Genomic DNA, 47,549 nt, shown 5'->3' with positions numbered 1-47,549 from the left:
GTCCGGGTGCTGCTGCGGCGGCGTTTGGTGGTGCGCAACCGGAACGACTCGGTGCCGGTCTCGATGATGGACGCGTCGAACGTCAAGCGATCGACAATCGCGGCGCAGAGCCGCGGATCGGTGAAGGTGCGAGCCCACTCACTGAACGCCGAGTTGCTCGCGATCGCGATGCTGGAACGTTCTTCCCGCTCGGTGAACACCTGGAACAGCAGCTCCGCGCCGCGGCGGTCCAGCTCGAGATAGCCCAGCTCATCGAGGCAAAGGAGATCGACGCGGCCGTAGCGGGCGATGGTCTTGGACAGGTGCTTGTCATCGGCGGCCTCGACAAGCTCGTTGACCAGCGCGGCGGCAGTGACGTAGCGGACCTTGAACCCGGCCTCCGCCGCGGCGGTGCCGAGCCCGATCAGCAGGTGAGACTTGCCGGTGCCGGAGTCCCCGATCAGGCAGACCGGCTGCCCCGCGCGGATCCAGGCGCCCTTGGCGAGGGTGTGCACGAGTGCGGGCGGGACGTTCGGGTTCGCGGCGAAGTCGAAGTCCTCGATGCGTTTCGTGCGAGGAAAAGCAGCTTGCTTGACCAGACGGGCCTTGCGGCGGACCTCGCGGTCCTCGCACTCGATGAACAGCAGCTCGGACAGGAAACTCTTGTAGGTGGCCTGCTGCCGGGCCGCGGCGGCGGCCTGGTCGCCGAACCGGTCGCGGATCGTGGGCAGCCGCAGGATCCGGCAAGCCTGCTCGATCGCGGCGTCGGCGGCTTCCTCGGTGATCTGATCCCGGCCGCGGGCGGTGGTGCGGGTCATGACGCGTTCCCCTTCTTCGGAGTGTTGCGCAGCAGCTGGTCGTAGGCGTCGATCGACGGTGCGGGACGGGGGTCCGGCGGCAGTTCGGCGGCGCGGCGGCGTTCGGGCAGTGACACGATCTTGCTGCGGCTGCGCTGCGGCCGTGGCAGCTCGGCGCTGGGTTCGCCGGCCGCGGCGGCGTGTTTGCGGGCCTCGATCGCCACCACGTCCGGTGAAACCGACCCGGCCTCGAGCGTGACGCGGATCCCGGCGATCACGTGCGCATGAGCCATCCGCCGGTGCAGCAGCAGAACCTCGATCAGCAGCCGGGTTCCGGCCTGGTCGCCGTGTTTGGCCCGCGCTGCGGCCCAGAACGCGTCGTGGGTGGCGGTGAACCAGCCCTTCTGCCGCGCGTGGACCAGCGCGGTCGCCCCGCGCAGCGCGCCGGGCTTGCCTGCCAGCACCTCCAGGTAATGATCCAGCACCAGGTGCTGCCCGCCCTTGGTGGTCAACCGGGGATGCCGGGCGACCTCCGTGGAGCCGTGCAGCACCACCAGTTCTTCCGCGTCGAGCTTCGCCCGGACCGTCTGCCCGATCAGCCGGGCGGGCACCGAGTAGAGCGCTTGCCGGACGGTGATCCTGGCGTAGCGGTCGACCCGGGGTGTCGTGGTCAGCGCGATGTCGAACTCCTCCACCGGCAACGACGCCAGCAGCGGCGCCTCCAACGCGAAGTCCTCCCCGATCGTGCTGGTGCGGTGGTCAATATGACGGGAATTCTCGGCCAGATCCGCCGCAGCGAGCTTGTCGTTGATGCCGGCCAGCCCGGAAATATCGGCGATCTTCGGGACTGGCACGAACCAGCGACGCCGGAACCGGCCACCCTCACCCTCGACGCCACCCTTCTCGTGGGCGCCCTCTTTTCCTGGCATGCAATAGAAACTCGTGATTCCATACGCAGACTTGAACAAGACCCATCGATCCGTTTCCACCCGTGACCGTCCAAAGCAGACCCGCCGGACCGCTGAGGAGAGGTTGTCGTAACGGATCTCGCCAGCCGGGACGCCGCCCAGCTCGGTGAAAGCAGCGACATGACCGGCGAAGAACGCCTCCTGTCCCTGTGACGAGTAGACGCGGTGGATTGCCTTGCCAGAGAACGACATTCGCAACGTGAAGAGGAAGCACTTGGTGTCGGCACCACCGACGTTCACCCAGACCTCGGCGAAGTCGACCTCGGCGTCCTGCCCCGGAAGATGTGTCTGCGGAACAAATCCGTCCATCACACCCGCCCGGTTCCGCGCCTCCAGCAAGATCTCCGGCCGCCGCCTCGCGACATACTTCGACACCGTGCGATAGGCGATCGTCGCGTCATGCTCGTCGACCAGCCGCTCCCAAATCCGGTGCGCGGTATGCCGCTGCTTACGCGGCGCATCCAGATCCGCCCGCAGCATCTCGTCCATCGCCTCACCCAGCGGACCAGTCACCGGCGATGGCCGGACCGGCGTCTTCCGTGCTGGCGGCACCGCCGACCCCAGCGCCTGACGCACCGTCCGGCGATGCACTCCATGCCGGTCAGCCAACGCCCGGACCGACAACCCCTCCACCCGGGCATCCCGCCGGATCAGCGCGAACAACTCCACCCTGGACACCATTCCGGCTCCCACGCGGACGGCCCCTCACCGGCACTGTCCACCCAGGACCCTCAGCTCAACCCACCGACTCGCACACCACGAGCAGGAATTCGCCCGATCGGTGGGGCCCGCTAACGGTGCCGAACCGGGGCCAAATCACGATGCCACGGCCAATCACCCGGCGGCGTTCACCGCCGGGCTGCTGCGCGCCCAGCCGATGGGCTTCTACTCCCCGCAATCTCTCGTCGCCGACGCCCGCCGACACGGAGTGGCCACCCGCCGGCCGGACATCAACCGCAGCCTCGCCCACGCCACCCTCGAACCCGGCCCCGAAACACCGGCGGCCACGCCATCCGCCTCGGCCTGGCCACCATCGCCAATGTCGGCGACACAGCCGCGGAGCAGATCGTCGCCGCCCGCGATACTGGCGGGCCGTTCACCAGCATCGGGGACCTCGGTCGCCGCACCTCTCTCACCCAACCCCAACTCGAGTCCTTGGCCACGGCCGGCGTGTTCGATCAGCTCGGCCCGGACCGGCGGCAGGCGCTGTGGGCGGCAGGCGCTGCCGCCCGGGACCGGCCCGGCCACCTCCCCGGCATCGCGGTTGGCCTCGACGCGCCCGCGCTGCCCGGCATGTCCACCCTCGAGATCGCCACCGCCGACGCCCTGATCACCGGTATCACCCCCCCGGCACCCACCCCGTCGAATTCCTCCGCGCCCACCTCACCCACCTCGGCGCGCGGCGAAGCGCACGAACCGGACCCGGCACCATGCCAGCACCGCGCAGAACACGTGCAACCCCGCAAGGCTGCCCCAATCGATCACCAGGTACTCGCCGGGTAACCACACCGCCGGACGGCGACCACGATGATTCCCCTTGCGCCACAAGCACTTCTCCTCGGCGACCAGACGCCGGAAGTTCCGCGGCGACCCCGCATAACCCGCGGCCCGGGCCGCCGGCAGTAACCGCTTGGCCGAGATCCGGCCCTGCGTCTTGGCCACCCGCTCGGCGACCAACCCGGCCACACCGTCGAAGTTACGCTCCCGCAGCGCACGCACCACCGGCCCGTCGCCGGACTCGTGACGCTCGATCACCCGCTTGACCGTCTTCGAGGTCGTCCCCGTGATCTCCGCGGCGCCACGGTAGGTGCCCACCTCCCGATAGGCGGCAATGATGTCCATTCGCTCTCTCGCAGACTTCAATGGAAGCTCCTGGGCGGTGCGGTGACTGGTTGGCACCGCCACCGTCACCGCCCAGGCCTCACGCTCCCGAACGACACGACGAACGAAGAACCGGGGACTTTCACCTGGCCACCAGCGAGGACCTCGAATCGGCCACACACGGGGACTTTCTCATGGCCACGGACACAGGAGATGCACCAGCGGCCCTCGGTGAACAAACACTGCCTGCCGCGCTAACCAGTCAACGCCGGCGACACCAGTTACCGCGAAGTTCCCGACAAACCAGCTGAAGCCAATCACCGTGACGAGCACACCCACTCGGCTGTCCGGTCGACACTGCCAAGCGATCAACCCGACGGCGATCAAGGACCAGCCAGTGATCAGATCCGGGGCCCAGTGCTGCAGATCAGTCCAGCCGAACCCAACCCGTTCTGCCGCCAGTCCGACCACCATGGCGGCCGGCCACAACAGCAACGCGAGTCGCGGCATCCGACCCCTACCCGACCAGATCGGCGATCGCCTCGCCGGACAACGCGCTCTTGGTGAGAAAACCCCTCGCCCGGCTACGATGAAGGCGCGGTCCGTAGGCCGACATATCACGACTTGAGATCAGCACCACTGCCGGCGGATCCGCCAACTCGGCGAGTACCTCGGCCACGGATAACCCATCGCTTCCCGGTAGTTGGATGTCGAGTAACACGATCTGCGGCCGCAGCGCACAGACTGCATCGACAGCCGCCGCCCCGTCGGCTGCCTCGCCCACCACGTTGAGTCCCTCCGCCTCCAGCATGGCCCGGGCGGAGGCGCGGAAACCCTCATGATCGTCGACGATGAGGATAGTGGGTCGCACTGCTCCATCGTCACAGACGACGCAGCGCCGCACAGTGTGGCTTAGCACGATCAACTCAACGCCTCACGCGGCCCGGTCGCCTTCGTGGTGACCACAACCGCCTGTCGTGCTAGCGCCAGCGCGCCAACGGTCAGACCGTTCTACCGTAGACATCCGAGCATCGTGCCCGTGGTATTCGATCGCGGACATGTGCCGGCGGCAGAGGGTGAGACATGCAGACGCCGAAACGGACCGCGCTCTTCGTGACCCTCGCTATGGCAGCCATCACCGACGCCGGGATCGACGGACGACCCTTACCCGACGGGAACAGGTCCTCAAACTCACCATCGGGAAACAAACCCTGGCGATGATCAGCCAAGAACGCGAACATGCTGCCCTCAGCCACCAGATGACCCACCAGCGCCTGCGCGTCCAGCAACTCCCGATCCACCCGCTCCACACCCTGCACCCGAAGATCATCTCAGCCGAGCCGACACCCACCAAGCACGACGCGCCGATTATTCAGCGGCCTCGTAGCAGTTGTGTGCGGAACCAGATTTCAGCAGCATGCACGCCGCCGGCGTCGAGTTCCTCACCGAGCCCGAACTGAGCCAGGATATCGGCGCTGGCGCTGCTGGAATCGAAACCCTTGGTTGAGGGCGACTTCTACCCCGGCGACGTGCTTGTGGCGGAGCTGAAAGTGTCCACTTCGTACTGGCGCGGGCACCCCCGCCGACCTGGCCATGCTCGAACGAATCATCAACTCGATCGGGGGACTCGATGCTGATCTCAAGGCCGACATCGAGACGTTTCACGCACGCGCGTGAGAGCCTGACGTCCGTGGTACGTCAGGCTGGCTGACGAGCTTGTGAGGTCGCTCTGACGATCCCGAACACACGCACTGTGTGGAGTTGAAGGCCCGGTCCGAGTGTCACCATGAAGTGGGTGACGTACCAGCCGGCCCCTCGGGAAACCACCGCTGCCGAGGCCACCCACGCCGGCCCTGTTGGCCACTCCTGACCCGCGGCAACGCCAGGCGGAGTCGATCCTGCACGCGCTCGCCGAGGTGCAGGCTGTACTGACAGATCGTGCCCACATGCTCTGGCACACATAGCCGACCGGGGACAACCCAACGACCCCCTACCGGCGGCGACCGCCGGCCCCATGGCGAGTGTCGTCTTCCTGGACTTCGCGGGCTGAGACGTCGCGGCTCCCGGGTGGACCAACGGTGATGGAGCTGGCCCCGAAGTCATGGGCATGACAAATTGCGCAGGGCAGCGGCGCAGCGCCTCGGCGGCGGCAGGCGGTGCACCATGGCCCCACGAGGAGGTCAGCAGCGCCCACCTCGCCATGAGCACGGCGCAGAAGGCCAGTCCGGACGGTGCCCATCGTCGCGAACGCGGCGCCGTAGAGCAGCAGACCCCGAAGCGTCTTCTGGTCCTCGCGTTCCTGCTGTCGGCGCGGGTCGTCAGGAGTCGATCGTCGGGCCGGCAACTGTCGGGTCAACAGAATGGTTCGAGCGCGGTGGCCGGTTCGCCGGCTGCGGCAGCGGGCGCCCGCAGTACGTCGTCCGGGATGTCGAAGGCTTCGACAAGCAACGGCAGCATCGGCGCGAGCTCGGCGTAGCAGGATTCCATCGTGTCGGGCAACGCACCGCACTGCTCGGGCGTCAGCAGTTTCTCCGCGACGAACCAGGCGGCGTCCTGGGATATCTGGCGCAGCGCGTAGATGGCACCGAGGCCGTGCAACAGGTGCTTTGCCTGCGGGTCCGGGGTGTTGCTGGCGGCGCTGACGAACTCCTCGAGCAGCAGCCGCGCGCCGTGCGCTTCGCCGAAGCGCAGTGCGTCGTTCACGCACTCGTTCCACGCCTCGAGCGGGTCGGACTTTCGGGTCCGGGAATCCTGCCAGCGTGCCGCGCAGCGCTGATGCCGAATGCGCTCACGTTCCCGGAACAGGTGCAGCCACAGTCGCGGGTCGAGCAGGTCCGGTCCGACCGGGTGGTCGGGCTGGCTCACCGGTGGCGCGTAGTCTCGTAGCTCGAGCATCTCTCTGGCGGTCTTGGCCAGCACGACGACGTTGTCGCCCTCGCCGGTCACCGTGATCCAGTTGAACACCACGAAGTCCGCGATCCGGTTGGCCGAGAACATGCCCTGGGCGCCGAGACGTTCCCGGCAGTCGATGAGCACCTGTCCCGCCGTCCAGGTCACCACCGCCTTGGTCACGGCCAGGCGCTGGATCAGCGCGCGGCGCGGCGAGCGGGGTTCGTGCCACCAGGTCTGGCACAGTCGCTTGGCGGCGTTGGTCAGCAACGTGATTCCGTAGGTGTCGGACAGCGCGTCGAGCAGGGCCTTCTGATGACTCCTGTAGGAGACCACCGCGACGTCGGAATGCCCAGGGGCGAAGGTTCGGCGGCGGTGGCCATGCCTGCTGGCGATGGTGGTCGCCGCCCGGGCGGCGGCCGCGCTACTGGTGGCGAGGAAGAGCTTGCCGATCTGTATCCGTTCGGCCGACTTGAGGAACCGCTCCCGAGCGGTCGTTGCCAGGCCGCTGTCCGAGTTCCGAGTCGGCAGCGCATCGGCGACCAAGAGGGCGGAGCCGGGCAGGCGAACCTCGTCGAAGGAGGTGACCGCGTTGTCGGTGAACAGCGCCGGTTTGTCCGGAAGCGCGGTGCTCGTCACGCCCGGGCGCATACCGTCGACGTCGCGAATCGGCACCAGGAACGGGAAGACCCCACGGTCCTCACCCTCGACAACAAGCCGGGCCAGCACCACACCGGTCTTGGCCACCCCGGGAAGGGCTGTGCCGGACATGAACTTCCGCGCTCGGGCGGTGGGGGTGTGCAGGACGAACTCCCCGGTGCCGGCTTCGAACGAAGCCACCGTCTCCAGATTGACCAGGTTGTTGCCATAGCCGAGCTCGGTGGCCAGGAAAACGCCTACGGTGTTCACTGCCTCCAAATCCGCAATGATCTGCAGCAGATCGTCGCGACCCTGGCCGTGGGCAAGAATTGAGCCGAGGCAGAGGTTGTAGTGCACCGTGATCGCCACGGCCAGGCCGATGTCGGTCAGCACCGCCCACTCGTGCATCGCACACAGCCGGTACGGGTCGGCGACGATCTGCCGGGCCGGCTCCAAGCGTCCCGCCAGGAATCGGAGTCGCTCGTATATCAGTTCGGCGGCTTCACGCGCGCCCAACCCGGAACGGTTGTCGAACACCTCTGCGGCGAAGAGCTTCCGCAGATCATTGTGCACGTCCTGGCGACCGCCGGACAGAATCTCGGTCAGACACGACCTGGTATCCACACGTCCCCCGTTCGGTTGCAGATTCCCGCAGGGGCGCGGCGCGGCGCGGCCCAACCCGTGATGTCTTGACAAGTCTGGCACACTACCGTTGGAGTGACTACCCTCATGGTTACTTATCTCCGAGTGGTTGGCCGGGGTCTGGTCGAACCCACAGACAGGGAACGCTTCAGGGGGACTTCACCGTGGACAGCGACGTTGCGGCCATCACTCACGACATCTCCACGGGTGAGGCAGCCGAGCGCCCGACCGGTAGGCGACGCGTGGTTTCGCCGAACGCGGATCTGGTCGCGCTGACCAGCGTGGTGCTCGCCGCGTTCGTGCTGAGCAGTTCCTACACGCTCACCAAGATCACTCTTGACGACCTGCCGCCGCTGACGATCGGCTTGATCCGGTTCACTGTGGCCGCCCTGCTGCTCGGAATCTGGGTTCGTCTGATTCGCCGGCACCCGCGGCCGACCAGGGCCGACATCCGCCAGCTGGCGATCGGCGGGCTGCTCGGCATCACCATCTACTTCTCGATCGAGAACGTCGGCGTCGATCTGGCCACCGCATCCGACGCGGCCCTGCTGGTGGCCGCCTATCCCGCGCTGACCGCGCTGCTGGAACTGATCGTCTATCGTCGGCGCACCGGGGCGCAGGGACTGGTCGGAATCGGGCTGGCGATCGTCGGCGTCTTCTTCGTGGTCAGCTATGCGCCGGCAAGCGGTCCGAACCGGCTGATCGGCGACGTGCTGCTGGTGGTGAGCGGGATTGTCTGGGCGCTGTACAACTTCGCCACCCGCAATGTGGTCTCGCGGTATCCGACGCCGACGGTGCTGTACTACCAGTCCGTGGCCGGCGCGATCGGGTTCCTGCCGCTGGCGTTGATCGAGCGGGACGAGTGGCGTCCGTTCACCCACCTGGGCACGACCGCGGCCGCACTGACCGGTCTCATCCTGCTGTGCTCTATTCTCGGACTGGGGTTGTACGCCAAGGGACTTCAGCGGCTGAGTCCCAGCGCGGCTGTCAACGTGCTCAACCTGGTGCCGCTGTTCGGTCTTGTCATAGCCGTGGTCACCCTCCGCGAAGCGGTCACTCCGTTGCAGATCGCCGGCGGTCTCGTCGTGGTCGTCGGCGTGATGATCACGTCTCGGCACGATATTGCCAGTCAACGCAAGGAAAGGGCAGAACCGTCGTCATGACGCAAGCAGGGCAGAGCTACAAGGTCGCGATCGTCGTCGATGAAGCACTACCGCCGGGGCTGGCCGCCAACACGGCCGCGGTGCTGACGCTCACCCTTGGCCGGCGCATCGAAGGTGTGCTCGGACCCGACCTCAAGGATGCGGACGGCAGCACGCACACCGGGATCACCACCGTGCCCATCCCGATTCTGACCGCGAGCGCCGCGACGGTGAAGCAGATCCGAAACACGGCTGCCAGTGACGACAACAGCGAGCTGCTGGTGGTCGATTTCACCGACTGTGCGCAGCGCACCAAGACGTACGACGACTATGCCCGGCTGTTGGAGGCCGCCGGCGACGACGACCTCGGCTACCTGGGTGTCGCCCTGTACGGCCCGCGCAAGCCGGTGCAGCGGTTGACCGGAAGCCTGCCGCTGCTCAGGTGAGCGTCTCCGCGGCGAACCTGACGATGCGCCGCACACCCTCGGCGACGTCGGCATCGGCGGCCGTGAGCGAGAGTCGGACGAATCCGGCGCCGGCCGTCCCGAACGCGTTCCCCGGCGCCACGGCCACGCCGTGCTCCTTCAGCAGCCGCAGCGTGAAGTCATGGTCCGACAACCCGGTCGCCGAAATGTCCAGCCAGATGTAGAAGGCGCCGCGGGGCTCGGTCGGCAACAATGGCGAGTCCCGCAATGCGTCGAGCGCCGCGGCGCAGCGCGAACGATAGGTTTCCCGCATGAGCCGCACCTGATCCTGCGGACCGGTCAGAGCGGCCAGCGCGGCCCATTGGGTTGGCTCGCTGACACACGCGAGCAGGGATTCCTGACATTTCGCTATGGCGCCGCTGATGGTTTCCGGCGCCGTCAGATAACCGATTCGCCAGCCGGTCATCGCATAGGTCTTGGAGAAGCTGTAAGCCGAGATCACTCGCGCCGTGTTCAGCGTCGCCGGGCTGATAAAGGAATCGTCGAAGACGATTTCGTCGTAGCACTCGTCTGAAACTATCCACAGATCGTGTTGTTCGGCGAAGTCGACGATTTTCTGCATACGCGCGGCGTCGATGAGCGTACCGGTGGGGTTACTCGGCGAATTTATGAGCAGGACTCGCGTATGGGGGCTGACCAGAGACGCCAGTTGATCGACTGTCGGCAGGAAATCGGTTCGCCGGGTCAGTTGGTACGTTCGGGGCCTGATTCGCAACAGCTGGGACATCATCAGGTAGTTCGGCCACGCGGGGTTTGGCAACAACACCTCGTCACCCGGTTCCGTGGTGGCGGTCAACGCGGTGAAGAGACCCTGGCTCGCACCCTGCGAGACGATCACCCGGTCCGGTGTTGTCCGATAGCCGTTGCGGGCCAGGATCTTATCGGCCAGTCTCGACCGCAACTCTGGAATACCCGCGCTCGGGGTGTAGTGCGTGCGCCCGGTGGAGGCTGCATCGTTCGCCGCCCACACCACATGCTCCGGGCTGTCGAAAGCCGGGTCACCGATATCTAACCTGATCGTCTCCGGAAGAGATGCGGCCAGTGCCATTATTGATCGAATTCCAGACCGCGGAAGCGTAGCGGCAGCCCGGTTCATCCGTGCCATGTAGAGACCTTTCACTAGTGTCCGACCGTGACCGTATCAGTTGATTAGACCGGCGTCCGCTGCTTTGGATGTCCCTGATCGGCATGATGTTGATCAGTGTGTCACCGAGCCCGGAAGATCGGCGAAGTCATCGGACGAGTCTCGTCTCAGCCCTTGTTGATCGCCAAACGAACATCTTTTCGGAGTCGGTTGACGTGTCGCCTTTGTCTATCTAGAGTGATGGTGACCATGTGGGTAGTCACTCACTGTCAATGAACGTAATCCGACTGCGACCGAGTACCGTTCGGGGGAGACAACGGTGGGTAAACAGAGTGCGTCGACCGTATCAAATGACACTGTGCAACTCACTATTAACCGCTCTGCCGGTGGCGATCAGTTGGAGGTGCGATTACGCGCCTCGGTCCCCGCCGATGTGATCGCGACGTTGGGTCCGGCGGGGACCAGCAGTGAGATGGCGGGCCACTATCTCGCCAAGGAACTGGGCCTCGCCGGTGACGGTACGCTCACCCTGTGTCCCTCATATGAGGAGGCACGGGCCATGGTCGCGGACGGGCGCGCGACCCGGCTGCTCGTGGCGAACGCCTATCACGGGATCAGCGAGTTCTACATGGATCCCTGGCTGACGCTGGAACGGGCGTTCGTGTTCGACACGCCGCTGTACGGGCTGGCCTCCCGGCGCCGGTCCCCGTTACCGCTGCAGTGCACGATCGTGACCCACCCCGCCCCGATCCCTTTGATCAACCAGCTCATCCCGCCCGGCTACGGTGTCTCCACGGTGGGAACGGCCGCCTCGACGAGCGCGGCCGCGGCGCAGGTCGCGGCCGGCGGTGCCGATCTCGCGCTGACCACCGAACCGGCCGCCCGCCGCTACGGGTTGCAGTTCATCTCGCCCACCCGTCCGATCCGCATGCTGTGGTCGGTGTTCGTGCCGATCCGCGAGGACGAACGCCTGCGGCTGTCCACACCCGAGGAAAACTTGGGTCCTCGGCCCGGTGACCGACAACCCTGGGCCAGGACCACCCTTCCAGCCCCGAAAGAGCCCAGAGATGCCTGAGGTCAGCACCGTCCGTGAATGTCTGGTGCCAGGGACGGTCTTTCGGCGGGGTTCGACGCTGTCCCCCGATGAAGGACCTGTGCAGGAGGTCGAGGTGGGTCCCTTCCGCATCGACGAGCTTCCGGTAACGAATGCCCGGTACGCCGCCTTCGTGGCGGCGGGCGGCTACCGGACCGCGTCGCTGTGGACTCCCGCAGGCTGGGCCTGGGTGGCCAGGGAGGACATCACCAAACCCAACTACTGGGACGATCCCGTGTGGTCGGTGCCGGATGTTCCGGTCACCGGGGTCAGCTGGTGGGAGGCATTGGCGTTCGCCAGGTGGGAGGGCAAGACTTTACCGACCGAGGCGCAGTGGGAGCTTGCCTGCCGGGGTACCGCGGGCAACACCTACCCCTGGGGGGAGGACACCCCCGACCTGTCCATGGCGAACTACGCGCCTGACTGCGACCCGGAGGAGTTGGATCGCCGGCCGACTCCGCCGGACCGTTACCCCCGCAACGTCAGCGAGTTCGGCGTCCGCGACCTGGTCGGCAACTTCGCCGAATGGTGCCTGGACAACTACACCGTCGGATACCAGGTGGCCGGCCGAGATCCGTTGTACGCCTCGAAAGAGGAGGCCAGCCATGTCGTCCGGGGCGGGTGCGGCCTGCACGACGAGGACTACCTGCGTGGCACCGCACGGGACCACTATCCGCCCGAACTGCGCGACAACCTCATCGGTTTTCGCTGTGTTCGACCCATTCGTGACGGAGCACTCGTATGAGCGTGATCGTCCCAACCAGACGACGACGGAAACCCTCCTCGTTGCGGTATTACCAGGACGGGCCGCCAGCCGCTGTGGACATCGGCACCTGGTCGTTGACCATCACCGGTGCGGCCGGTGTCGACCGGGTGCTGAGCTTCGTCGACCTCGAACAGGTGCCCTCCTTGGTGGAGTCCCGCCGGTATGTCTGCGTGTGCAACTGGAGCGTTCGCGAGCTCTGGGGTGGGTACCTGCTCGCCGACGTGTTGCGCCTGGCCGGCTGGGACGGCAGCACAGCTGGCCTGTATCTCAAGCAGACCAGCATCGGCACGCCCGAGAAGGGCGTCTACGAGTCGACGATTCCGCTCGGTGACGCGATCGACCGGCGCGCCATCCTGGCCACCCGCATCGACGGCGAGCCGCTGCCGCTCGAGCGCGGTTACCCGTTGCGGCTGCTCGACTTCGGCCTCTACGGGTACAAGAGCGTGAAAGGGTTGGCCCGTCTGGAGATCACCACGAGCTTCGAGCTGGGCAAATGGGAGAGGAAGGCCGGCTACGCGCTGGACGGACAGATCATGCCCAAGCGCTACCGGATGTGCGACCTGGACCGGCACGAGTTCCTGATCCGGCCGGGCGAGGTCACCGAGTTCTGACGAACGCCAGTACACGACCGACTCAACGGGGGAGATCATGAACTCGGTTCTTTTCGCTGAGCAGTTACGATTATATGACTGGATCACGGACGTCTCACCGGCCGACGGTCCGCAGCCGCTGCCGCCGGATGTCCGGGCTCAGGTGGCCGCAGCGTTGTCCTGGCCGGCGGTGCAGCAGCCGGCCTGGCCGAACCCGGACAACTCCCGGCAGGTCGGCCGCATCCTGGAGAGCTCGCCACCAATCGTGGTGCACGAGGAGGTCGACCGGCTGCGCGACCAACTCGGCGCCGTTGCCCGCGGGGAGGCGTTCCTGCTGCAAGGCGGGGACTGCGCGGAGACCTTTGCGCTCAACACCGAGCCGCACATCAAAGCCACCCTGCGGGTGATCCTGCAGATGGCCGTGGTGCTGGCCTACGGGGCGAGCCTGCCGATCGTCAAGATCGGTCGGATGGCCGGCCAGTACGCGAAACCACGCTCCAAGCCGATCGACAACCACGGGTTGCCCGTGTACTGCGGCGACATGATCAACTCCAGTGAGCCGCTCAAACAGCTGCGGATTCCGGATCCCAGCCGGATGATCCGCGCGTACGCGAACTCGGCGGCCACGTTGAACCTGGTGCGCGGCCTCGCCGGCGGCGGTCTGGCCGGGCTGCGCCGGTTGCACGAAGGAAACATTGAGTTCGTACGGCGATCCTCGGCCGGCGCCCGGTACGAGGCACTGGTCGCCGAGATCGGGCGCGGCATGCGGTTCGTCTCGGCGTACGGGGTCGCTGACGCCAAGCTCGACTCGGCGGAGATGTTCACCAGCCACGAGGCGCTGGTACTGGACTACGAGCGGTCGCTGCTGCGACCGGGCGGTCTGGACGGTGTCCGGGCCGCGCCCTACGACCTGTCCGCGCACTTCGTGTGGATCGGCGAGCGCACCCGCCAGCTCGACGGCGCGCACATCGCGTTCGCGGAGCTGCTGGCCAACCCGATCGGGGTGAAGCTCGGCCCGACCACCACGCCGGAGCAGGTTGTGGAGTACGCACGCCGGCTCGACCCCAGGCGTGAGCCCGGCCGGCTGACCTTCATCTCCCGGATGGGCAACGGCAACATCCGCCGGGTGCTGCCGCCGCTCGTCCAGGCCGTCAGGAACGTGGGCCATCCGGTCGTGTGGCAATGCGATCCGATGCACGGCAACACCCACGAGTCCTCGACCGGGTACAAGACCCGGCACTTCGACCGGATCGTCGATGAGGTGCAGGGCTTCTTCGAGGTGCACCGGCGCCTGGGCACCCACCCCGGCGGCATCCACATCGAGCTCACCGGCGAGGACGTCACCGAATGCCTCGGCGGTGCCCAGGAGATCTCCGACGCCGATCTGCACGGGCGCTACGAGACCGCGTGCGACCCCCGGCTCAACGTCGAGCAGGCCTTGGAGCTGGCCTTGCTGGTCGCCGAAATGCTCCGAGACTGAGGCCGGTCATGCGGGCGACCCGCTCACGTTCGCGGGGTTCCGCCGGACCCCTGCGAGCTTGCCGGCTGTCGCCCTGCGGACTGCCCACCTCCTTGAAGGGAGAGAAAGTTGAAGAAGGTCCTGCTCGTCGAGCTGTCCGTGTTCGAACGGATGACACCGCTGGCGTCCGGTTACATTCAGGCGTATGCCATGACGGATCCACTGATTCGCAGCGAGTATCGGTTCGAGCGGTATACGGACGTCGCCAGGGCATCCCGGACCGATGTCATCCGTGACCTGGTCGGGTTCGCCGCCGACGTGTACGCGTTCAGCTGCTACGTATGGAACATGGGCCTGGTGCGGTCCGTTGTGGACGCCATCAGGCAGGCGAGGCCGCACGCACAGATCATTCTCGGCGGGCCGCAGGTGATGTCGCAGGCCCATCGTTACCTCAGCAGGTCCGACGAACGAACGGCCATCTGCAATGGGGAAGGGGAAATCACCTTCTCCAACTACCTCCTCGCACTGACCGACTCCGGCTCGCGACTGTCTGACGTCAACGGTCTCAGTTTCTACCGTGACGGTGAGCTGGTGACCACCCCGAAGCAGCCGAGGAACAACAACCTGGATGACCTGCCTTCGCCGTACCTGACCGGCATCTTCGACTCCGGTTACAGCATAGCCATCCTGGAGACGAACCGTGGTTGCCCCTACCACTGCGGGTTCTGCTTCTGGGGTGCGGCCACGAATGACCGGGTGCATCGCTTCGACGAGCAGCGGGTCCGGGACGAAATCAGGTGGATAGCCAAGAGCGACATACTTTTCCTCTTCATCGCCGACGCCAACTTCGGAATGTTGGGCCGAGATGTCGACATCGCCCGGCACATCACGGACTGCGCGAACGACCATGGCGCACCCAATGTCGTCTACTTCTCGGCGGCGAAGAACAAGCCGCACGCGGTCACCAAGATCACCACCATCTTCCAGGAGGCAAACCTCATCTCCTCGCAGCCGGTGTCCCTGCAGACCCTCGAGCCGAACAGCCTCAACCTGATCTCCCGATCGAACATCAAGCTGAGCGCCTTCGCCGCGATCCAGGAGGACCTGCGGGAAAAGCGGATCAGCTCCTACATCGAGCTCATCTGGCCGTTGCCGGGGGAGACCCTCGACTCCTTCCGACGGGGCATCGGCACGTTGTGCGATAACGAAGCGCAAACAGTGATCGCATACCCGCACCTGTTCCTCAACAACACCCCGATATTCCACAACGCGGAGTCCATGGGGATCAAGACCCGGTCGGCAGGAGGAGATGCCGCGGAAGCCAGTGTCGTCGTCGCCACGAGGGAGGTCACCGAAGACGAGTTCGCCGAGGGCATGTACTTCTTCTACGCCTTCCATGCTCTGCACAACACACGTAGCCTCCGGACCGTGAGCCGCTACCTGGTGAAGCAGCCCGGGATTCAGTACCAGGACATCTTCGCTGCGTTCGCGCAATATTTGCGTCGGCAGCGAGAAGATGACCCGATCCTCTCGTACATAGAGCGCTCCATCTCCGACGCCGACTACTACGACGTAAACAACTACGGTCTTTTCATCCATTCTGTGCTGCACGAGTACCGGGAGCTTTTTGTCGACCACGTGCGCCGCTTCACGCAGGGTCAGGACTGGTGGGACGACGGCAGGGTGCGGGCCCTGTTCGAGGTCGACGCCGTGAACCGCCCGTACATCTACAGCAACACACCGATGGACGGACACACGGAAGGCTTCCAGGCGCTGCGTTTCCTGGGCCGTGGTCCGCGCAGCTACACGGTGCAGGTTCCGGAGGAGTACTTGCAGGATGTGGCAGACGCGGTCCAGATCCAGACGATGTCAGCGGATGGCACCTTCACGGTCGAGCACAAGCGGATGCAGTATCCGTTCATGCCGACCCAGAGCCGTGATCACAGCGGCTCCTACTGCCACGGAATGATCGAGAAGGTCGGGAACATCACGCCGTTCTGGGTGTCGGCCTCACCTCGCCGATGAGCGGGTGAGGCACTCCGGTGCCTGCGGCCGGTCAGTGGATCATCTGGTGAGAAAGGACTGGACGCCCATGTCGAAATCCAATACCGAGATCGAGGGCATCGACACGACGTCGCTCGCTCCGTCGGATCCTGATCACGCCTTGGCGTCGAGCCAGCCGCGAACCGATCATCCCCGGGACGGTTCGCTGAGCGACCTGTTCGCGGAGCAGGTCGCACGTCGCCCCGACGCGCCCGCCGTGACCTATGGTCCGGTCACGCTGACCTACCGGCAGCTTGACCGGGTGACCAACTCGCTGGCCGCCCGGCTGCGGGAACTCGGTGTGCGACCCGGCCGGCTGGTCGCGATCAACGCCGACCGGAATCTCAGCGTCGTCGTGGGCATGCTGGCCACCGTCAAGGCCGGCGGTGCCTATCTGGCACTGGATCCAGCCCACCCCGCCGCCCGGTTGCGCACGATCTTGCAAGAATCCGAGCCCGTGGTCGTGCTGACCGAAGCGAGCCTGGACGATCCAAGCGACCTCGGAATTCCGGTGATCGCGGTTGTCGGGCACCTGGGTGGTGCCGTGCGAGACGGCGCCGTCCATGATGTCCGGATCGATGGGGGCGCCGGCCCTGAAGATCTGGCCTATGTCGTGTACACGTCGGGATCGTCCGGCGAGCCGAAGGGAATCTGTGTAACGCACCGCAACGTGGTACTGCGCACGTGGAACTGTGATTACGTCACGTTCCGGCCGGGCGACCGGGTGTCGCAGATCTCGAACGCAGCCTTTGACATGTCAACGGTCGAGGTGTGGGGGACGTGGCTCAACGGGGGAGAACTGGTCGGGTTCGACCGTAATACGATTCTGTCGCCCGGTCAGCTGGCAACCGCCCTGCGAGAGCGTCGCGTCGACACCGTGATGATGCCGACAACGCTGTTCAATCAGCTTGCGGCGGATGACCCGTCGACGTTCGCGACGATCTCCCAGCTCCTGGTCGGCGGTGATGTGATGGCGGTCGAACAGGCCAACGCCCTCGCGGCACTACCGGGGTGCAGGCTGATGAACGGTTACGGCCCCGCCGAATGCACCGCGATGACCACGGCACACCACGTAACGCCGATGCCCGCGGAGACGCTGAGAGTTCCTATCGGCCGGCCCATCTCACACACTACCTGCTATGTGCTCGACGACATGCGGCGGCCCGCGCCGGTCGGGGTGCCCGGCCAGCTCTACATCGGCGGTCCTGGTGTCGCGCGCGGCTACCTCGGCCGTCCGGACCTGACGACGGAACGGTTCCTTCCGGACCCGTTCGCGGCGGAACCGGACAAGCGCATGTACGCGACCGGAGATCTGGTGTGCCAGTTGCCGGACGGTTCGCTGGACTTCCTCGGCCGGGCCGACTTCCAGGTCAAGATCCGGGGCTTCCGGGTCGAGATGAATGAGGTCGATGCGACGCTGCTGCGGCATGCTGGGGTCAGGGAGGCGGTCACGGTTGCCGTCGCCAACCCCGAAACCGGAGACAAGACACTCGTCAGCTACTACGTGGCGGCGAGTGAAGAATCCCCGGAAACCGGTGAGCTGAAGGCGTTCCTGCGCGACCGGCTGCCCGAGTACATGGTTCCGGCACGGCTGGTCCGCCTACCCGAACTGCCGAAGAACGCCAACCTGAAGGTCGACCGCGCGCTGCTGCCATCCCCGGCGGTCGCGTCGACGCCGGCGGATGACCTCCGCCCAGCGGACGCCGAAGTGCTCGACGACGAGATCGCCGCCATCATCGGGCAACTGCTGAGCGTGCCGAGCTTCGGTCGTGACGAGAACTTCTTCGACGGCGGCGGTCAGTCCATGCTCGCGGCCCGCCTGCTGACCCGGTTGGGCAGACGCTTCGGCGTGAACATGACGTTGCCGGAGTTCTTCGAGGATCCGACGGCGCGCGGCCTTGCCAGGTACATCCGGCGGCGGACCGAGACCACCGCCGCGCAAACCCCGGCCATGGCCGAGCCCGCGCCCGCTGCCCGGGCTGGGGAAGGGCGTCCATGACGAGGACGACCGATGCGTCGTGCTTCCCTCCGTGCCGGCCGGAAGCCACTGCGCCGCCGACACTGGACGCGGACGCGATCCAGTTGTTCTGCCTGCCTCATTCCGGGGCAGGCGCGTCGGCCTACCGGGACTGGCCGGAACTGATGGCCCCGGGCATCGAAGCGATACCCGTGCAGCTGCCGGGACGGGAAGGCCGCTTCCGGGAGCCGACACTACATTCGGCCGCGGAGCTCGTCGCAGGGTTGCGGGAGCCCGTGGCGAGCCGCGCGAAGAGAGACTTCGCCTTGTTCGGGCACAGCATGGGCGCGCTGCTCTGCTATGAGCTGGCGCACGAGCTGTTCGCGCTCGGCAAGCCTCCGCGACATCTGTTCGTCTCAGGGCTGGGCGCCCCGCATCTGCCGCGTGAGGGGCCGCTGCTGCATGAGCTGCCGGACGACGAGGTGATAGCGGTCGTGGCGAACCTGGAAGGCACCCCACCCGAGCTACTCGCGCAGCCGGAGCTGGTGCAGCTGCTGCTTCCCTTGTTCCGCGCGGACCTCAGGGTCTGGGAGACGTACATCCCGCACCGGGGCCCGCTGCGGGTTCCGGTCACCGCGATGGGCGGTCGCCAGGACCGCAGCGTCAGTCTGGACCGGGTCGGCGCGTGGGGAAGCCTGACCTCAGCCGACTTCCAGGTCAGGGAATTCGACGGCGGTCACTTCTACCACCACACGTCGCCTGGCGAGGTGGCCGCGATCATCGAGGAGCGGCTGCGCGAGCCCAGCCCGATGCCGGCGACGCCGAATCCGTAGTCGCTGGTCAGCGCAACCGGACGGGGAGATTCTCCAGTCCGTGGATGAGGCTGGAGGGCCGCCACCGCACCGACGACTCGGACACCGCCAGCGCCAGCCTGGGGAACCGGGCCAGCAGCGCTCCGAATGCGATCTCGCCCTCCAGCCGCGCCAGCGGCGCGCCCAGGCAGTAATGGATCCCGTGGCCGAACCCCACGTGGCCCGCCGTGTCCCGGCCAACGTCGAGTTGATCAGCGTCGGCGAACCGGGACGGATCGCGGTTCGCCGACGACGTCGCGAGCATGACCCATTCCTTCGCGGGGATGTCGGTATCGCCGATGGTGACCGGCTCCAGCGTGAACCGTTCGGTCGCATGGTTCAGCGGGTTCGCGTGCCGCAGCAGTTCCTCGACAGCCGAAGGCAACAGCGAAGGATCGTCTCGCAGCCGCTTCAGCTCGACCGGGTGAGTCAGCAGCGCCAGTACCCCGTTGGCGATCAGGTTCAGCATCGTCTCGTGCCCCGCGACGAGCAGCAGGAACATCATCGCGAGCAACTCGTGCTCCGACAACGAATCCCCCGAGTCACGAGCCGCGATCAGCGCCGAGAGCAGGTCGTCCACCGGAGACCGTCGGCGCTCCGCGACCAGGTGTGTGAAATATTCGTACATGTTGACGGCGGCCGCGCGGGACTCCTGACGCGTTCCCCGGGAGGACAGCAGAGTTTCTGACCACTCACGGAACAACTCACGATCCCCGACCCCGACGCCGATCAGCTCGCAGATCACCGTCACCGACAGCGGGAACGCGAACGGCTCGATCAGGTCCGTCTCGGCGGGGCCGTCCGACATCGCGTCCAGCAGTTCGTCGGTGATCGACGCGATCCGCGGTCGCAGGGCGGCCACCCTGCGTGGCGTGAACGCCGTCACCACCAGACGGCGCAACCGGGTGTGGTCGGGTGGATCGAGGTTGAGCATGTGCTGGTCCAGAAACGCCTGCACGGGATCCACGTTGATGTCGAAGTCCTCGGGCGTCATATGCGCCACCCAGTCCTTGCCCAGCCGTGGATCGGCCAGCGCGGCGCGCACGTCCTCGTACCGGGTGACGAGCCAGGCCCGGACCCCCTCGGGCGTGATGACCGGAGTCACCGGCGCGAACGAGCGCAGCCGTACGAACAAGCTCTGGGGATCCTGGAAAAACGAATCGCCTAACCGCTCGATCGCGGGTGACACTGTGCCCTCCATCGGGTCGTTATCGGCTTCGTTGCGGTTCTTGTATTCCGGGCTGGCGGGAACCGCGGTAGAGCCCGAGCACCACGCCGGTGATCACGATCGCACCGCCGGCGATCTGCGGTCCGGTGATCTTCTCGCCGGCCAGCAGGACCGCCCAGACGGGACCCGCGACCGTGGCGATGTTGAGCAGGTTGACCGTCGCGCTGGGCGCCAGCGTCCGCAACCCGTAGTTGTAGAGCAGAAACGCCGCGACCGAGCACAGCGCGGCGAGAAACACGATGCGGGCGATGTTCGACGGTGACGGCACCGACCACCGGCTGCTTTCCACGAGGGAGAGCAGTACGAACCCGCCCGCGCCCGCGAGTGTCTGGTAGTACGTCACGACGATCGGCGATGCTCCCGAGGTGTCCCGCTGGGCGAGCAGGTTGTAGGCGGCCCAGACGACGCCACCGGCGACGAGGATCAGGTCGCCGAGCAACCGGCCGCCGCCGTTGTCGCCGGCGCCGTCCGAGACGATCAGCCACACCCCGCCGACCGCGATGAGCATGCCGGCCAGCCGCAGCACCGAGAACGAGGTGCTGCCAAACAGCAGTTCCAGCACCAGGGTGATGATCGGGTAGGAGGCCACGATCAGGGTCGCGTCGGTCGCCGAGGCAAGATCGACCCCCATGTTCTCCAGGGCGAAGTACACCGTGATGCCCAGCAGCCCCGCGAACGCGATGTGCATCCGCTGGCGGACCGACGGCAGGCGCTTGTCTCGCTTGGTGTGTACCAGCACACCCAGCACCAGTGCGGCGAGAACGAACCGCAGCGCGCCGATCGTCATCGGCGGGATTTCCGCGAGCGCCACCTTGGTGATCGCGAACGAACTGCTCCAGATGAGCGCGGCGGCGACGATCGCGGCTATCGCAAGACCGAGCCCGCGCTGCGTGGCGATCGCCGTGGGCACGTCGGCGGCCGCCATTCCCGGCACGGTTTCACCTCTCCGGTCCGCAGGTGTCGTCATGACAGATCGACAACTCGGCCGACGTTTCGCCGGGTAGCCCGCGTGCAGATGTAGCGCGCCGAGGCGACATCCTGGGCGGCGACGCCGAGCGACTCGTAGATGGTGATCTCGTCGGCGGATCGGCGGCCCGGCCGTTCGCCGCGCAGCACCTGGCCGAGCTCCACGAACGAGTCCGGTTTCGGCAGCGCGCCCTCGGCGATCGGAATGAGCAGATCCCCGGCCTCGGCCAGCGCGGACGTCGAGCTGTCGACGATCATCGTCGAGCCGGCGACCAGATCGGTCGCCAACTCGCGGTTGCCAGGAAAGCACGAGCCGACCGCGTTGACGTGCGTCCCGGGCTTGACTCCCGCACCGCCCAGCACCGGGGTTGCCGAGCTGGTGACCGTGCAGATCACCTCGGCCGCCGCCGCGGCGTCGTCGGCCGTGTTCGCCGGACGCACGTCGAGTTCGAACCGTGACCGGGCCCAGCCGGCGAAAGCGTGCGCCCGCGCCGGGTCGCGGCCCCACACCCACACCCGCTCGATCGGTCGCACCTCGACCATCGCGGCCAGGTGCGTCCGGGCCTGAACACCGGTGCCGATGATGGCCAGGGTCCGCGCCGTGCGGGCGGCCAGCACGTCGGTCGCCACGGCAGAGGCGGCTGCCGTGCGGATCGCGGTGACCGCGCCGGCCTCGATCACCGCCGCCGGCTGCCCGGTCGCGGTGTCGAACACCAGAATCACCCCGAGATGGGTGTCCAGCCCCTTGGCGGCGTTGCCCGAGTTCACCGTCACCGCCTTGAGCCCGAAGCCGGGCTCGGGGTGCGTGACGTAGGCGGGCATGCTGCCGAGCACCGCATCCTGGCCGCGCGCCCACAGCACGGTGCGCAGCGGCTGCACGACCTCATCGGTGCCCATGGCCCGGAACGTGTGCCTCATCAGCGCGATCGCGTCCGGCATCGGGAACAGCTCGTCGACGGCGGCCTTGCCGATGATCCTCACGCCGGTGCTCCTACCGCGGCGTCCCCGGCGATGCCGGAGGGCGGTGTTTCGAACACGATGTGCATGGCTACCTCTCGAATCCGATCGCGTCAGTCGGTCAGGCGCACGGTGGTCAGCCATCCCGCGAGGCTGTCGTCGCGGCCGTGCACCGCGTCGCGGTACCGCTGCAGGTACCGGCGGGTCACCGGACCCACCGAACCGTCACCGACCGACCGCCCGTCGATGGCGATGACCGGCACCAGTTCGCAGCCCGTGCCGGTCAGGAAGATCTCGTCGGCCGAGTACAGCTCGGAGCGCGGCACCTCGCGTTCGACGACAGTGTCGCCCTCGGTGGCGGCCAACTCGATGACGCAGCCGCGGGTGATGCCGGCCAGGATGTCGGCGCCGAGATGCGGGGTGATCAGCTGGCCGTCCCGCGCCAGGAACACGTTGGCGGTGCTGGCCTCCGCCACGGTTCCCTTGGTATTGAGCAGGATCGCGTCGTCGCAGCCGGCCGAGGTCGCCTCGTCGACGGCCAACGCCAGGTTGGCGTACGAGCCGGTGATCTTGGCCCGCGCCGGCAGCGACTCGTCCGGAACGCGGCGCCAGGACGACACCAGACACCGCACTCCCTCGATCCCGATGCCGGCGGGCATCGGCAGCGCGTAGATGGACGTGGCGGTGCTGATCCCGCGCAGTCGGACACCGAACGCCGTGCCGGGCAGGAACTGCAGCGTGTGCGCGATCGGCCGCAGGTAGGTGTCGCCGCGATAGCCGTTGCGTACCAACAGCTCGGTGCTGGCATCGGAAAGCTCGGCCACCGTGGCTCCCAGATCCAGGTGCAGCAGCCTGGCCGACGCGGCGAACCGCTCGAGGTGCTCCCGTAGCTTCACCACGTGCAGGCTGTGCGCCCGCGGATCCCAGTAGGCCCGGATTCCCTCGAACACTCCCGTTCCGTAGTTCAGACCCTGGGTGGCTACCGTGAAGCCAACGGAGTCGTATGCGACCACGTGGCCCTGGTGGTAGGTCCAGGGTGTGGCCGCGAATGCCGGCCCGCGCAGGCCCTCGGTCACCTCCTGGGCGGTCATCGCGCGTCCCGGCGGCCGGCGATGGCCAGCGCCGCCCTGCGCTCGACGTCGTCGGGCACGCGGCGATCGTGCACCCTCGACGCCTTCCAACTGACCAGTGCTCCCGTGCCGGCGATGCCGCCGATGTCCTCCAGCGAGACGACCGGCTCGACGCCGAAGCGCCGGCGGACCTCCGCGCGCAGTGCGGGCTCGTCGACCGCGTCCGGATCCAGGCATTCCAGCCGTACCGTCAGTCGGTCGGTCCCGTCTTCCCCGTCGATGACGATCTGGTAGCCAACGCACCGGCGAACGTGTGTCAGCACGGTCTGCTCCAGGTCGAACGCGCTGATCGGCTCGCGGTCGACCAGCACGGTGTCGCGGACGCGCCCGAGCGGTTGGAGAGTGTGCGACGGGTAGTCGGCGGCGCCGGCCGGCGGCGTCAGCCGCACCAGGTCGCCGGTCCGGTACCGGATCAGCGGCTTGCAGCCGCGGTACAGGTGGGTGATCACCAACTCGCCGAGCATCGAGCCGTCGGCTCTCGGCTCGGCCAGGTTTCCGCTGTCCGGGTCGATCACCTCGTACACGACGCTCAGCGGGATCGTGCGCAGGCGGCCGTCGGCGCGCACGGCGGCCAGGATGGACGACTCCTGCGAGGCGTACATACAGTTGTAGGCCGTAGCCGACCACAGGGACTCGATGTTGGCCAGCAGCGCGGGAGTGGCCAGTTCCCCGACGACCATGATGAAGTTCAGGTCGAAGTCGTCACGTGCGGACAGGCCGAGATCGCGGGCCTGCTTGGCCAGCGACATCGCCATGGCCGGGGTGCAGACCAGGCCGGTGACGTGCAGGTCGCCCAGCAGCTCCAGCGCCCTGCGGAAGCCGACGACGGGGGAGTGCGGCCACATCTTCGCCACCGGGTGCCCCAGGTTTCGGAACACGTCGCCGAAGGTGTCGCCGGTGGAGTGCAGTTCGGTCGGGCCCATCACAGCGATCAGGTGCCGCCCGGGATGGGCCCGCAGCACGTCCCGGTAGTTGACCGTCAGCGCCATGTTGTTGGTGCCGCTGTCGGTGTTGTCGCGCGGGCACGGCGTTGCCCGCCCGGTGGTCCCGGTCGTTTCGTAGAACACCCACCCGTCGGTGACCGGGCGGGACAGCAGGTCCAGCAGGTTGTCGCGCAGGTCGTCCTTGGTGGTGAACGGCAGGCGGGACAGGTCGGACAGCTCGAAGGCGTCGATGTCCGCCGAGGTCAGCTGTCGTAGGTGGCTGCGGTAGAACGGGGCGTTCCCGACCACGAAGCTTAGCGTCGCGCGCAGTTCCGCGCGCTGGTGGTCGTGCAGCCGCTCGGCGGTCCAAGCACCCCGCTCGAAGTCGGTGTGCTTGGCGAGCAGGTCCCGCACGAGCGCGTCTTGCTCGGGGTGGAAGATCGTGTACATATCGCCTTCAGCTCGTTTCTTGTCGCGCCCGTTCCTCATCGAGGTCCAGCACAATCCAGGTGGCAAGCTCACGCCACAGAACGGTGCCCTTCTGGTGATGGGGATGTGCCTGGTACCGGGACAGCGCATCGTGATCAGCGAACAAACCCATGACCGCGAAATCGTAGGAATTGTCGCGGCGGTACACGTCCGGGCCGGCCCACCATTCCTGGATCTCATCGATGTGCTGGCCGTGAGACTTCGACATCCGGGCCGCCTCGGCCACTCTGGGGTCGGCCCAAGTGACGCCCGAACGAAATTTGAACAGCACGATATGCCGGATACTCATGGAATTGTGACCTCGAGCGTCGTCGGCCTCTTTTGCGGCGGACACGGGGATCTTGTCCGCATGCTGCCGGTCACCGGGGCGAGCAGCCGGTTGTCCTCCAACGCGGTCGACGCACTCTGTTTACCCACCGTTGTCTCCCCCGAACGGTACGTGGTCGCAGCCGGATCACGTTCATTGACAGTGCGTGACTACCCGCATGGTCACTGCCACTTTAGATAGACCCGGACGGCACGTCAACCTGCTTGGAAAGGGCGTTGGGCCGAGTTGTCGGCCAACGGCATCCGTATCAAGGTCTGCGACCATTTAGCTCGTGACTTCTGTGATCTTCGCGGGCCTGAATCGTCAGGTTCATCACGGGATGTGGACAGCGCCGCGAAACGAATGTGGGAAACCTGCTCGCCCGGCGGTGCCGGGGGCCACCCGAAACCCGTGACCATACGGGTGATCACTCCGGCGGTAGGGTAACGTCCTAACCTGGGTGCGAACGATGTGAGGAGACGTGCGTTGCCCAACGCGGCGGATCAGCTACAGATCCTGGGACTGACGGAGTGGGAGTCCCGGGCGTACCTCGCACTGGTCAAGGAATCGCCGGCCACCGGCTATGGCATCGCGAAGCTGTCCGGCGTGCCGAGGGCGAAGGTGTACGAGGTGCTCGCGTCGCTGGAGCGCAAGGGCGCGGTCGAGGTCGCCAGGAGTGAACCCCTGCAGTACCGGCCGGTGCCGCCCGAGACGTTGATCGAGCGGGCCCGCGTCGACACCGCCCAGCGGATCGACGCGGCCGAGCGGGCGATCGCCGACTACACCACGCGGACCGACGCCAGCGCCGCGATCTGGGACATCCCGGGACGGGAACTGATCGTCGCGCGAGCCCGGCAGCTGGTGGCCGCCGCCCAGCGCCGGATCATGATGGAGATCTGGGAAGCCGATGCCGCCGACCTCGAGGCCGAGTTGCGCGCGGCGGCCGAACGCGAGGTCGAGATCATCGTGGTCGCCTACGGCGATCCCGGCTATCCGTTCGCCCAGGTGTACTCTCACCCGCTGACCGACGAGGTCACCTCCGGGCTGGGCGGCCGCTGGCTGGTGCTGAGCGTGGACGACCGCGAGGTGATCGCCGGCATCGTGTCCAGCGCCGAACGCAGCCGGGCGGCCCTCACCTCCCATCCCGGTCTGGTCGTGCCGGTCACCGAGTTGATCAAGCATGACCTGTACAAGCTCGAGATGCTGGCCGCCTACGGGGACATTCTCGAAGAGAAGTTCGGGCCCGGCTTGAGCAAGCTCCGTGAGCTGTTCGGCAGCGGAGCCCAGAGCCACCACCACGCATAGGGCTACAACTTGGGACCGCCGGACGGGTCGGACCTGGTGAGTGATGGGGAAGGTATACGCGAGGAACGTGCGTACCCGAATTGTTCGGGTGGCGGTTCGGGGGAGCTTTCGGGCGGGTGCCGCTGACCCGGTCTGAGAACCGTCTCAACCTGGGGAAATCCGTGAGCGCCGACAGGACTACTACCTGTGTGACCCAATACTGGGTGAGGTCGTGACCGTCCACATGGGCTAGGAGGCTGTGGTGGCTGGCAGGTTCGAGATCTACAACGACGCTGCCGGGAAGTTCCGGTTCCGGTTGAAGGCCGGCAAATGGCGAGATCGTCGCGGTCGGCGAAGCGTATGAGTCCAAGGCCAGCGTCCTCAATGGAGTCGACGCGGTGAAACTGGCGACTTCGTGGAGGCTGGCTTTGATGTAGGTGGTGGCGGGGCCGGTGGTGTCGGTGTGGTCGGCGTTGGCGCGGGCGATGCCGTAGCCGTAGTGGCGTTCGACCCAGGTGAGGGTGGTGTGGCGGAACCAGTGGGTGGAGATGCCGTGGGTGGTGACCCAGGGGAGTTGGGTGCCGAGGCGGTGCCAGAGGTGGTCGTAGCGGCGGCTGGTGAGGGGTTGGGAAACGCGGCGGCTCACTCGTGAAGCCAGCCGTGCGGTCGGCTGGGGTTAGTGCGCCCTCACGATAATGCTGGTTGTCGGGCATGGACCTTCGCATCGCCGGGGAGTGTAGGTTCTTGGCCTTTCTCAAGGCAGTCCAGGGTTGGGATTGCCCTTTCTGTCCTATTTTATCCCGGTAGAGCCCGTGGGGAGATCATGTGCTCGCACGGGTGGGGCGAGGCCTTGTTGGATCTTCCCCGGGTGGCCTTGTTGAGCCGGGGCCGGCTTTACTTCGCTGGGGGTTGCGGCAGGTGGCGGTGCGGTTTGTCGGGATCGACAAGACTGTCCGCGAAGGCCTGGCCGACGAGGCCAACGAAGTGTTCCAGGCTGGGCGACTGGCCGGTCTTCTCGATGAGATCTTTGAGGATGATCTCGCGGGACTCGGTGAAACTGCTGCCCTTGACGTCGTAGTATTTGGGCTCCTCCGACCAGGCGATGCCTTTGTCCACCCGGGAGTAGAACGGGGCGAAGTCGTCGACGAACGCACTCGGGTCCGCGGATCTCGCGATCGTGCGGACAATGGTGCTGCCGACTCGGTCGTCGTCCCCGTCGTCGGGTAGGCGGTAGTAGATGACCAGCTTGTCTTTTTTGGTCGTGGATGACGGGGAGTTGGTCAGGTAGACCTTGTAGTCGCGAATGTATTGTGAGACGGTGCCGTCGCTGTAGAGGCCGGTCAGGTTGTCGGCGACCGCGAGGGCTGCCTCCTGCGAGTTGACGTTGACGATGATCCGCCGGGCCCGGCGTTCCAGGAGCTGCTTCTTCTCGTCGGAGGACATGCGGTATTCCGGCGCGTTCTTGTTCTCCACATGGAAGTAGTCGCCCCGCTGGAGCGCATCGTCGAGGGACCGCTCGCTCTGGCTGGTGACCTTCGCCACCGCGCTGGGCGTGGTCTTGAACTTTGCGAAGTCCGCGTTGTCGACGGGAGTTCTGGTGTAGTCGCCGGGGCCGTCGCCCAGGATCCCGTAGATCGCATCCAACTCGTTGTCGAGTCTCCTGCCCTCGATGCGCCGGCCGCCGGGATAGAACCTCTCGTAGATCGCCTTCAGGGCCGGCACGTTGGCCGGAGCGAGGAGCGCTTCCCGCCGCGCGGGGGGCAGCGGCGCGGATCGGTCGAGCACCTCCCGCTTGTTCCGTACCGGAAGTGGGCGGTTCGAGAGGATCGTGCCCTTCCGAGCCTGCCTGATCTGGACGGCATCGACGGTCCGCCTGGCCGTGGTCGGATGGCTGCTGACGACCCGCCCGTGGGGGGTGAGGGTGACTTTGATGGTGGATTCGGCGCGCTTTGGTACGTTTCGGACGGTCCTCCCGTGCGGGGTGAGGGTGACCCTGATGGTGGACTCATCGTCCTTGCGCGCATTCTTCCGGGACGACGTCTTGGTTTTTCGGCCCGTCTGCTTGGGCATGCGCTTCCTTTCGCTAGAACATCTCCGGCGTGCACGGAAACGCGGTGACGGTGACGCCCTTCTTGTTCACGTAGAGCGCGATGTACCGAGCCTCCGGCTGCGTTCCGCTCGGTACGGAGGATCCGCTGAGGTATCCGACCTGCTTGCCCATGTCGATCAGATAGTTGCGGCCGCCCTTGGACTTTCCGGAACCCGGTTTCGACGCGACGATGGACTCGTCGTCATCGTAGACATGGTTTATCGCCTCGCCGACCCACTTCTTCACCTGCGAGAGCGTGGAATTCCACACGCCGTGCTTCGACTTGAGGTCGGTCGGTTTGAAATGGGCCGAGTCGTGGTAGTCGGTGCCGAAGTTGGATCGCAGGTACTGGATTGTGCCGGCAAAGGGGTTCACCGGTTTCGGGCGGGTGACGCGTGGGGTCACTGTGGGTGTGACTGTCGGCGTGGGCGTCGGGGTTGGGGTTGGGGTCGGGGTGCTCAGCGGCGGCAGGGTCGTTTGCGTGAGGCTCTCGATCTCACTGAAGAACCGGTCGAGCTCGGACTGCTGGTCCCGTGAGAGGGTGGTCGTGGTCGGCTCGCGCGTGATGACGGACGGGTGCGTGATGACCGGCGGATGCGAGGTGATGGTCGGGGTGGTCTGCTCGACCCGCGTGGGCGTCTCCGCCTCCTCGATGCGTGCCTTCTTGCGGGTCGGCGAGATCGACTTCTTCCGTTTCTTGGTAGGAGTCGTTGTCCGATGGGTCATGGGGCTCCCTTTCGGCCACGAATTTCGGATGCGGGGACGCTAGAGGCGGACTAGCCGATCAGGTCACCGAGGTCGGACAGTTGGTCGGGTGTGAACTTGTCGTCCTCGGCCACGGACCGATCGAGGAAGAAGGTCTTGATGGCCTTGTTGGGGCCCCGCCTGACGTGCGCGGGGAACGTCTCCTCGTCCTTCTTGACCGCGTCGACGGCATCGTCGTGGTTGAGCGCGGAGACCAGATTGTCGAGCAGGTTCGCCTCGGTGGTGCCGGGCGGCCAGAACGTGTGCGCCTCCTTGATGCTGAAATCGGTGAAATGATCGTACAGGTGCTGGACGAGGTGCCCCCAGGGCACTTTCTGGGCGTTCTCGTCGTCCGGCTCCTCGACCTCGTAGTTTTGCGCATCGTAGCGTTCGTCCCTGTACGTCAACCAGAACTGGTCGCCGTAATCCGGAGATTTCTTCTCGAAAAGGTTGGCCTTCGAGAAATACTCGCCGGTCGGAGTGCCGTCGTATTTGATGAACTCGCCGGTCCTCCCGTCCGCCAGGATGTAGCAGTCCGGATGGGACCTGTGCCACAGCCAGTTACCACCCTCGACGATAACCTGCAACCGGTCGTTGTCCGGTTTCAAATGGGGGTTGTCGGTCGCGTACGAATACGTGGCCATGGGGACCGGCGGCTCGTGCTGGGTGGCGATCGTCGTCGTGGCGGTCGGGGTCTCCTTGACGGGCACCGGTTCCTCGACCGGCATCGGCTGGTCGTCCGTAGCGGGGGATGCCGCCCGCTTCTCGATCGTCACCGGGGCGGTCCGGTCGCGCAGGTCCCGCTTGGTCCGGGCCAGCGGTGTGGGCTTGCGCAGCTGGACGGTTCTCGTCCCGTCGGGGGTGACCGTGACGCTGAGGTCCGGGGTGGCGGTGGGCCTGCCCAGCCGGACAGACCTGCGCCCGTCGGGAGTGACCGTGACCCTGAGGTCCGGAACGGGTTCGGGCCTGACCACCTGGACGGACCTCGTGCCGGACGGGGTGACGGTGACCCTGAGGTCGGGCTCGGTGCGCCTCTTCTTCCGCGAGGCCAGGTTCGAGCTCGCGGCTTTTCGTTTGCGGGTGGGGTTCATACCGCCGCCTTTCGACTACTGGGCGAGCTGGGCCTGCTGCGCTTCATCGCTGTCCGTGCGCACTAATCGCACCCACGTCCGCAAGAATGTGCGGGGCACATTCTTGTTGGCCTCGCGCAGCTTCAGTATCTCCGCTTGGTCCAGACTCGCTCTCCTCCTGCGTTTCGACAGGTCCCTTGGCAGCTCTTCCAGTGAAGCGCTGTCCGGCAGGTAACGGACCTTCGCAATCGCCTCGGAGGTTCCACCGGTGACCCGCCATTCCCCATCCGCGACCCTTTTCTGTACGTCTTCGGCATACCGGGCGACGCCTTGGTCGCCCTCGTACAGTTTCTGCCAGGCCGCCTTGGCCAGGGCCTGATCCAGATCCTGCGCCCGCAGGCTCGGATCCTGATCCCGCAGCCAGGTGTTCAGGTGGGTTCCCTCCACCTCCGCTATCGTTCCCAATATTTCAACCCCGCGGTACGCCGTATTGAGCTGCTTTGTTCTGTCTTTCAGGATTTCCTGGGCCGGCGACGCCTTGACATCACTGTCGTAGTCGCCTTCCCCGTCCTCATCTCCGTATACCTTCTCCATGATTTCCTCGGCCAAAGCAGCGTTAATATCCTCCGCTCCCAGGTTCTCCCGCTCCAACACCTTATGCAGAACGGTTTCCGGTGAGCTTGCTATCGCCTTGAGGATGTCGATCCGGGACGGCCGCTCGTAGTGATACGCACTATCGAACTTCGGATAGTCGTTTCTTGCGTCTTCGACCGTGTATATCCGCCGCGGGCTGGCCGGAGTCGCGTGCCAGACCAGATCATCCACCCAGGAGACATAGATGTATCTACCCTTGCTTATCCCTCCGTCCACATGGTTGTCCAGTCCGGCCTCGGCCTTCGCTTCGGCTTCCTGGCGAAGGATGTCTCGCGTGCGGGTCAGTTCCGTCAGGTGGGACTCCGGGAGCAGCTTCTCCTGCCAAGCCGCTCTGTTCTTGCTCGGCTCCGCGGCATCCGCGAACCACTCCGTCTTTTCTATGTCGCTCTGGTTGTCGAAGATCAGGTTGACGAAGATGTTGTCCCCAGCGGTGTCCTTGTGGAAACCCGGCGACTCATCATATATGGACCTGTCCGGATAGTAGTTCACATCTACGGCGATCGCGTAGTCGCCGCCGTCCTTGAACCAGTCCTGTTGCTTGATGTAGTCCCATTGCCCATTGGCATTCATGAAGGTGTCGAGAAACTTGACGGTGGCGAACATATCCTGCCTGCCAAGGCGAACACCGTCTTCGCTCGCGACGATCTTTGTCATCTTCGCGGGTTGATAATAGACCGTGCCCAGCTTGGCGATGGGTGGTTCCTCGGTGCCTCGCTCTTTCGGCATGAAGGCGTTGCTCAGACTGGCGGCGATGCCGGGCCATCCCCCGTCGCGTCCGCCGAGAAGGTTCTCCAGCTCACCCGTCTGCATCAGCAGCGAGCGCAGAGTCCCCTTGCTTTCCGGGCCGGAAGGTAGGTCTTCCACCGGTCCGCTGACCCGGATATTCCGTTTGGTTATTTCCGGAACGTGGGGTGTGGCAGTGGGTTCCGTGGGAACTTCGGCGGCCGCGTCCATGACCGTGTCCTTCTCCAGCGCCGGCTTCTTGGCGGGGCGCTCCGGCGAGTTCGACCGCGACCTCCTCCTCTTCTTCGTCTCAGCCGTCGTGGTCGCGCGCGCAAGCATGGGACGCTTCGGGTTCTTGACGGATCCGCTCATGTCGCCTGCCTTTCGGTTACTGGGCGCTGGCCCGGTAGGTCAGGATCAGGCCGAGGTTGGCGAGGATGGTCTTGTCGCCCTCGAAGAGCAGCGTCCAGCCGCCGGTGGTGAGGCCGGGGGTGCTCAGCAGCTTGCCGTCGTCCAGGGTGAAGCGCTTGTCCCCGTTGAGCAGGAAGGTGGCCTCGCCGTCCGCGAAGAGCTCGTACCGGGCGTAGACGCCGGTGATCTGCCGGCCGATCATGCCGGGCAGGTCGTCCGGGGTGACCGGCAATGACAACTGGTTCGAGTCGCCTTCGATGAACGCGGCCCAGTCGTCCGGGAACTCGGCGGCGACGTCGAAATAGCGGGCGGTCGGGTAGGGCCGCAGCATGCCCTTCACGGCCGTCGCGAACGTGTCACCGCCATGTTCCGCGCTGTACTTGACGGTCAGGCTGACGTCCAGCAGGCCGGCGGGCGGCCTGGCGGCGGACAACCGCCAGCGGGAGACCGCGCCGGTGCCCTCGAACGGCAGGTACCGGTCGTCGTCGTAGCGCAACTCGAACAGGCCGTTGTTGTCCCGGCCCTCCTCGAGGTCGGACAGCGCGATCTGCTGGCTGGGCCGCCAGTCGCCACGCAGCGAGTCCGGTGGCGTGCCCTTCGGGTCGAGCAGGAACTTGACCGCCTTGGGGTCCGCGGACAGCACGGTCTTGTTGTCCAGCTGGGTGAGCGTCGCGTTGACGCCGACCGGGCCGTCCGGCGTGTCGAAGCTGACGCTGACCGTGCGGATCTGGCGGCCGAAGTGACCAGGGAAGTCGCGGTCGAACAGCTCCTCGGTCAGCGCGAACTCGCACCGGCCCTCGTTCTTGAACGCCAGCAGGGCCATGGGATCCAGGGCCAGCAAGGAGATCCGCTTGGTGATCTCCAGCCCTCGGCGGCCACCGGTGACGGAGGCCGCACCGAGCCGGTCGAGGTCCAGCGCGAGCGCGTCGGCCGCGAGCAGGCCGTTGCGCTTGCTGTCCCAATAGGATGGTTGAATGAATGATCCGTTGGTGCCGCCCTGCTCGAACTGGTAGGCCTTCTCCGCCGAGCGGGCCAACTCGTAGGCCAGGTGGTAGGTCTGGAAGTACAGCGTGGAGAGCCGGTCCACCATCCAGCCGTACAGCTTGGCCCCGGCGAACTTGCCGGTGAGGAACGCGTTGACCTCGGCCAGGTTCTTGGTCTCCCGGTTGAGGATCTCCAGCTCCCGTTGGGCCACCGCCACCTGTAGCTCCGCGCTCGTGATCTGATGGCCGATCTGCTCGACGTCGGCCTTCGAGATGGCCAGCTGCAGTTCCCAGTCCTGCTCTGTGCGCTCGTAGTCCGCCCGCACGCCGAGCACCTCGCCGAGCGCGCTGAACCCCTGTCCGAGCAGTCCCGACACGTCGGCCGCGAACGTGAGGGCGTTGCCGGCCTCGACGCCGCCCTCCGAAGCGCCCACGATGAACGGGCCGGCGTAGACCTCCGGGAAGCCCGCGGCGACCGCGGCACCGATCTTGAGTCCACTCGCGACGAACTGGGCCACCGCACCGGAGGCGAGCATCGCGATCTGGGCTATCTGCATGGGAGACATGCCCACATCGATCAGCTGCTGGTAGTGCTGGACCCGGCTCTGCGCCCCGCTCAGGGCGGCCTGCATCTCGCTCACGCCCTCCCGCGCCATCGCGACCTGGTTCTCCTTGATCGCCCGGGTCATCTCCTGGATCGCCGCCTCCTGCCGGTTCTGCAGCAGGGTGAGCTCCTCGATGTCCCGGCGCTCGAACGCGCCGAGCAGGTCGTTGCCGAGCTGCTTGAGCCGATCGGTGAGCTCCTGGGCCCTGCGGAACAGGAAGTTGAACTTGTAGGACGGGACCGGGGCGGCCAGGGCGGCGGTGAGCGCCTCGAGGGACGCGCCCTTGGCGACCCCTTCGACGAGCGCCATGACGTCGGCGGGTGGCTCGAACAGCGGCACCGGCCGGGCGATGCCCATGATGTCCAGCGACGCCCTGATCTTGGTGAGCCGGTCCTCGACCCGGTTCCAGTACTCCAGGAACATGCTGTTGTCCGGCACGTAGAAGTACGGGTTCGCCACTCCGCCGTGCACCGCGCCAGAGCCTTCCAGCAACGCTCCGCCCGCGGTCAGCGCCGCCACCGCGGTGGACCCGCCATCGCCGTCGAGCTGGTCGTAGGTGGCGCTGGGAGACAGCACCCTCGGTCCCGGGTCGAGCGGCCGGGGGCCGAGCAGGTCGTAGGCGTAGATGTAGAGCATCCGCGCCTCGTCGATGCTTTCCCCGGTGTACTGCCGGAAGAGCAGGTCGCCCCAGTCCAGCAGGTTGTCGATGTAGGCCATGACAACCGTGCGCCGGTACGCCGCCGGGCGCAGCGCCGCGATCCGGTGCGGGTCGAACGGGTCGTCCCGGTAGGCCTCGATCAGGCTGGTGCGGTCGCCCATGAGCGTGTACTGCACGCCGAGCCGCCCGATCAGCTCGACCTGCTCCAGCAGGCTCCTCCGGGCCTCGGACCTGGGCAGTGCGGTCAGCGCGGCGCGGACCGCCTCGAGCTCGAGGTGGGCCAGGTAGTCCTTCTCGACGCCGGTCAGCTCGCGTGTCGGCAGGAATGCCGGGGCCATCGGTTCGATGGTGCCGAGGATCGGGGTGAGCAGCTTCTCGACGCCCTTGTCCGCCAGCTCGGCCAGATCCGCCCTGCAGCCGACCACGAGCGCCTCGACGTCCACCGCGAGGAACGGCAGGAACCGCCAGTACCGATCGCGCTGGGTCGGGTCGAAGACGTACTCGTACCAACGTTTGGCGTCGTCGAAGCGCTGGGCGTCGGCGAGTGCCTTGGCGATCAGCATCGGGGCGTGGAAGAAGATCTCCCAGTTGTACATCCCGTTCGCGCTGTCGAAGTCCAGGTGCGACCCGACCGGGATGCCCGCCTTCGCGGTCCGCGGCCGGACCTTGATAGTGGTGGGGTCGGAGACGGTGGCACTGAACGCCGGCAGCTCGTCGAGCTCCTGGGTGTCCGGCGCGAGCAGCGCGTCGATGCCGCCGACCAGGAGCCTTCGATTGAGCTCGTAGGCGGTGCTCGAGGTCAGCCGGATGATCTGGTTGGGCAGCGCGGAGATCTCGTAGGGCCGGAGCATCGTGTCGGTGTTCGGGTAGCTCGCGTAGTTGGCGCCCAGGAAGACGAACAGCGCGGTGTCGGTCTCCAGCACGCCGGTGAGGTTCGCGGGGAACCCGTCCGGCAGGCACCGCCAGTTGCCCGCCACCGGCCGCATCGCCTGCATGGCGTCCAGCTCCTGGTCCAGGGGCAGCGCGTCATAGCCGGCGCCGCCGAACACGTAGCGCCGGTCGTCCCGGTGGAACACGGCGTCGACCCGCTGGGTGAGCGTCTTCGGGTAGCCGGCATCGATGTAGTCCGGGATGGAGGCGTCGTCGGCGAGCGTGTACCGGACGAACTCCTTGCCACTGACTAGGAACAGCGCCCGCCCGGCCCGGTAGGCGGCGTCGATGGCGCCGGTGCGGGTGATCGCGGTCGGGATCCGGCCGAGGTCACGGGTGGGCTTCGGTGGCGCGTCGGCCCCGGGTACCCGCACGGTGTAGGTGCCCGCGGCGTTGTTGAAGGTGATCACGCTCTGGCCCGTGTCGATGGACGGCACGGGCTGATCCTTGTCGGTTTTGGGGAGCTTCCACTTGGGGTCCAGCGGCCGGAGGGTCTCCAGCGAGCCGGAGACCGCGTAGTCGTCCCGTTCCCTGGAGTAGAAGATCTCCACCCCGGCGACGGTGAACGCACCGTCCACTTTGGGCCACGAGGGCAGGTTCTCTTGGTTGGACTGGAGTTTCTTCGGGTAGCCGGCGTCCAGCACGCCGAAGTTCGCCTTCGGGTACCGGTAGTACTCGTCGCCGGAGAACACGAACACCTTGTCGCCGCGCAGCAGGGCGGCGTCCACCGCGCCGGTGCGGACCAGGTTCGTGCCGATCACGCCGAACCGGTCGGCCGTGTTCTGCTTGACCCGCCCGGTGGCCGCCTTGCCCGCCGGCACGGTGATGTACTTTCCGCCCGCGCTATCGAAGAAGTACCGGTCCCCGTTGCCGAGCTGGACCGCGGCGTCGATCCGGTCCCAGGTGGTCGGCAGGTTGTCCGCGTTGCCCTTCAACGGAAGCAGCACGGCCGGCTCGACCGGTCCTGGGGCCGAGTGGCACAGGAAGCTGCCGCCCTTGTGGTCCACACTGGACCACGGCCCGTCCTCGGTGTTCGCGGGGGCGTTGAACCGGACGATGTTGGCGGGTTCGACCGGCTCGTCGAAGATCTGCGCCGGGTCGGCTGAGATGGCCGGCAGGACGATGTCGCTTGCCTTGGCCGGCAACGGATACAGCTCGGGCGTGAGGGTGTGGGCGGTGCTGACCGGGGTGCCGCCGGCCTGGTAGCTCAGCTGCACCACGATCGAGTCGTGGGTGCTGGTGTCCATGCCGGGGACGGTGCTGGACGACTGGACGTAGAGGCTGACCCCGGTGATCGGTCCGGTCCGCGCCGGCTCGTCGGTCTTGAGCAGTTGGACCGGCACCCATTCCCGGTTCAGGTTGTAGAACGAGTAGTAGATCCGCACCTGGTACTTGGGCGGCGGAGCGGTGACGGTCTGGCCGCCGTCCTTCTGCGTGGTCGTCGTGATCGTGGTGGTGTTCGCGTCGTCCTTGACGACCTCGACCACCGGCCAGAACACGAACACCCGGCCGAAGGCGTGCACCGGGTCGACCCGGTCGGCGTCGATCTGCAGGTCGACCTTGAGCCAGGGCTCCCAGGTGGCGGAGAACGTCTCGGTGCCGTGGACGGCGGCGCCGCGGTAGTAGAAGCGCCGAGGTTCGGTCCTGGTGCGGCCGAACACGACGAGCCTGCGGTCGCCGGGTTTGGCGTTGTCCTCGGTGTAGACGTAGCCGCCGGCGACGGCCAGCCGGGAGACCTCGGTGTACTCGTCGAGGTAGCGCTTGTAGGCGGCCTGCGCCGTATCCGCGTTGATCTCGTTCTTCAGCAGGTCGTCCTCCAGCGCCGCGAACGCCGGGGTCTTCTGGGTGCGCAGGTCCGGGCGGATGTAGTTTTCCGGATAGAGGAAGACCTTCCGGTTGGCCTCCCAGATCCGGTAGTTGCGCATCCACGCCCACCAGGTCTTGATCTCCGCCTTGACCGCGTCCGGGTCGGCGCCGTCGGCGAGGGTGACGTCCTCCAGGTCGATCAGGTAGCGGTGCAGGAACAGTTGGGTGGCGGCGATCGCCTCGCGGACCTTCGAGGTGGTGCCGACCGGACCCATGTCCACATCGATCAGGTAGCGCTCGAACAGGTCACGCGAGGTGCCGTGCTGCGGGGTGAGCGCGGCGACCAGGGCGTCGCGGCGCAGTACGTTCAGCTCGTTGTGAATCGTCGCGTCGAGCGTCTTCCAGTCCGTGGGGGCGGTGCGGTGCTCCAGCATGGTGTAGAGCGCGGCGGCGGCGGTTTCGCTGTCGGCCTTGCCGGCTGCGGCGTAGCGCTGGGTCCAGACCAGGTCGTGGATCTCCGATGGGCCGGCGCCGAACTTGTGTGCCGTGGCGAACACGTCGACCAGCTTGAGCAGGAACTCGATCTCGAAGACCTTCTCCTCCGGCGTGTCCTCGATCAGGAGGCCGCTGTTGCGGCGGGCCCAGCGCAGCTGGTTCACGTCCCACCCGAAGAGGTCGGCGAGGAGCCGGTACGGATCCTTGGCGCCGTCCACGAACAGCGCCGCCAGGCCGTCGGGGTGTGACCGGGCCAGGTTCACGAACCGCGTGATCGTGTTCAGGTCGCTCAGCCGGTAGTCGGAGGTGCCCGACCAGCGGTGCCCGAACTCCTGCGGGAAGGTGCGGTCAACCTTGTGGTACGGCCCGGAATAGCGGACGTAGCGCTCGCCCTTGGTCAGGTAGGTGCGGTCCTCGAACCCGAACGCGCCGTCCGGGCCGGCCTCGAACTCCGGCGGCAGGTCGCCCCAGTCTTCCTTGACCGTGCGCGGGAAGCCCTGGTCGACGAACTCCAGCGGGAGGCTGGTCGAGTAGCGGACGTACTGGTCGCCCCGGAACGCGTACAGTTCCCCGGTCGGGGCCACGAACGCGGCGTCCAGCCCGCCCGAGGCGAACTCGTTGCGCACCTTGCCCCAGGTGCCGTTGACCGGTTCCGGCGGGCCGCCTCGGACGAACTGCCTGCCGCGGAACAGGTAGGTCCGCCCGTCCGGGCTCACGAAGGCCGCGTCCACGCCGTCGGTGAACTCCGTTGGCAGCGCTGGAATCCCGAGCTCGGTGGCGAGCTCGTCGAGCGGCTTCGGGTAGCCGTCGTCCACGTAGGCGTGGTCGGCGCCGGAGTAGCGGACGTACTGGTCGCCGGAGAACAGGTAGCACCTGTGGTTCGTGACCAGGGCCGCGTCCACCTTGCCGGACTCCACGACGGTGTTGCGCATCCGCCCGATGCCGGCCAGCGAGTACGTGCCCGCGATGGCGGGCGAGACCGTGTGGCAGACCCCGCCGATGATCACGTGGATGGTGCGGTCATTGCCGATGACCGCGTCGATCGGGTGGTCGAGGGCGTCGTCGAACACGTCGGGCAGGTTGGCGAACGGCGTCTCCAGCCGCAGGTTGCCCGCGGTCTTCTTGGGATAGCCGGGATCCACCGCGCGGTAGCCGGGGCCGGTGTAGCGGACGTAGTGGTCGCCGGAGAACAGGAATGTGTTGTCCCGCCAGACGAACGCGGCGTCCACCGTGCCGCCGTCGGCGATGAACGGGTTGCGGGACAGGCCCCACCGGTCCCGCGTGGGGGACAACGGTCCGAACGCGCCGCCGGCGAAGCGGGCATAGGTCTCCCGGAAGAAGAAGTACGTCGCGCCGTCCACTGCGGTGAACGCGGTGTACAGGCAGTCCGGGGCGTCCACGCCGTGGCCGAAGCCGGGGAAGAGCCGCTCGATCGGGCGCGTCATGGACCAGGTGTTCGTCTTCGTGTTGACGGAGACGCAGTTCTCGCCGCTGAGCAGGATCAGCGTGTCACCCTCGACGAGAACGGCCTCGGGGAACGGGAATCCGTCCGGGGCGCCGAAGATGCCGTCGTCGGCGACGACCGGATAGCCCTCGTCCGGCACGCTGTAGTCGGCGCCCGAGTAGACCAGGTAGCGCAGCATGCCCTCGTCGTCAGGGTGCTCGAAGACGTAGGTCTTCTCGCCCTGCACATAGGCAAGCGCGACCCCGGTCAGGCCGGCCCAGTGCTCGGCGATCGGCTTCGGGTCGCCGTCGATCGTCGTGCCCGCGTCCGGGTAGACCACGAACTGGTCGTCGCTGAACAGGTAGGTCTTGCCGTCCCGGCCGACGAACGCCGCGTCGACCCGGCTCTGCTCGTAGATGGTGTTGCGGGGCCGGCCCCACTCCTGCGCCAGCGGGTAGGAGTGGTTGAGCTGGGTGTTGAAACAGGTGGCGCCCTTGAACAGGTAGGTGTTGCCGTCCGCGCCCATCAGCACGGAGTCCAGGCCGCTGCGGAACTCCTCCGGGACGGTGCGCAGGGTCCTCGGCCGGAACGGGGTGGACGTCGAGCCGCCTCGGCCCTCCAGGGCGGTGCGCTTGCACCAGCCGCCCTGGTCGTAGTACTCGGTGCCGCCGGTGGCCATGACCACGCTGCCGTTCTCGATGAACGCGCAGGAGACGGTGCCGAGGCCCAGGTCGTCGTAGCGCCGGTAGGTGCGGGCGGAGACGGCGTGGCACGCCCCGCCGCTGAACAGGTACGTGGTACGGCGGTCGGCGAACGCGGCGTCCACGCTCGCCAGGGTGGCGTCGAGCGCGGCCAGGCCGGGCTCGGTGTTCAGCGACGCGATCAGCCGCGGGTAGCCCGGCTGGACCCGTGCGTAGTCGGCACCGAGGTAACGGACGTACTGGTCGCCGGAGAACAGGTAGGTGTAGGTACGCGCCACATCCACCCCGTCGACCTGCTCGGTGACTTCGGTGACCAGCACGGCGTCCACCCGGCCGGTGCGCTCGATGTTGTTGCGCACGTTGTCCCAGTAGCCGGCGATGGTGGCCGGGTAGCCGTCATCGACCTCGGTGTAGTCCTCGGTGGAGTAACGGACATAGCGCTGGCCGGAGAACAGGTACGTCCGCCCGTCGATGCCGACGAACGCGGCGTCCACCTTCTCGAACGGCACGCTGTCCCACGCCTCGGCGAGGGGCAGCGGCTCGGACCACCACAGGTGCCTGGCGTCGAAGCGGACGAACCGGTTGCCGGCGAACAGGTAGGTGTGGTTGTCCCGCCCGGTGAAGACCGCGTCGACCGGCCCGAGGTTCAGGCCGTCCGGCATGTTCCACCAGTTGTCCGACAACGGTTTCGGGAAGCCGGCGTCCGGCGTGCGGTAGTCGTTCGTGCTGTACTGCACGTAGTACCGCGAGCCCTCGCCGTAGACCTTGGTACGCAAGCCTTCGATCTTGACCGTGAGGGACGGGCCCTCCGCCGTGCTGAGCGTCCACTGTGGGCTCGCGCCGGTCATCGCGGTCAGGGTGAGGCCGTGCTCGGCGAACCGGTTGTGCAACTCCGGGGTGAGCTTTCCGGCCACCAGGTCGTCGCGCAGCTCGACGGCCAGGTCGAAGAGCAGCCCGCCGGTGCCGAACAGGTAGGTGCTGCCGTCCATCACGAACGAAGCGTCCACAGTGGACAGACCGCCCCAGTCCGGGTCGATCGCACGCGGGTAGCCGAAGTCGACGACCGAGTAGTCGGCGGTCGAGTACCGCAGGTAGGTGCCACCGCTGAACAGGTAGGTCCGGCCGTCCAGACCGGTGAGCGCGGCGTCCACAGTGCCGCTGGGCAGCGCCGGGGGCAGCACACCCCAGCGCTCCGCGTTCGGCACGATGCCGGTGTCGGTGCCGCCGACCGACGCCGTCCGGCCGTCCTTGAACAGGTGCAGCACGCCGTTCGGGTCGGTGAACGCCGCGTCGACGCCGGCCTCGAACTGCGCCGGGACGTCGTGGATCTTGCGCGGGTAGCCCTCGTCCACGCAGACGCCGGCGTTCTCGATGCTGTCGGAGTAGCGGACGAGCTGACCGCCGGAGAACAGGTGCACCGCGGCGCCGCCGGAGTAGGCGGCGTCCAACCGGGGCAGGTTCTCGAAGTTGTTGCACACCCGGCCCCAGCCGGTCGCACCGGTGAGCACGTGGATCGTGCCGTCCGGCGCCTGGAACGCGTCCATCGGCCCGGCGAGCTTCTGGTCAAGACCCTCACGCTCGCGCCATTCCGCCGCCGGGCGCGGGTAGCCCTCGTCGACGACGGTGTAATCGGCCGTGGAGTAGCGGAGGTACTGGTCCCCGGCGAACAGGTAGGTGTGCCCGTCGGTGTCGGCGAACGCGCCGTCGATCCGGACCGGGTCGGCGAAGTTGTTCTTCACCTTGCCCCAGACCTGCTCCTGCGGGGCCCAGTGGATGCCGCCGGGCAGCCGGGTGAAGGCGTGCGACGTCCCGTCCGCGGTGTGGCCGACCAGCCATTCCGGGCCGGACGGGAGGGTGAACGCGGCGTCGATCCCGGCCAGGTCCGCGAACCGGGGCGACAGCTCGGTCAATGCGGCCGGGGTCGGGCTCTTCAGCGCGAACGTGTCGGCCGCGTAGGTGAAGTAACCGGTCCCGGCGAACAGCAGGATCTTGCCGTCGTGGCCCTCGAGCAGGGCGTCGAACTTCCGCACGCCTGGCGGCAGGGTGAGGTTCTCCGGGTACTTACCGACCAGGTCCTGGTCACCGAAGACGGCGGTGACCTCGGTCGGGTCCATGCCGAGCTTGCCGGCGAGCAGCGCGAAGCGCCGGATCCGGCGGTAGGCCAACCGGAAGTGCGGGTCGGTGGGTGGTAGCTCGGTGTCCAGGACGGGCGCCACGAGCGTGTCCAGGGCCGGCTCGGGGCCGTCGGTCACCGCCTCGGCGATCGCCGCCGCGGTCGCCGATGGCAGGCCGAACGCGTCGGCCAGCGCGCTGTCCAGGGCCTGCTTCTGTTGTCCCGCACGGAGAATGAGCGCGTCGACCACCTCGTTCACGGCAGCGGCCAGCTCGCCGGCGACCGTGTGCAGCAGGAAGAAGACATCCGTGCTGAAGTCCTCCACCCCGGGCACGGTGAAGCTGTGTGCGTTGTTGACGTTGCGGAAGTACGGCAGCCACTCCTCGGCGACCGCGAGGCCTTCGGTCAGGAAGCCGGACTCGATCAGGTGGTCCAGCAGCTGCTCGCGCTCCTCGTCGGTGAAGCCGAGGTCGTTCAGCGCGGCCGGCGCGAGCCGGTAGGGCTTTTCGTCCTCGAGCGCCGTGGTGATCTGGCTGAAGATGGCGTCCTGCTCGGCCGGGGTGAAGGCCGGGCCGAGGTCGAGGACGCCGGACGGGTCGGCGAAGAGCTCCTCGTCGATCACCCGGCCGCCCGAGGTGTAGGTGTCGTCCAGCGCTGTGACCACCCGCTGGCTGACCACCCCGTCGGCGAGGTCGGCGAAGTCGTCCACGGTGAACGTGTGCAGCTCGGTCTCGAACTCCTGGAGCTGGCCCTGAATGGCGTCCAGGATGGCCCGCCGCTTGGGATAGAACCCGATGGCGAGCCCGAAGTCCTTGACCGGTACGGCGATCAGGGCGGCCTTGTCCCGGTAGTTGCCGTGCTCGTCGGTGTAGCCGTTGAAGGTGAGGCTTTCGGTGAGCTCGGCCAGCTCGGCCTCGGTGAACCGCAGCTCGGCGAAGATCGCCGGGTCCAGCGCGAGCGGGTCCTTGACGAAGCTGGTCAGCCGCTCGCCGATCAGGCCGGTGACCGCCTCGGTGGCGTCGGCCAGGTCGGCGTTGATCGCGAACACCGTTTCGTTGGCGGGGTCGAGGAAGAAGTCGGGGTCGGTGAGGTCGCCGTTCTCGTCGACGTAGCCGTTGTAGCCGAGGTTGTCGTACAGCTCGGCGGACTGGTTCGGCTCGAGGTCGTCCAGACCATCGAGGTCGGACGGGAAGAACGCCGCGGTGCCGTTGACCACCGCGCCGATCATCTTGAACAGCGCCTCGCGGTACTGGCCGAAGTCGCTGGCCAGCGCCAGATCCTCGGTGCTGTCGACGGTGAGCGTGCCGTCGGCCGCCAGGTAGCCCAGGTGGACCAGGTTGGCGAAGACCTTGTTCTGCAGCCGCTCGCCGAGGCCGACGCCCAGGAAGTCCTCGGCGGCGATCACCCCGAGGTCGGTGACGCCGTCGTAGGCGGCTGTCGCGGCGACGGTCGGGTCGAGACGGAGCAGCCGGTCGTGCGCACGGGAGACGACCCCGTTGTCGTAGGCGGTCAGCACGTCGTGCACGACCGTGGCGGCCCGGGGGCCGAACCGGTCGGCGGCGAACAAGCCGGCGTCGAAGGAGACCTCGTCGAAGGCCGTCCGGATGCCGTCGAGCAGGCCGGCGAGGGTCTCGGTGTCGGTGTCCGGCCGGCCGCCGAGCACCTCGGTCAGCTCGCCGCCGGTGAACCCGGCCGCCTGCATCCAGCCGACCACCGCGAACAGGGTCTGGGCCAACCACAGGCAGTCCGCGGGCTGGCCGCCCGCGAGGATGGTGAAGCAGTCCCGCCGCTGCTCGGCGATGCCGTCCAGCACGCCGAAGGTCGTGTACCGCTGCAGGGACGGGTCGCTGTCCAGGGCGACGAGGACGTCGAACAGCTCGTCGGCGGCGATGCCGAGAGTGCTGGCGAGGTGGCCGGCGCGGCGGAGAAGCCCGATCGCGGGCAGCCCGATGTCGCTCTGATCGAACGGGCTGGACTCGCGCGCGGCGTAGTGCTCGCGGTAGCGCCGCACGATCGTGGTGATCTCACTCTCGGCGACCGCTATCCAGTTCGACAGGCGGAACCGGTAGTCCTTGTTGCGCTCGGCGAGGATGTCCCCGGAGCAGCCCTGTACCTCGGGCAGTTCGATCGGGATGACCAGCTGGCAGATCTCGGTGACGGTGAGGTCGTGCTCGCGGTTCAGCCGCAGGACGACGGCGAGCGTGCGCAGCGCGGTGGTGTCGAGCTGACCGGGGCAGCAGGTGTTCAGCGCGAGGCCGAGGTCGGTCAGGGTGAGGCCGATCAGCCGGGCCAGCCGGATGAGCCGGTGGTTCAGGTCGAGCCACGCCGTGGGCACGGGTCCGCCCCACTCCAGGTTCTTCCCGTCGGCGCTCAGCGTCACCGGCGGGCTGACCTTGATCAGCTCCTGTACCTGCGCGCCGGTGATCCCGGTCGCCTCGGCGAACCGCTCGACACTCCGCAGGTCGGCCAGGGTCTCCAGAGCGCCGATCCCGTAGAGCGCGGCGAGCTCGGCCTCGTCCTTGGTCGAGGTCGTCACGACCGCGACGTCCTCCGGCGAGAGCCGCAGGTACTCCCGGGCGACCACGTCGTGGTCGGGGTTGGCGACGAACAGCCGGTACAGCTCCAACGGTGTCACCTGGAGGTACTGCAGGTATTTCCTGACCTTTTCTTCGCTCAGTGAAAACGGCAGCCCGAACGGATGCCGGCGATTACGCAGAATGTCGTAAGCATTCGCGCCGATCAGTCGCTCCAGGACCTGGTTGACGATGTCCAGATACGGCGTTTCGGTAAAGTTGTTCTCCTTGTCAAGGAGCACCTGGGTGAGGTCCGGCCTGCGTTCGAGCAGTGACGGTCGGTCGAACGTGCCTTCCAGCAACGCCAACAGGTCTACGAAGTAGGCGGCGGGAGAATACACCGACCGCGCGTCGTCGTCACCCCTGAAGTCCAGCTCGCCAAAGAGTTCCTCGTAAGCGGGCGACGAGTCGTCTCGTATCACAGATCCTCCACAGAAAGCCGGCGCGGCTCATCGCGCGAGGACGCGATGGCAGTCTGGGTGCGTCCCCACGGGAATTTGGAATGGCCTGTTGCGTAACTACCACATTGTCGCCAGGGTCGGGGAGAGTATTAGGGCCCACGCCGCCGTGTGAAGATGTCACGATCCGGCTGACCAGAGTGTTGGTGTCGCACGGCCGGTGACCGAGTGTCGAGGCTCCGCGCCACGCGCTGATGCCTAATAGGACCCCAAGACCTCCATGTGGTCCGGTACGACGGATCCGGAGAGCCATGGCTGTCGCTCCCGCAGCAGGTTGTGCAGGTCGGGTGGCAGAGCCGAGACGCGGATCAGGGCGTGCGGCTCGCCTTCGCCGTGCCTGTCGTGGCGCAAGTGCACGTCGCAGGACGTGACACCGGGAACGCCCAGGACGAGCCGGCGCGTCATCTCCTGGTCGATCCGAATTCCGCTGTGATGTCCGGGTAGCAGGCTCGCGGTGGCGGGAAGGGCTCGACCGGAAGGTCCGCGATGGGTGTGTCCGGGTTTGCCAGAACCGGCGCAGCACCAGGAGGTAGTCCGTCACCAGGTCTTGGGCCGATCGTTGCGCTGACCGGACGCCTCGCGCTGAGTCGTACCATCGAACCGGCCACGTGCGAGACGGACACCGCGACGTCGGCCTTGGCGGACGGCGGATCGATCGCCACCAACGGCTGACGCCTACGATGGCATCGCGCACTGTCAACGCGCTATAGCTGGATCCGCGAGATTGTGGGCCGCCGCTGAGCGTGCCGATGTTGGCGTCATTGAGGATGCCGATGATTGGGGTGTGAGAGAGCCCCGTCGGCGGGGTGCCGAACGGGGCTTGGTGGGCATGGTGGCGGCGTGCTCGTCAGGGTGGCGTTGTGGTGTTCATTCGGCGGTGACCTCGGCGATAGCGGCGCGGGCGGCGGATTCGTCGACGATGGTCTTGTCCTCGGCGAAGGTGGCGACGAGTGCTTGGAGGGCGAGGTTGTTGACGGCTCTGGGGTAGCCGCGGCTGGTTTGGTGGATGAGTGCGGTGGCGTCGTCGGAGAACAGGGGGTCGGAGCGGCCGGCCAGGGTCAGGTGGTGGCGTAGGTAGCTGGCGGTTTCCTCGGGTGTCATGGGCGGCATGGCGTAGCGCAGTCCGATGCGTTGGTCGAGTGCGGCGAGGACGCCGAGTTTCATGCGTCGGCGCAGGGTGGGTTGGCCGACGAGCAGGCAGGCGAACGGGCTGGTGGAGTCCATGTCGTGGTTGGTCAACATCCGGATCGACTCCAGTTGCGGGTGGTCGAGCAGGTGGGCCTCGTCGATCACGAGGACGGGGGTGCGGCCGCGTTCGGCCTGTTCGACGGCGAGGGCGTCGGCGGCCTGGGGGACGAGGGTGGCGTGGTGCACGAGTGGTTGGCCGCCGAGGGCGAGCACGATTTGGTGGTGGATGCCGCGGACGCCGATGGTGGGGTTGGGTAGGTAGATAATCGTGTGTCGGCTGGCGTCCAGTGTGGATAGTGCGGCGCGGATGGCGACAGTTTTGCCGGCGCCGACCTCGCCGTGGGCGGCGTGGCGGTGCAGCATGCCCGGGGCGAGGTCGCGGCCGAACGGAGGGCGGGTGAACCCGAAGAAGCCTTGCAGGCGGTCGATCATGGGGTGACCTCCTGGCCGGTGAGCAGGTCGAGCTGTCCCGGAACGTGGTGGTGATTGCTGCCGGCCAGCGCGGCGTAGTTGACCCCACGGGCGAGTTCGGCCTGGTGTGCGTCCTCGATCAGGCGGGCGTAGTCGATCCCGGTCGGTTTCGGCGGCGTGGACGGGGGTGTTTCGGGCCGGGCCTTGGGGTGGGCGTGACGTCCGATGCGGTGCGGAATGGCCAACCCCATCGGCGTGCCATCGAGGCGGACCTCGATCTGGGTGAGGTCGAACGGGTCGAAGACCAGCTCGGCCCGCCGCCCGACCAGTGTCGGGTCGACCTGGTAAGTGTTGCCGTGCAAGGAGATTGTCGCGGTCTTGGTGACCGTGCGGCGCTCCTCCCAGCGGAACGCCTCGCGCAGCGCCGCCGGGCTCGGCAACGGGAACGGAGCACCCGCGTTCCAGCGGGCTAAGGGCGCCTGCCCGGTCTCGGAGTGGGTGCGCCGGTGATAGACGGTCTCCACCCAGGCGGTGAACAGCCGGTTCAGCTCGAGCAGATCGGCCACCTGGTGGCGATTCGGTTCGTCGGTTTCGCCGGTGATCTCGACGAGAAACTGCTCCCGAACCGTGCGAAACAGCCGCTCAATCTTGCCCCTGCCCTGTGGTTATCCGGCTAATCCGATGTCAGCGGGGTGTGTGTGGTGGGCGGAGGTTGGGCTTAGCTGGTGGTTGTGTCGGCTTGGCGGTGGAGTGTGCGGAGTTGTTCTTCGTGGCGGCGGACTTTGGCGGCGATGGCGTCGAGGGTGGCGCGGAGTTGGTCGAGTTGGACGGCGAGTCCGCTGAGGGTGAGGGCGTCGCGGTGGTGTTGGCGGTGTTCTTCGATGAGGGCACGCAGTTCGGGGTGCCGGTAGAGGGTGGCTCGGCCGATCCGGCTGTGCGTGGCGACCGCGGGGAAGGTGATGGGGGGGTCGCTGGCGGCGAGGTCGCGGCAGGCTTGCTCGACG

General features: G+C 66.9%; 31 protein-coding genes and 3 pseudogenes. 13 read left to right on the top strand and 21 right to left on the bottom strand.

The window, feature by feature from the left end:
• Both istB and istA read right to left on the bottom strand, forming a co-directional pair.
• On the bottom strand, positions 1-797 hold a 797-nt coding region (istB, locus tag VGR06_RS03735; RefSeq protein ID WP_327557509.1), incomplete at its 3' end, for an IS21-like element helper ATPase IstB.
• Positions 794-2,425: an IS21 family transposase gene (gene istA / locus VGR06_RS03730; protein ID WP_327557508.1), complete on the bottom strand. Its 1,632-nt coding sequence runs from the start codon at positions 2,423-2,425 to the stop codon at positions 794-796. The genes istA and istB, both read right to left, overlap by 4 nt.
• A 154-nt stretch (positions 2,426-2,579) precedes the next feature.
• Between istA and VGR06_RS03725 the strand changes: the two are divergent.
• Positions 2,580-3,144, top strand: a pseudogene (locus tag VGR06_RS03725) (helix-hairpin-helix domain-containing protein); the annotation flags it as partial.
• Here VGR06_RS03725 and VGR06_RS03720 read toward each other — a convergent pair.
• The 3 genes and pseudogenes from VGR06_RS03720 to VGR06_RS03710 all read right to left on the bottom strand — a co-directional run.
• Positions 3,143-3,607: pseudogene (locus VGR06_RS03720) on the bottom strand (IS21 family transposase); the annotation flags it as partial. The pseudogenes VGR06_RS03725 and VGR06_RS03720 sit on opposite strands and share 2 nt — an antisense overlap.
• Positions 3,608-4,082: 475 nt before the next feature.
• Entirely contained in the window at positions 4,083-4,484 is a 402-nt protein-coding gene (locus tag VGR06_RS03715) for a response regulator (protein WP_327557513.1), read from the bottom strand.
• Between the two features lie 205 nt (positions 4,485-4,689).
• A pseudogene (locus VGR06_RS03710) lies at positions 4,690-4,884 on the bottom strand (IS5/IS1182 family transposase); the annotation flags it as partial.
• A 147-nt stretch (positions 4,885-5,031) separates the two neighbouring features.
• Here VGR06_RS03710 and VGR06_RS03705 point away from each other — a divergent pair.
• Positions 5,032-5,202: a contact-dependent growth inhibition system immunity protein gene (locus VGR06_RS03705; protein ID WP_327557512.1), complete on the top strand. Its 171-nt coding sequence runs from the start codon at positions 5,032-5,034 to the stop codon at positions 5,200-5,202.
• A gap of 715 nt (positions 5,203-5,917) precedes the next feature.
• Here the strand turns inward: VGR06_RS03705 and VGR06_RS03700 are convergent.
• On the bottom strand, positions 5,918-7,717 hold the full coding sequence (locus tag VGR06_RS03700; RefSeq protein WP_327557507.1) for an acyl-CoA dehydrogenase: 1,800 nt from the start codon (positions 7,715-7,717) through the stop codon (positions 5,918-5,920).
• 182 nt (positions 7,718-7,899) lie between these two features.
• On the opposite strand from VGR06_RS03700, the gene VGR06_RS03695 reads away from it, so the two are divergent.
• Together VGR06_RS03695 and VGR06_RS03690 are read left to right on the top strand one after the other, a co-directional pair.
• Entirely contained in the window at positions 7,900-8,898 is a 999-nt protein-coding gene (locus tag VGR06_RS03695; RefSeq protein WP_327557506.1) for a DMT family transporter, read from the top strand.
• Positions 8,895-9,323 (top strand): DUF2000 domain-containing protein, encoded by a 429-nt coding sequence (locus VGR06_RS03690; protein ID WP_327557505.1) that lies wholly within the window; start codon positions 8,895-8,897, stop codon positions 9,321-9,323. The genes VGR06_RS03695 and VGR06_RS03690 overlap by 4 nt, the downstream gene beginning before the upstream one ends.
• Here VGR06_RS03690 and VGR06_RS03685 read toward each other — a convergent pair.
• Positions 9,316-10,410: a pyridoxal phosphate-dependent aminotransferase gene (locus tag VGR06_RS03685; RefSeq protein ID WP_327557504.1), complete on the bottom strand. Its 1,095-nt coding sequence runs from the start codon at positions 10,408-10,410 to the stop codon at positions 9,316-9,318. The genes VGR06_RS03690 and VGR06_RS03685 overlap by 8 nt on opposite strands.
• 508 nt (positions 10,411-10,918) lie before the next feature.
• Between VGR06_RS03685 and VGR06_RS03680 the strand changes: the two genes are divergently transcribed.
• The 7 genes from VGR06_RS03680 to VGR06_RS03650 all read left to right on the top strand — a co-directional run bounded on the left by VGR06_RS03680 (position 10,919) and on the right by VGR06_RS03650 (position 19,187).
• Positions 10,919-11,521 carry a hypothetical protein gene (locus VGR06_RS03680; RefSeq protein WP_327557503.1) on the top strand — a complete coding sequence of 201 codons (603 nt, stop codon included), beginning with the start codon at positions 10,919-10,921 and terminating at the stop codon, positions 11,519-11,521.
• Positions 11,514-12,284, top strand: coding sequence for a formylglycine-generating enzyme family protein (locus VGR06_RS03675; protein ID WP_327557502.1), 771 nt, complete (start codon positions 11,514-11,516; stop codon positions 12,282-12,284). The genes VGR06_RS03680 and VGR06_RS03675 overlap by 8 nt, the downstream gene beginning before the upstream one ends.
• A complete protein-coding gene (locus tag VGR06_RS03670) occupies positions 12,281-12,916 on the top strand; it encodes a molybdopterin-dependent oxidoreductase (protein WP_327557501.1) in 636 nt (211 codons plus the stop codon). The genes VGR06_RS03675 and VGR06_RS03670 overlap by 4 nt, the downstream gene beginning before the upstream one ends.
• A gap of 37 nt (positions 12,917-12,953) precedes the next feature.
• Positions 12,954-14,375 carry a class II 3-deoxy-7-phosphoheptulonate synthase gene (locus VGR06_RS03665; RefSeq protein ID WP_327557500.1) on the top strand — a complete coding sequence of 474 codons (1,422 nt, stop codon included), beginning with the start codon at positions 12,954-12,956 and terminating at the stop codon, positions 14,373-14,375.
• A gap of 108 nt (positions 14,376-14,483) precedes the next feature.
• A complete protein-coding gene (locus tag VGR06_RS03660) occupies positions 14,484-16,379 on the top strand; it encodes a cobalamin-dependent protein (protein ID WP_327557499.1) in 1,896 nt (631 codons plus the stop codon).
• Between the two features lie 67 nt (positions 16,380-16,446).
• Positions 16,447-18,396, top strand: a complete 1,950-nt coding sequence (locus tag VGR06_RS03655) for a non-ribosomal peptide synthetase (protein ID WP_327557498.1) — start codon at positions 16,447-16,449, stop codon at positions 18,394-18,396.
• The gene (locus VGR06_RS03650; RefSeq protein ID WP_327557497.1) at positions 18,393-19,187 is read left to right on the top strand and encodes a thioesterase II family protein; all 795 of its coding nucleotides are present in this window, start codon (positions 18,393-18,395) and stop codon (positions 19,185-19,187) included. Before VGR06_RS03655 ends, VGR06_RS03650 begins: the two co-directional genes overlap by 4 nt.
• Positions 19,188-19,194: 7 nt before the next feature.
• Here VGR06_RS03650 and VGR06_RS03645 read toward each other — a convergent pair whose 3' ends face one another.
• From VGR06_RS03645 to VGR06_RS03620, 6 genes are all read right to left on the bottom strand, one after another.
• Positions 19,195-20,340, bottom strand: a complete 1,146-nt coding sequence (locus VGR06_RS03645; protein ID WP_327557496.1) for a cytochrome P450 — start codon at positions 20,338-20,340, stop codon at positions 19,195-19,197.
• Positions 20,341-20,413: 73 nt separating this feature from the next.
• Entirely contained in the window at positions 20,414-21,358 is a 945-nt protein-coding gene (locus VGR06_RS03640; RefSeq protein WP_327557511.1) for a DMT family transporter, read from the bottom strand.
• Between the two features lie 38 nt (positions 21,359-21,396).
• Positions 21,397-22,380, bottom strand: coding sequence for an ornithine cyclodeaminase family protein (locus VGR06_RS03635; protein ID WP_327557495.1), 984 nt, complete (start codon positions 22,378-22,380; stop codon positions 21,397-21,399).
• An 89-nt stretch (positions 22,381-22,469) separates the two neighbouring features.
• Entirely contained in the window at positions 22,470-23,447 is a 978-nt protein-coding gene (locus VGR06_RS03630) for a branched-chain amino acid transaminase (RefSeq protein WP_327557494.1), read from the bottom strand.
• Positions 23,444-24,859 carry a phenylacetate--CoA ligase family protein gene (locus tag VGR06_RS03625; RefSeq protein ID WP_327557493.1) on the bottom strand — a complete coding sequence of 472 codons (1,416 nt, stop codon included), beginning with the start codon at positions 24,857-24,859 and terminating at the stop codon, positions 23,444-23,446. The genes VGR06_RS03630 and VGR06_RS03625 overlap by 4 nt, the downstream gene beginning before the upstream one ends.
• Before the next feature lie 7 nt (positions 24,860-24,866).
• Positions 24,867-25,187: a Dabb family protein gene (locus VGR06_RS03620; RefSeq protein ID WP_327557492.1), complete on the bottom strand. Its 321-nt coding sequence runs from the start codon at positions 25,185-25,187 to the stop codon at positions 24,867-24,869.
• 504 nt (positions 25,188-25,691) lie between these two features.
• On the opposite strand from VGR06_RS03620, the gene VGR06_RS03615 reads away from it, so the two are divergent.
• A complete protein-coding gene (locus VGR06_RS03615) occupies positions 25,692-26,510 on the top strand; it encodes a TrmB family transcriptional regulator (RefSeq protein ID WP_327557491.1) in 819 nt (272 codons plus the stop codon).
• Between the two features lie 317 nt (positions 26,511-26,827).
• A complete protein-coding gene (locus VGR06_RS03610) occupies positions 26,828-26,926 on the top strand; it encodes a DUF1508 domain-containing protein (RefSeq protein ID WP_327557510.1) in 99 nt (32 codons plus the stop codon).
• Between the two features lie 457 nt (positions 26,927-27,383).
• Here VGR06_RS03610 and VGR06_RS03605 read toward each other — a convergent pair whose 3' ends face one another.
• The 8 genes from VGR06_RS03605 to VGR06_RS03570 form a co-directional block, all read right to left on the bottom strand.
• Complete coding sequence (locus VGR06_RS03605) at positions 27,384-28,274, bottom strand: T3SS effector HopA1 family protein (RefSeq protein ID WP_327557490.1); 891 nt, start codon at positions 28,272-28,274, stop codon at positions 27,384-27,386.
• Between the two features lie 298 nt (positions 28,275-28,572).
• On the bottom strand, positions 28,573-29,304 hold the full coding sequence (locus VGR06_RS03600; protein WP_327557489.1) for a hypothetical protein: 732 nt from the start codon (positions 29,302-29,304) through the stop codon (positions 28,573-28,575).
• Between the two features lie 50 nt (positions 29,305-29,354).
• A complete protein-coding gene (locus VGR06_RS03595; protein ID WP_327557488.1) occupies positions 29,355-30,413 on the bottom strand; it encodes a hypothetical protein in 1,059 nt (352 codons plus the stop codon).
• 15 nt (positions 30,414-30,428) lie between these two features.
• On the bottom strand, positions 30,429-32,141 hold the full coding sequence (locus tag VGR06_RS03590; RefSeq protein WP_327557487.1) for a hypothetical protein: 1,713 nt from the start codon (positions 32,139-32,141) through the stop codon (positions 30,429-30,431).
• A gap of 16 nt (positions 32,142-32,157) precedes the next feature.
• Positions 32,158-44,910, bottom strand: a complete 12,753-nt coding sequence (locus VGR06_RS03585; protein WP_327557486.1) for a hemopexin repeat-containing protein — start codon at positions 44,908-44,910, stop codon at positions 32,158-32,160.
• Positions 44,911-45,813: 903 nt separating this feature from the next.
• Entirely contained in the window at positions 45,814-46,566 is a 753-nt protein-coding gene (locus tag VGR06_RS03580; RefSeq protein WP_327557485.1) for an ExeA family protein, read from the bottom strand.
• A complete protein-coding gene (locus tag VGR06_RS03575; RefSeq protein WP_327557484.1) occupies positions 46,563-47,111 on the bottom strand; it encodes a Mu transposase C-terminal domain-containing protein in 549 nt (182 codons plus the stop codon). The genes VGR06_RS03580 and VGR06_RS03575 overlap by 4 nt, the downstream gene beginning before the upstream one ends.
• A gap of 152 nt (positions 47,112-47,263) precedes the next feature.
• Positions 47,264-47,549, bottom strand: a 286-nt coding sequence (locus tag VGR06_RS03570; protein ID WP_327557483.1) for a hypothetical protein, incomplete at its 5' end; no start/stop codon positions are given.

Origin of the sequence: Actinophytocola sp. (assembly GCF_036002505.1) — a bacterium.
GTDB lineage: Bacteria > Actinomycetota > Actinomycetes > Mycobacteriales > Pseudonocardiaceae > DASYTH01.
This window is presented reverse-complemented; position numbering and strand designations above follow the sequence as displayed.

Bases quoted from the DNA above. Each gene is read 5' to 3' on its own strand.
- istA (WP_327557508.1), bottom strand. From the start codon at position 2,425: ATGGTGTCCAGGGTGGAGTTGTTCGCGCTGATCCGGCGGGATGCCCGG.
- VGR06_RS03690 (WP_327557505.1), top strand. From the start codon at position 8,895: ATGACGCAAGCAGGGCAGAGCTACAAGGTCGCGATCGTCGTCGATGAA.
- VGR06_RS03685 (WP_327557504.1), bottom strand. From the start codon at position 10,410: ATGGCACTGGCCGCATCTCTTCCGGAGACGATCAGGTTAGATATCGGT.
- VGR06_RS03680 (WP_327557503.1), top strand. From the start codon at position 10,919: ATGGCGGGCCACTATCTCGCCAAGGAACTGGGCCTCGCCGGTGACGGT.
- VGR06_RS03675 (WP_327557502.1), top strand. From the start codon at position 11,514: ATGCCTGAGGTCAGCACCGTCCGTGAATGTCTGGTGCCAGGGACGGTC.
- VGR06_RS03670 (WP_327557501.1), top strand. From the start codon at position 12,281: ATGAGCGTGATCGTCCCAACCAGACGACGACGGAAACCCTCCTCGTTG.
- VGR06_RS03665 (WP_327557500.1), top strand. From the start codon at position 12,954: ATGAACTCGGTTCTTTTCGCTGAGCAGTTACGATTATATGACTGGATC.
- VGR06_RS03655 (WP_327557498.1), top strand. From the start codon at position 16,447: ATGTCGAAATCCAATACCGAGATCGAGGGCATCGACACGACGTCGCTC.
- VGR06_RS03650 (WP_327557497.1), top strand. From the start codon at position 18,393: ATGACGAGGACGACCGATGCGTCGTGCTTCCCTCCGTGCCGGCCGGAA.
- VGR06_RS03640 (WP_327557511.1), bottom strand. From the start codon at position 21,358: ATGGCGGCCGCCGACGTGCCCACGGCGATCGCCACGCAGCGCGGGCTC.
- VGR06_RS03630 (WP_327557494.1), bottom strand. From the start codon at position 23,447: ATGACCGCCCAGGAGGTGACCGAGGGCCTGCGCGGGCCGGCATTCGCG.
- VGR06_RS03625 (WP_327557493.1), bottom strand. From the start codon at position 24,859: ATGTACACGATCTTCCACCCCGAGCAAGACGCGCTCGTGCGGGACCTG.
- VGR06_RS03620 (WP_327557492.1), bottom strand. From the start codon at position 25,187: ATGAGTATCCGGCATATCGTGCTGTTCAAATTTCGTTCGGGCGTCACT.
- VGR06_RS03600 (WP_327557489.1), bottom strand. From the start codon at position 29,304: ATGACCCATCGGACAACGACTCCTACCAAGAAACGGAAGAAGTCGATC.
- VGR06_RS03595 (WP_327557488.1), bottom strand. From the start codon at position 30,413: ATGAACCCCACCCGCAAACGAAAAGCCGCGAGCTCGAACCTGGCCTCG.
- VGR06_RS03590 (WP_327557487.1), bottom strand. From the start codon at position 32,141: ATGAGCGGATCCGTCAAGAACCCGAAGCGTCCCATGCTTGCGCGCGCG.
- VGR06_RS03580 (WP_327557485.1), bottom strand. From the start codon at position 46,566: ATGATCGACCGCCTGCAAGGCTTCTTCGGGTTCACCCGCCCTCCGTTC.